The following is a 56,256-nucleotide window of genomic DNA, read 5'->3' on the forward strand; positions in this document are numbered from 1 at the left end:
GGGGCAGAAGCGCTTTGGTTACTTTCGCGCTTTTCGAAAGTGACTCGCTGTAAAAGCGAAACCGCCAGCGGCCGTGACCGCAGAAACGGATATGTACACAACCATAGAGCCGGGAAGGCCCCAAGGCCCACAAACAAAAACGGCCCCTATCTAAATAGAGGCCGTTTCCGGTACAGCTCAAGACGTTATCGCAAGACAGGTCTTATTCGCGGTCTTCCAGCTTGGTGATATCACGCGACTCGTAGCCGGTGTACAACTGGCGCGGGCGGCCGATCTTGTACGGGCTGGAGAGCATTTCTTTCCAGTGGGAGATCCAGCCGACGGTCCGCGCCAGGGCGAAGATCACGGTGAACATGCTGGTCGGAATGCCGATCGCCTTGAGGATGATCCCCGAGTAGAAGTCGACGTTCGGGTACAGCGAGCGCTCGATGAAGTACGGATCGGTCAGGGCGATCTCTTCCAGGCGCATGGCCAGTTCGAGTTGCGGATCGTTGGTGATGCCCAGCTCTTTCAGCACTTCGTCGCAGGTTTGCTTCATGACGGTGGCGCGTGGGTCGCGGTTTTTGTAAACCCGGTGACCGAAGCCCATCAATTTGAACGGATCGTTCTTGTCCTTGGCCTTGGCGATGTACTTGTCGATGTTCGAAACATCGCCAATCTCGTCAAGCATGGTCAGAACGGCTTCGTTCGCACCGCCGTGGGCAGGGCCCCACAGTGCAGCGATACCGGCGGCGATACAGGCGAACGGGTTGGCACCCGACGAACCGGCCAGACGTACGGTAGAAGTCGATGCGTTTTGCTCGTGGTCGGCATGGAGGATGAAGATCCGGTCCATGGCCTTGGCGAGTACCGGGCTGATCGGTTTGATCTCGCACGGGGTGTTGAACATCATGTGCAGGAAGTTTTCCGCGTACGACAGGTCGTTGCGCGGGTACATCATGGGTTGGCCCATGGAGTACTTGTAAACCATTGCGGCCAGGGTCGGCATCTTGGCAACCAGGCGGATCGCGGAGATTTCGCGATGCTGCGGGTTATTGATGTCGAGGGAGTCGTGGTAGAAGGCCGAGAGGGCACCCACTACGCCGCACATGACGGCCATCGGGTGGGCGTCGCGACGGAAGCCGTTGAAGAAGGTCTTCAACTGCTCGTGAACCATGGTGTGGTTCTTCACGGTGCCTACGAACTGGGCCTTCTGCTCTGCGGTCGGCAATTCGCCGTTGAGCAGCAGGTAGCAGGTTTCCAGGTAGTCCGACTTTTCAGCCAGCTGTTCGATCGGGTAGCCGCGGTGCAGCAGAATGCCGTTGTCGCCGTCGATATAGGTGATCTTCGACTCGCAGGAGGCAGTCGACATGAAACCAGGGTCAAAGGTGAAACGGCCCGTGGCCGTCAGGCCCCGAACGTCGATAACATCGGGACCAACGGTGCCGGTTAAAATGGGCAGCTCGACGGGGGCTGCGCCCTCGATGATCAACTGCGCTTTTTTGTCAGCCATGTGGCCTCCTATTTATGCTTGAAATCATCAGACAGACCCCCCACGCAGGGCCCGCACCACTATAGTGAGATAAATTCGAATGTCAATTTGCCTAAAGTCTTGCTCCAGAAGGCTTTAACCGGACTTTTTCCTCGAAATTGACTGCCATTTACGCCTTTTATCTGACTTGTGCAATCAGCTATTAGGGGAAGGTGAACGCGTTGTCATTAGTAGCCTAACTGTCTATACTCGGCCACCGACCGCCAGGGGCTTTTGGGCCTGCTTTATTGGGGGTCGCATCCCTGGGTGGTGGTTACCTGACCAGTGCACTCCCCAACAACTTTGCCCTGATTGTTAGGGGCTCTTCAGTGTGAAAAAAAAGCCGTGAAAAGCCAACGACCTGTAAACCTAGACCTAAGGACCATCAAACTCCCCATCACCGGCGTTACGTCGTTTCTTCACCGTGTTTCCGGCATCATCCTCTTCCTGGGCCTTGGCTTCATGCTGTATGCATTGGGCAAGTCTCTGGGTTCCGAGGAAGGTTTTGCCGAGGTGAAGGCATGCTTGACCAGTCCGCTGGCCAAGTTCGTAGCATGGGGCCTCCTGTCCGCTCTTCTGTATCACCTGGTAGCCGGTGTGCGCCACTTGATCATGGACATGGGCATCGGCGAGACGCTTGAAGGCGGCCGCCTGGGCTCGAAAATTATCATCGCCGTTTCCGTGGTGTTGATCGTTCTGGCAGGAGTTTGGATATGGTAACCAGCGTTACGAACCTTTCGCGTTCGGGCCTCTATGACTGGATGGCGCAACGTGTGTCTGCGGTTGTTCTCGCGGCTTATTTCATCTTCCTGATCGGATACCTCGCGGCGAATCCAGGCATTGGCTATGACCAATGGCATGCCCTGTTCGCCCACAACGGGATGCGTATCTTCAGTCTGCTGGCCCTTGTGGCCCTGGGCGCTCACGCCTGGGTCGGCATGTGGACCATCGCGACTGACTACCTGACGCCGATGGCGCTGGGCAAGTCCGCGACTGCAGTACGTTTCCTTTTCCAGGCAGTATGCGGCGTTGCGATGTTCGCTTACTTCGTCTGGGGTGTGCAGATTCTCTGGGGTATCTGATTCATGGCTAACATTCCAACGATTTCTTTCGACGCCATCATCATTGGTGGTGGCGGTGCCGGCATGCGCGCTGCGCTGCAACTGGCACAGGGCGGTCACAAGACTGCCGTGATCACCAAGGTTTTCCCGACCCGTTCGCACACCGTGTCGGCCCAGGGCGGCATCACTTGCGCCATTGCGTCTGCCGATCCGAACGATGACTGGCGCTGGCACATGTACGATACCGTCAAGGGTTCCGACTATATCGGTGACCAGGACGCTATCGAATACATGTGTCAGGAAGGTCCTGCCGCCGTATACGAGCTGGACCACATGGGTATGCCGTTCTCGCGTACCGAACAAGGTCGTATCTATCAGCGTCCGTTCGGTGGACAGTCCAAGGACTACGGTAAAGGTGGCCAGGCCGCCCGTACCTGCGCCGCTTCCGACCGTACCGGTCACGCGCTGCTGCACACCCTTTATCAGGGCAACCTGAAAGCTGGCACCACGTTCCTGAACGAGTACTACGCTGTTGATCTGGTGAAAAACCAGGAAGGCGCATTCGTCGGCGTGATTGCCATCTGCATCGAAACCGGTGAAACCACCTACATCCGTGCCAAGGCCACCGTATTGGCCACCGGCGGTGCAGGTCGTATCTACGCTTCGACCACCAACGCCCTGATCAACACCGGTGACGGCGTTGGCATGGCGCTGCGTGCCGGCGTACCGGTACAAGACATCGAAATGTGGCAGTTCCACCCGACCGGCATCGCCGGCGCCGGTGTACTGGTCACCGAAGGTTGCCGTGGTGAGGGTGGTTACCTGATCAACAAGCACGGCGAGCGTTTCATGGAGCGTTATGCTCCGAACGCCAAAGACCTTGCCGGTCGTGACGTTGTTGCCCGTTCGATGGTTAAAGAAATCATCGCCGGCAACGGTTGCGGTCCGAATGGCGACCACGTAATGCTCAAACTCGACCACCTGGGCGAGGAAGTGCTGCACAGCCGTCTGCCAGGCATCTGCGAACTGTCCAAGACTTTCGCACACGTTGACCCTGTTGTTGCTCCGGTTCCGGTTGTTCCTACCTGCCACTATATGATGGGCGGTGTTCCGACCAACATCCACGGTCAGGCAATCACCCAGAACGACGAAGGCGTCGACGAAATCATCCCTGGCCTGTTCGCAGTGGGTGAAGTGGCGTGCGTATCGGTTCACGGCGCCAACCGTCTGGGCGGCAACTCGCTGCTCGATCTGGTGGTATTCGGCCGCGCTGCCGGCCTGCACCTGGAAAAAGCGCTGACCGACGGTATCGAATACGATGACGCCACCGACGCCGACATCAACGCGGCCCTGGCACGTCTGTCCGCTCTGAACGAGCGTACCGAAGGTGAAGACGTGGCAACCCTGCGTCGCGAACTGCAAAACTGCATGCAGAACTACTTCGGTGTATTCCGTACCGGCGAATACATGCAGAAGGGTATTGCTCAGCTGGCTGATCTGCGTGGCCGTATCGCCAACGTCAAGATCAACGACAAGAGCCAGGCGTTCAACACTGCGCGTATCGAAGCGCTGGAACTGCAGAACCTGCTGGAAGTGGCCGAAGCTACTGCCATCGCTGCAGAAGTGCGTAAAGAGTCCCGCGGTGCTCACGCTCGTGAAGACTTCGAAGACCGTGACGACGAAAACTGGCTGTGCCACACCCTGTACTTCCCGGGTGACAAGCGCGTTGCCAAGCGTGCTGTGAACTTCTCGCCGAAGACTGTTCCGACTTTTGAACCTAAGATTCGGACTTATTAAGGGTGGCCGCCATGTTGCAAGTCAGTGTTTATCGTTACAACCCTGATCAGGACGCTGCGCCGTTCATGCAGGAATTCCAGGTTGATACCGGTGGTAAAGACCTGATGGTGCTGGACGTGCTGGCCCTGATCAAAGAGCAGGACGAAGGTTTCTCCTATCGTCGCTCTTGCCGTGAGGGTGTTTGCGGTTCCGACGGCATGAACATCAACGGCAAGAACGGTCTGGCGTGCATCACGCCGCTGTCTGCCGTCGTAAAACGTAACAAGTTGATCGTTCGTCCGCTGCCAGGTTTGCCGGTTATCCGTGACCTGGTCGTCGATATGAGCATCTTCTACAAGCAATACGAAAAGGTTAAGCCATACCTGCAGAACGACACGCCGGCTCCGGCCATCGAGCGTCTGCAGTCCCCTGAAGAGCGTGAAAAGCTTGACGGTCTGTACGAGTGCATCCTGTGCGCTTGCTGCTCGACTTCGTGCCCGTCCTTCTGGTGGAACCCGGACAAGTTCCTGGGTCCGGCTGCTCTGCTGCAAGCCTATCGCTTCCTGGCAGACAGCCGCGACAACAAGACATCCGAGCGTCTGGCTTCGCTGGATGACCCGTTCAGCGTATTCCGCTGCCGGGGCATCATGAACTGCGTCAACGTTTGTCCGAAAGGCCTGAACCCGACTAAGGCCATCGGTCACATTCGTAACATGCTGCTGCAAAGCGGCGTGTGATTCAGCTGCTGTACCCGTAGGACCGCTGTACCCGTAGATGCTACGGCGCAGGCTTCAACCGGCGCCGTAGTTTTAACCTGGGCAGCAGCTTATAAGGCTGCAGCTCTTATTTTGAAGAAATGAGACAAGCAGGGGCATCCGGGCTGGTACCCGGACTATCAGCGTGATCCTAAGTGGCTTGTTTTAGTCGCTGCATTCGGACTTCTGCAAGTTTTCTCGGTGTCGACGCCGGTGGTGTTCCCCTAACCGAGGGTGACCAAGCATGCAAGAAAGCGTGATGCAGCGCATGTGGAACAGCGCCTACCTATCCGGTAGTAACGCTGCCTATGTGGAAGAGCTCTACGAGCTCTACCTGCACGACCCTAACGCTGTGCCAGAAGAGTGGCGCACCTACTTCCAGAAGTTGCCTGCTGATGGCAACACTGCCACCGATGTTTCGCACTCCACAATTCGCGATCATTTCGTCTTGCTGGCAAAGAACCAGCGCCGCGCCCAACCGGTTTCCGCCGGTAGCGTGAGCAGTGAGCACGAGAAGAAGCAAGTTGAAGTGCTGCGATTGATCCAGGCCTACCGTATGCGTGGCCACCAGGCAGCCCAGCTTGACCCGCTGGGGCTGTGGCAGCGTCCTGCACCTGCAGACCTGTCAATCAATCATTACGGCTTGACCAATGCCGATCTTGATACGACCTTCCGTGCCGGCGACCTGTTCATCGGCAAAGAGGAGGCGAGCCTACGCGAAATTCACGAAGCGTTGCAGCAGACATATTGCCGCACCATCGGCGCTGAATTTACGCATATCACCGATTCCGAGCAGCGCCAGTGGTTCCAGCAGCGTCTGGAAAGCGTGCGCGGCCGTCCGACGTACTCCGTCGACATCAAGAGCCACCTGCTTGAGCGCGTCACCGCCGGCGAAGGCCTGGAAAAATACCTCGGGACCAAATACCCGGGTACCAAGCGTTTCGGCCTGGAAGGCGGCGAGAGCCTGATTCCGATGCTCGACGAGCTGATCCAGCGTTCCGGCTCCTACGGCACCAAGGAAATCGTGATCGGCATGGCCCACCGTGGTCGTCTGAACGTACTGGTCAACACCTTCGGCAAGAACCCGCGCGAGCTGTTCGACGAGTTCGAAGGCAAGAAGAAGGTCGAGTTGGGTTCCGGTGACGTCAAGTATCACCAGGGCTTCTCGTCCAACGTGATGACCACCGGCGGTGAAGTTCACCTGGCCATGGCGTTCAACCCTTCCCACCTGGAAATCGTTTCCCCGGTGGTCGAGGGTTCGGTTCGCGCCCGTCAGGATCGTCGTAACGACCCTACCGGCGAGAAGGTTCTGCCGATCTCCATCCACGGTGACGCGGCATTCGCCGGTCAAGGTGTGGTCATGGAAACCTTCCAGATGTCGCAGACCCGCGGTTTCAAGACCGGCGGTACCGTGCACATCGTGATCAACAACCAGGTCGGTTTCACCATCAGCAACCCGCTGGACTCGCGCTCCACCGAGTACGCGACCGACGTTGCGAAGATGATCCAGGCGCCGATCCTCCATGTGAATGGTGATGATCCGGAAGCCGTGTTGTTCGTGACCCAGCTGGCCATCGATTACCGCATGCAGTTCAAGCGTGACGTGGTGATCGACCTGGTCTGCTACCGTCGTCGCGGCCACAACGAGGCCGACGAGCCTAGCGGTACCCAGCCTCTGATGTATCAGCAGATCACCAAACAGCGCACCACCCGTGAGCTGTATGCCGATCGTCTGACCCAGAGCGGTGTGCTGGACGCAGAGCGTGTTCAGGCGAAAGTCGACGAATACCGCAATGCGCTGGACAACGGTCTGCATGTTGTAAAAAGCCTGGTCAAAGAGCCGAACAAAGAGTTGTTCGTGGACTGGCGTCCGTATCTGGGCCACGCCTGGACCGCGCGTCACGACACTCGCTTCGATCTGAAAACCTTGCAGGAACTGTCCGCCAAGCTGCTGGAAATTCCGGAAGGCTTCGTGGTTCAGCGCCAGGTCTCGAAAATCTACGAAGACCGTCAGAAAATGCAAGCCGGCGGCCTGCCGATCAACTGGGGTTACGCCGAAACCATGGCGTACGCGACCCTGGCGTTCGAAGGTCACCCGATTCGCATGACGGGTCAGGACATCGGTCGCGGTACGTTCTCGCACCGTCACGCTGTCTTGCACAACCAGAAAGACGCGGGTACCTACATCCCGCTGCAAAACCTGTATAAGGGCCAGCCACGTTTCGACCTGTACGATTCGTTCCTGTCCGAAGAAGCCGTGCTGGCGTTCGAATACGGTTACTCGACCACCACGCCTGAGGCGCTGGTGATCTGGGAAGCCCAGTTCGGCGACTTCGCCAACGGTGCCCAAGTGGTTATCGACCAGTTCATCACCAGTGGCGAGCACAAGTGGGGCCGTCTCTGCGGTCTGACCATGCTGCTGCCGCACGGTTATGAAGGTCAGGGTCCGGAGCACTCTTCGGCTCGTCTGGAGCGTTACCTGCAGCTGTGCGCCGAGCACAATATTCAGGTAGCCGTGCCGACTACGCCGGCTCAGATCTACCACTTGCTGCGTCGTCAGGTGATTCGTCCGCTGCGCAAACCGTTGATCGTTCTGACTCCGAAGTCGCTGCTGCGTCACAAACTGGCCATCTCGACCCTGGAAGATCTGGCCGAAGGTTCGTTCCAGACCGTTATCCCGGAAATCGATGCCCTGGACCCGAAAAAGGTCGAGCGCGTTGTTCTGTGTAGCGGCAAGGTCTACTACGACCTGCTGGAAAAACGCCGTGCCGAAGGTCGTGATGACATCGCCATCGTGCGTATCGAGCAGCTGTACCCATTCCCTGAGGACGACTTGAACGAAGTCCTGGCTCCGTACACCAACCTCAAACATATCGTTTGGTGTCAGGAAGAGCCGATGAACCAGGGTGCCTGGTACTGCAGCCAACACCACATGCGCCGCATCGTTGGCAATCACGACAAGTCTCTCGTACTCGAGTACGCGGGCCGTGATGCTTCTGCTGCACCTGCTTGTGGTTATGCATCGATGCACGCTGAGCAGCAGGAACAACTGCTGCAAGACGCCTTTACTGTTTAACGCCTTCGCGCACCTGAAACCGAATTTAAGGACCCACAGATAATGGCTATCGAAATCAAAGCCCCCACTTTCCCGGAATCGGTTGCCGATGGCACCGTTGCCACCTGGCACAAAAAACCGGGCGACGCCGTCAAGCGCGACGAACTGATCGTCGACATCGAAACTGACAAAGTCGTACTGGAAGTGTTGGCCACCGCTGATGGCGTGCTGGGCGCTATCGTCAAGAACGAAGGCGACACCGTTCTGTCCGACGAAGTTCTGGGCTCCATCGGTGAGGGCAGTGCTGCTGCCGCTCCAGCCGCCGCTGCACCTGCTGCCGCTGCCGCTGCTCCTGCCGAAGCGGGCGAAGATGATCCTGTTGCTGCACCGGCTGCTCGCAAGCTGGCTGAAGAAAACGGCATCAACATCGCTTCCGTTGCCGGCACTGGCAAAGGCGGTCGTGTGACCAAGGAAGACGTGGTTGCTGCTGTAGCTGCCAAGAAAGCCGCTCCGGCTGCCGCGCCTGCCAAGGCTGCTGCTCCTGCCGCTGCTGCTCCAGTGTTCGCTGCCGGCGATCGCATCGAGAAGCGCGTACCGATGACCCGCGTGCGGGCCACCGTTGCCAAGCGTCTGGTTGAAGCTCAATCGAACATGGCAATGCTGACTACTTTCAACGAAGTCGACATGACCGAAGTCATGGCCCTGCGTTCGAAGTACAAGGATCTGTTCGAGAAGAGCCATAACGGCGTGCGCCTGGGCTTCATGTCGTTCTTCGTGAAAGCGGCCACCGAAGCGCTGAAACGCTTCCCGGCTGTCAACGCGTCGATCGACGGTGCCGACATCGTTTACCACGGCTACGCTGACGTCGGTGTTGCTGTTTCCAGCGACCGCGGCCTGGTTGTACCGGTTCTGCGTAACGCCGAACTGATGAGCCTGGCTGAAATCGAAGGCGGCATCGCCACCTTCGGCAAGAAGGCTCGTGACGGCAAGCTGTCGATGGACGAAATGACCGGTGGTACGTTCACCATCACCAACGGTGGTACTTTCGGTTCGATGATGTCGACCCCGATCGTCAACCCGCCACAAGCGGCCATCCTGGGCATGCACAACATTCTGCAGCGTCCTATGGCGATCAACGGTCAAGTTGTTATCCGTCCGATGATGTACCTGGCTCTGTCCTACGATCACCGTTTGATCGACGGCAAAGAAGCTGTGACCTTCCTGGTTACCATCAAGAACCTGCTGGAAGACCCGGCTCGTTTGCTGCTGGATATCTGATTTCGTTGCATGGGCCGCTCAGCGATGGGCGGCCCTTCTGTAATGACCAGCTTCGTCCCACGACGGTCCCCAAAAAGGGCCGTCCGGTTTGATTCGAGAAGGAATGACACATGACTCAGAAATTCGACGTGGTAGTGATTGGCGCGGGCCCTGGCGGCTACGTGGCTGCCATTAAAGCAGCGCAACTGGGCCTCTCCACTGCCTGCATCGAGAAATACACCGACAAGGAAGGCAAACTGGCCCTCGGCGGTACTTGCCTGAACGTCGGCTGCATTCCATCCAAGGCGCTGCTGGACAGCTCCTGGAAGTTCCACGAAGCCCAAGACGGCTTCGCGATCCACGGTATCAACCACGCTGGCGTGACCATGGACGTGCCAGCAATGGTCGGCCGTAAAGCCAACATCGTCAAAGGCCTGACCTCGGGTGTTGCCACCCTGTTCAAGGCCAACGGTGTGACCTCGATCCAGGGCCACGGCAAACTGCTGGCCGGCAAGAAAGTCGAAGTCACCAAGCCTGACGGCTCGGTAGAAATCATTGAAGCCGAGAACGTGATTCTGGCTCCAGGTTCGCGTCCGATCGACATTCCACCGGCTCCGGTCGACCAGAATGTGATCGTCGATTCGACTGGCGCGCTGGAATTCCAGTCGGTTCCAAAACGTCTGGGCGTGATTGGCGCTGGCGTGATCGGTCTGGAACTGGGTTCGGTCTGGTCCCGCCTGGGCGCAGAAGTTACCGTTCTCGAAGCGCTGGACACCTTCCTGATGGCCGCTGACGCTGCCGTTTCCAAGGAAGCGCTGAAAACCCTGACCAAACAAGGTCTGGACATCAAGCTGGGCGCTCGCGTTACCGGTTCCAAAGTGAACGGCAACGAAGTCGTTGTGAACTACACCGATGCCAACGGCGAACAGAACATCACTTTCGACAAGCTGATCGTAGCCGTTGGTCGCCGTCCGGTGACCACTGATCTGCTGGCTGCCGATTGCGGCGTGACCCTGGACGAGCGCGGTTTCGTGCACGTTGACGATCACTGCGCCACCACCGTACCGGGCGTTTACGCTATCGGTGACGTGGTTCGCGGCATGATGCTGGCACACAAGGCCTCGGAAGAGGGCATCATGGTCGTCGAGCGCATCAAGGGCCACAAAGCCCAGATGAACTATGACTTGATCCCGTCAGTTATTTATACTCACCCGGAAATCGCATGGGTCGGCAAAACCGAGCAGACCTTGAAGGCTGAAGGCGTTGAAGTTAACGTTGGCACCTTCCCGTTCGCAGCCAGTGGCCGTGCCATGGCAGCCAACGACACCGGCGGTTTCGTGAAAGTCATTGCCGATGCCAAGACTGACCGCGTATTGGGCGTCCACGTGATTGGCCCGAGCGCTGCAGAACTGGTTCAGCAGGGCGCGATCGGTATGGAATTCGGCACCAGCGCTGAAGACCTGGGCATGATGGTTTTCTCCCATCCGACCCTGTCTGAAGCCTTGCACGAAGCAGCTTTGGCTGTGAATGGCGGCGCCATCCACATCGCCAACCGCAAGAAGCGTTAAGACAATAAGAAACCACGGCGGTACGGCCCGTCGTGAGCCTTGCATGCAAGACTCACCGCGGAATGTCCGCTGGACGCAGTCTTGCGTAGCTCAGCTACGCAAGCAGCAGTCACAGGTGGTGCGGCACTTGAACAAGTGCAGCACCGAATGCGCAGTACCTAACGAAGACGGTAATAAGCATGAATCTTCACGAGTATCAGGGTAAGCAGCTGTTCGCTGAGTACGGCCTGCCAGTTTCCACCGGCTACGCAGTAGACACCCCGGAAGCAGCAGCAGAAGCTTGCGACAAAATCGGCGGCACCGAGTGGGTTGTCAAAGCCCAGGTCCACGCTGGTGGTCGCGGTAAAGCGGGCGGCGTAAAGCTGGTTCGCAGCAAAGAAGACGCCAAGGCATTCGCTCAACAGTGGTTGGGCAAGCGTCTGGTGACTTACCAGACTGATGCCAATGGTCAGCCAGTCACCAAGATCCTGGTTGAATCGTGCACTGATATCGCTAAAGAGCTGTACCTGGGCGCTGTCGTTGACCGTTCGAGCCGTCGCATCGTGTTCATGGCTTCCACCGAAGGTGGTGTGGACATCGAGAAAATCGCTCACGACACCCCTGAGAAAATCCTCAAGGCCACTATCGATCCACTGGTTGGCGCTCAGCCATTCCAGGGTCGCGAGCTGGCATTCCAGCTGGGTCTGGAAGGCAAGCAAGTTGCTCAGTTCGCCAAGATCTTCGTAGGTCTGGCCAAGCTGTTCAAGGATCACGACCTGGCTCTGCTGGAAGTGAACCCGCTGGTGATCAAGGCTGACGGCGATCTGCATTGCCTCGACGCCAAGATCAACATCGACGCCAACGCCATGTACCGTCAGCCTAAGCTGAAGACTTTCCACGATCCGTCGCAAGACGATCCGCGCGAAGCGCACGCTGCCAAGTTCGAACTGAACTACGTAGCACTGGAAGGCAACATCGGTTGCATGGTCAACGGTGCTGGCCTGGCCATGGGTACCATGGACATCGTCAACCTGCATGGCGGCAAACCAGCCAACTTCCTCGACGTGGGCGGCGGTGCTACCAAAGAACGCGTTACCGAAGCGTTCAAGATCATCCTGTCCGACACTAACGTCGCTGCAGTATTGGTCAACATCTTCGGCGGCATCGTTCGTTGCGACATGATTGCCGAAGGCATCATCGGCGCTGTGAAAGAAGTCGGCGTGAAAATCCCGGTTGTTGTTCGCCTTGAAGGCAACAACGCTGAGCTGGGCGCTAAAGTACTGGCAGAAAGCGGTTTGAACATCATCGCTGCTACCAGCCTGACCGACGCTGCTCAACAAGTCGTTAAAGCTGCGGAGGGCAAATAATGAGCGTCCTGATCAATAAAGACACCAAAGTTATCTGCCAGGGTATTACCGGTTCGCAAGGTAGTTTCCACACTCAGCAAGCCATCGAATACGGCACCAAGATGGTGGGTGGCGTAACTCCTGGCAAAGGCGGCACCGAGCACCTGGGTCTGCCAGTGTTCAACACCGTGAAAGACGCTGTAGCTGCCACTGGCGCCACCGCCAGCGTGATCTACGTTCCAGCTCCTTTCTGCAAGGACTCCATCCTGGAAGCAGCCTTCGGCGGCATCAAGCTGATCGTTTGCATCACTGAAGGCATTCCTACCCTGGACATGCTGGACGCTAAAGTTAAGTGCGACGAACTGGGCGTAGTCCTGATCGGTCCTAACTGCCCAGGCGTGATCACTCCAGGCGAATGCAAGATCGGCATCATGCCAGGTCACATTCACTTGCCAGGCAAGGTCGGTATCGTTTCCCGTTCCGGCACCCTGACCTACGAAGCTGTGAAGCAGACTACTGACGCCGGTTTCGGTCAGTCGACTTGCGTCGGCATCGGTGGTGACCCGATCCCGGGTTCGAACTTCATCGACATCCTGAAGCTGTTCCAGGAAGACCCGAAGACCGAAGCGATCGTGATGATCGGTGAGATCGGCGGTTCGGCTGAAGAAGAAGCGGCTGCCTACATCAAGGCAAACGTGACCAAGCCGGTTGTTTCCTACATCGCTGGTGTGACTGCCCCTGCAGGCAAGCGCATGGGCCATGCTGGCGCAATCATCTCTGGCGGCAAAGGCACTGCAGACGAGAAGTTTGCTGCCCTGGAAGACGCAGGCGTTAAAACCGTGCGTTCGCTGGCAGACATCGGCAAGGCTTTGTCCGAGCTGACCGGTTGGGCGATCAAGTAAGCCTCGCGCTTAACTGACGCTTCACCAAACAAAGGCCACCTTCGGGTGGCCTTTGTCGTTTCCGGGAGGTGGTGTTTGGCGGGCGGACGCCTTCGCGGGCAAGCCTCGCTCCTACAGGTTTACGGCGTTCACTCGAACGACCTATTACCTGTAGGAGCGAGGCTTGCCCGCGAAGGCTTTCTTACAGGCACCCACCATTTACATGTAAAAACGCGACATATAAATGTCGCGTATCGGATAGTTCGCCCCGTAACAGTGCGTTTGTCGTGCAAATTCGTTAGGCTAGCAGCCATTTTTGCGTCCGCGGCCCACAAGGCAGCGACGCGCTAAACGGGTTAGTCCTATACGGGCCGACAGCATTTCCCTCACCCATAAGGGAAATCCCTCTCTAAATTCCGATTCAGTAGTGTGGTATTTCCTTAATGAAAGTGTTGAAAGGCCAGGACATCCTGGCACTGGGTTTTATGACGTTTGCCCTGTTCGTCGGGGCTGGCAACATCATCTTCCCGCCTATCGTCGGTTTGCAGTCCGGGCCTAATGTCTGGATGGCGGCGCTGGGTTTTCTGATCACTGCGGTCGGTCTGCCGGTGATCACCGTTGTCGCCCTGGCCAAGGTTGGTGGCGCAATGGATGCCTTGAGCAGTCCGATCGGTAAAGTCGCCGGTGGCTTGCTGGCAGCCGCGTGCTACCTCGCGGTCGGCCCGTTGTTCGCGACGCCGCGCACCGCGACCGTGTCGTTCGAAGTGGGCCTGGCGCCGCTGACTGGCGAGAGCCCGCTGGCGTTGTTTCTTTATAGCTCGGTGTACTTCCTGCTGGTGTTCTTCATCTCGCTCTATCCGGGTCGTCTGCTGGATACCGTAGGGCGTTTCCTTGCACCGCTGAAGATTATCGCCCTGGCCGCTCTCGGCATCGCGGCGTTCGCGTTGCCGGCCGGTGATATCGGCATGGCCACGCCTGAATATGTGGCGGCACCGTTCTCCCAGGGCTTCATCAATGGTTACCTGACCATGGATACCCTGGGTGCGCTGGTATTTGGCATTGTCATTGTCAACGCCATCCGCTCTCGTGGCGTGGAATCACCAGCGCTGATCACCCGTTACGCGATCATCGCCGGGCTGATTGCCGGCGTGGGTCTGGCGCTGGTTTACGTCAGCCTGTTCCGTCTCGGTTCGGGCAGCCATGAAGTGGCCGCTGGTGCTACCAACGGCGCGGCGGTGTTGCACGCGTACGTTCAGCACACGTTTGGTTCGTTGGGCAGCGGTTTCCTCGCGGTGCTGATCTCCTTGGCCTGCCTGGTGACAGCGGTCGGTCTGACGTGTGCCTGTGCCGAATACTTCAGCCGTGTACTGCCACTGTCCTACAAGACGCTGGTGATCATCCTGGCTGCGTTCTCCCTGTTGGTGTCCAATCTGGGCCTCACCAAGCTGATTGCGTTCTCGATCCCGGTGCTGACCGCCATCTACCCGCCGTGCATCGCCCTGGTAGCGCTGAGCTTCTGCAAGGACTTCTGGCATGAGCAGGGTCGCATCGTCGGTCCGGTGATGCTGGTGTCATTCATCTTCGGCCTGATCGACGCCCTCAAGGGTGCCGGTCTGGCAGACTGGATGCCGACTCAGCTGGCTCACCTGCCGCTGAGCGAGCAGGGGCTGGCGTGGCTGGTGCCGTCGGTCATGACCCTGGTGGTTGCGGTGGTCTGCGATCGCTTGTTGGGCAAGCGCGAAGAAGCGCTGGCTTAAGCTGCTTCACGGCCTGCCACAAGCGGGCCTCGAGCTGCTTCTGGCAAAAATGGAAATGCCCCGTATCAATCGATACGGGGCATTTTTTATGCGTGTGATGCAGTGTCTTTTTCCTTGAGCTAACGTCGAAGCAGTGCCAAGACCTAATGTGGGAGCGAGCCTGCTCGCGATAGCGGTAGATCAGTCAACATATGTGTTGAATGTAAATCCGTCATCGCGAGCAGGCTCGCTCCCACAGGAATTATGTACTCCGCATCTACATCACAAGGACCTGCATGTCGTTCATCCACACCAACATCATCCACATCCTCGCCGCGCTCTGGTTTGTCGTCTGCTGGGGTGGCTATACCCGTTACGCGACATGGAAGGGCCGCGACACCGCGTGCCTGGCCAGTGTGTTGCACCTGTATCGCGAAGACTGGATGCGCCGCATGCTGTTGCGCGACAACCGCATTGCCGATGCCAGCGTGATCGGTAACCTGGAGCGCAATGCCTCGTTCTTCGCCTCCAGTACGCTGATTATCCTGGCCGGTATTCTCACGGTATTGGGTGCGTCCGACAGAGCTGTGTCGTTGCTGGCGGATATCCCGATGGTGCAACAGGCTTCCCAGGGGATGTCGGAGATCAAGTTGTTGTGCCTGGCGCTGGTGTTTGTCTATGCGTTCTTTACCTTTAGCTGGTGCATGCGTCAGTACAACTTTGCGGCGATTCTCGTGGGCTCGGCGCCGATGATCGGCGAGCGCCATGTGTCCGAGCAAGAGCGTAAAGCCTTCGCTTCTCGAGCCGCCCGTGTCATCTCCATGGCGGCCAACCAGTTCAACTTCGGGCTGCGTTCCTATTACTTTGGCATGACCATGCTGGCGTGGTTCGTCAGCCCCTGGTTGTTCATGTTGATGAGTGCCGGCGTCGTGCTGGTGTTGTATCGCCGCGAGTTTCACTCCGACGTTCTTGATGTGATGGTCTATACCCCTACGGAGGCGCCATTGCCTGAAGCAATCAAGGAGGCTGCTTGATGAGTATTCCGTTCTGGTGTGTGTTTATCAGCGCATTGTTGATTTTCGTGGCAAAGATCCCGGTGGCCAAAGCCATGAACGAGCAGGGTGGTTATAACAATCACCTGCCGCGCCAACAGCAGGCGCAACTTGCAGGCTTCGGTGCCCGTGCATTGGCGGCCCATCAGAACAGTTTCGAGGCGTTCTTGTTGTTTGCGGTAGGGGTGTTGATGGCGCACACCACGCAGACGGCGGGATGGCTGATCGATACGCTGGCGATCATCTTTGTGATCACGCGCATCCTATATCTGTTGTGCTATTGGGCGGACTTGGCCTGGCAGCGCAGCCTGGTGTGGTTCGTCGGCTTAGTGTGTTCATTGTTGTTGATGATTAGTCCGACTTTTAGGACGATTTTGATCTAATACTGCATTGCAAACAAAAGCCGCAGACAAAAGAAAACCCGCACTTGGCGGGTTTTCTTTTATCACTAAAAACGCTGTTAGTTTTTAGGCGCTTCTGGAGCGGCTTCTTTTACCGCTGCTGCGTTCGATTCGGCCTGAGCTTTGGCAGCTTCGGCGTTTTCTTTTGCTGCCTCGTTCACTTTATCCTGAGCTTCGCTCATTTTTTCCTGAGCTTGCTCGGCATGTTTGGTGGCATCTTGAGCTTTGTCCTCGGATTTTTTATCGCAGGCAGCGAGACCGAGGGAAGCGGTCAACATCAAGGCAATAGCTAAAGTCTTACGCATGGGGTGTTTCTCCTGATGGAAAGTATCTACTGGCCTTTCGAGCACAGCCGACAGCTTTAAGTTCCTCAATTCGTTCAGATATATAAGTTTGTTTTGCTGCGGAACTTTTACCCACTAGCCTGCTACTTTGCCCGGACTCTAAGAAGAGTTTTATCAAATGGCCGAAAACCCCGTTTTTGAGCGTGCGACGCGATTTCTGTCGGCATTGCGCCATTGTCAGGTACTCGGCATGCGAGTTCACAGCGCCAGCAGCGAAGGGCTGACGGTGATTCTGCCGTACAGCCCGCAGATCGTCGGCAATCCGCAAACCGGGGTGATTCATGGCGGAGCGTTGACCTCGCTGATGGACACCGCCTGCGGCATGGCGACCCTTTGCGTGCTGCCCGAGTTTGAAGTCTGCCCGACGCTCGACTTGCGCATCGACTACATGCACGCCGCCGAACCGCACAAGGACGTTTACGGCTTCGCCCAATGCTACCGAGTGACCACCGACGTGATCTTTGCGCGCGGTTTTGCCTATCAGGACGACCCCGAACAGCCCATCGCCCATGTGGTGGGCACCTTCATGCGTATGGGCAAGGGCATCAAAGGCACCAAAGGTTTTGCCGGTGCCATAGCTGGAGGTGCGAAATGACCGACTCGTTCAAGGAGCAACTTCAACAGGCCCATGCGCAGGGGGACTACGCGTCTCTGCTGCACCTGATTCCCTACGCCAGGCTGATCGGCGTCGAATGTTCGCGTGTCGGGGATGAGCTGCTGTTTCGTCTGCCGGCCAACAAGGACAATATTGGTAATCCTTTATTGCCGGCGATTCATGGCGGGGTGATTGCCGGGTTCATGGAGCTGTCGGCGGCACTGCACCTGCTGATCTTCACCGGCTCGCCCGGCGTGCCGAAGATTATCGACTTTTCCCTCGACTACCTGCGCGCGGGGCAGTTTCGCGATACCTGGGCCAGATGCCAGGTGTGCCGTCAGGGGCGTCGGGTGGCAAACGTGGCGATTACCGCCTGGCAAAGCACTGAAGCCGAGCCCATTGCCACGGCCCGCGCTCATTTCAAAATTGAAGAGCCCTTGAAATCCTGATCTCAGCCCCCAACTCAGATGACAACCCGCCGCCGACCCTCAAGGTCGCGGCTTATGCCATCTGATTGGAGTTTGATGACCATGAGTGTGGAAACTCAAAAGGAAACCCTGGGCTTCCAGACCGAGGTGAAGCAACTGCTGCACCTCATGATCCATTCGCTGTATTCCAACAAGGAAATTTTCCTTCGCGAATTGATCTCGAACGCCTCTGACGCTGTCGACAAATTACGCTTTGAAGCGCTGGCCAAGCCTGAATTGCTGGAAGGTGGCGCTGAACTGAAAATCCGTGTGAGCTTCGACAAAGACGCTAAAACCGTCACCCTCGAAGACAACGGCATCGGCATGAGCCGTGAAGACGCGGTCACCCATCTGGGTACCATCGCCAAGTCCGGCACTGCCGATTTCATGAAACACCTGTCTGGCGATCAGAAAAAAGACTCGCACCTGATTGGTCAATTCGGTGTCGGTTTCTACTCGGCCTTCATCGTCGCCGATAAAGTCGACGTATTCAGCCGCCGTGCCGGCCTCGCTGCCAGCGAAGGCGTGCACTGGTCGTCCAAGGGCGAAGGCGAATTCGAAATCGCCACCGTCGAGAAAGCCGACCGTGGTACCCGCATCGTCCTGCACCTGAAGTCCGCTGAAGACGAATTCGCCGATGGCTGGCGTCTGCGCAACATCATCAAGAAGTACTCCGACCATATCGCTTTGCCGATCGAGCTGCCGAAAGAAGTGGCCGCTGCCGAAGGCGAAGAGCAGCCGGCCGCCGAGTGGGAAACCGTCAACCGCGCCAGCGCCCTGTGGACTCGTCCTCGCACTGAAGTGAAAGACGAGGAATACCAGGAGTTCTACAAACACGTCGCTCACGATTTCGAAAACCCGCTGAGCTGGAGCCACAACAAGGTCGAAGGCAAGCTCGAGTACACCTTGCTGCTTTATGTACCGACCCGTGCGCCATTCGACCTGTACCAGCGTGAAGCGCCGAAAGGCCTGAAGCTGTACGTGCAGCGTGTGTTCGTCATGGATCAGGCCGAGTCGTTCCTGCCGCTGTACCTGCGCTTCATCAAAGGCGTGGTCGACTCCAACGACCTGTCGCTGAACGTGTCGCGGGAAATCCTGCAGAAAGACCCGATCATCGATTCCATGAAGTCGGCGCTGACCAAGCGCGTTCTGGACATGCTGGAAAAACTGGCGAAGAACGAGCCTGAGCAATACAAAGGCTTCTGGAAGAACTTCGGCCAGGTCATGAAAGAAGGCCCGGCAGAAGACTTCGCCAATAAGGAAAAAATTGCTGGCCTGCTGCGTTTCGCGTCCACTCAGGGCGACGACGGCGAGCAAGTTGTGGGTCTGGCCGACTACCTGGCTCGCGCCAAGGAAGGTCAGGACAAGATCTACTACCTGACCGGCGAGACCTACGCGCAAGTCAAAAACAGCCCGCACCTGGAAGTCTTCCGCAAGAAGGGCATCGAAGTGCTGCTGCTGACCGACCGCATCGATGAGTGGCTGATGAGCTACCTCAACGACTTCGACGGCAAGAGCTTTGTCGACGTGGCACGCGGTGACCTGGACCTCGGCAACCTGGACTCGGAAGAGGACAAGAAAGCTGCGGAAGAAGTCGCCAAGTCCAAAGAAGGCCTGGTTGAGCGTCTGAAGACTGCACTGGGCGACTCCGTTGCTGAAGTGCGGGTCTCCCATCGTCTGACCGATTCCCCGGCGATTCTGGCCATCGGCGAGCAGGACCTGGGCCTGCAAATGCGTCAGATCCTGGAAGCTAGCGGTCAGAAGGTTCCGGATTCGAAGCCGATCTTCGAATTCAACCCGGCTCACCCGCTGATCGAAAAACTCGACAACGAGCAGAGCGATGAACGCTTTGGCGACCTGTCGCACATTCTGTTCGATCAGGCGGCCCTGGCGGCCGGCGACAGCTTGAAAGACCCGGCCGCTTATGTGCGCCGTCTGAACAAGCTGTTGGTTGAACTGTCGGTTTAACCGCGTTGTATAAAAACCCGCTTCGGCGGGTTTTTTCATTCTGGTGCTTTTTTACTGGGAGTAAGTCATGAGCCAAATCACTGTTCGTTCCGTCGTCTATCAGATCGATGGCCAGTCGTATGAAAGCCGTCTGGCCTTCGATGCCGATCATAAAGGCCCGCGCCCGGGTCTGTTGATGGCGCCGAACTGGATGGGCGTCAGCGTCGGCGCCGAAGAGATCGCCAGGTCGGTGGCCTCCAAGGGCTACGTGGTGTTGATCGCGGACCTCTACGGTCAAGCGGTTCGTCCGCAGAACGGCGATGAGGCGGGCGCGGCAATGATGCCGTTGAAGAATGATCGCGCCTTGCTGCGTAAACGCATGCAGGCGGCCTTCGAACAGCTGCAAGGGCAGGGCGAGGCGGCTGTCGATACTTCGAAGCTGGCGACCTTCGGTTTCTGCTTTGGCGGTTGCTGTGCGCTGGAACTGGCGCGTACCGGGGCACCGGTGAAAGCGGCGGTGTCGTTCCACGGCACATTGGATACGCCGAACGTGAACGATGCGAAAAACATCAAGGGCTCGGTGCTGGTACTGCATGGCGCTGCCGATCCGTTGGTGCCGAAAGCGCAACTGCCGGCGTTCGAAGCTGAAATGAATGCCGCCGGGGTGGATTGGCAATTGCTGAGCTACGGCGGCGCGGTGCATTCGTTCACCGATCCCCGTGCCAATGTGCCGGGCAAGATGATGTATGACGCAAAAACGGCTGCTCGGGCGTTCATGTCGATGCACAATCTGCTGGATGAAGTGTTTAAGGGCTGATCGCTGTTTTTTGCCCCGGCACTCTCGGTGTTAGTGTGGGCCACATCGCGAGCAGGCTCGCTCCCACATTAGATCTGCAGCGCACACCGAATTTGTGCACGAGTGCGATCCATTGTGGGAGCGAGCCTGCTCGCGATGGCGGTGATACTAACGCCGAAGATCCGAAGGCAGTTCGATCCGCTCGCTTTCCCCCGGCACTGTCGGCCAATCCCCGGCCGCCCAGCGCCGACGTGCTTCATCGATCATCGCCGGATCACTGGCTACAAAGTTCCAGTTGATCCGTCGCGGCCCATCAAGCGGCGCGCCACCAAACAGCACGGCATGACAGTCGCTCTCGGCGAACAGTGTCATCTCTTCCCCGGCCGGCAACACCACCAGCGAGTGCGGCTCCAGCAGCTCGCCATCCAGTTGCGCTTCACCGCTCAGCACATACAGTGCCCGTTCTTCATGCTCGGTGGGAATCAGCAATGTGGTCGCCGTTTGCAGGTTCAATTCGGCATACAGCGTAGGAGAAAGCACCGGGACCGGCGATTCGAGGCAAAAGCCTGACCCGGCGATCATCCGTATCTTCACGCCAAGGTTATCTCTGACGGGCAACGTGGCAGCCGGATGGTGGCTGTAGTGTCCTGGGCCGTGTTCACGATCCTTGGGCGAAGCCAGCCAGATCTGTAAGCCGTGCATCGTAAATTCGCTGTCTTTCAATGGTTCGGGTGTGCGTTCGACGTGGGCGATTGCGCTACCCGCCGTCATCCAGCTGACATCGCCGGCATTCACCACCTGATCGGAACCGAGGCTGTCCTTGTGCTGGATTTGCCCTTCGAACAGGTAGGTGAGGGTGGACAGGCCGATGTGTGGATGCTGGCGGATGTTCATGCCTTTGCCCGCCGGATAACGGGTTTCGAGCATGTGGTCGAAAAACACGAAAGGCCCGACGTTGCGGCATTTGGCTGACGGCAACGGGCGAAGAATCGGCTGCCCTTCGACATCTTCGGCGCGAGGGCGGATCACGAGCGGAGTGTTCATGGTGCATTCCAGGCTGAGCGGGTGACGCAGGGAGCATAACCCGCTTGCGCAGCCCTTGCCGCTATTGGCTGAAGGCACCTTCGGACAGATGGGTTTCGATGCTGACTTCAGAGGTGGTCATCAGCTTGTGTACCGGGCAGCGGTCGGCCACGCGGTGCAGTTCGTCACGCTGGGCGTCGGTTAGCACACCCTTGAGCGTGAGTTCGACGTGCAGGGCGTATTTGCCTTTCTGCTCTTCACTGTTGTCGCGCTTGACCTCAACCTCGACGCCCGTCAGCGGGATGCCCTTTTTCCTGGCATACATTTTCAGCGTCAGGGCCTTACAGGCACCCAGGGCTGCGTCGAAGTAGTCGTGTGGTTCAGGCGCCGTGCCTTCGCCGCCAGAGGTTTTCGGCACATCGGCAAAAAGTTCGTGGTCATCGATCTGGACGCTGTGACGAAAACCTTCGGCGGAGACGGTGTTGACGGTAACGGTCATAAGAAACCTCGCAGGCATTGGGAAATGTCATTCGATCAAAAAAGACCCTGAAGTTATAGAGCATCCCTTCAAATTCGCGTTCCACTTTCTTGTCGGGCGATCCTGCCTGGTGTTGTCGCGAAGTGACCACAATCCTGTGGCGAGGGGGCTTGCCCCCGTTCGACTGCGAAGCAGTCGTAAACCCATTGCATGCGGTTTAACTTTGAAATCCCGGGGTCGCTTCGCAACCCAACGGGGGCGAGCCCCCTCGCCACAGGATTGTGCTGAACCCAAGGTTGTCATCGTCCTGTCACCCCGGCGTCATACCCTCGCGCTCATCTCAATCAAGGAGCGCACCATGCACCTCACCCGTTTAGCCGCCCTGGCCACAATGATGTTCGCCAGTGGTCTGGCCTGTGCCGAAGTCCGCGTCGAAGGCCCGGTGGAATACGGCGTGTTCGCTGGTCCGAAAGCCGAACTGCAATCGGGCGAGCGAGTTTTGCGCCGCAGCAATGAACAGATCCAGCAAACCGAAATCGTCCCCGCCAAACTTGGCACCAAGTTCGGTATGCGTTACCAGTTGGCCGGCAAGGTCGCCGAAGACCAACCGCTGACTTTGCTCTATTTCACGCCGGGCATCCGTACTCCGGATGGCGTGCGTCACGACAAACTGGAAGTGACTCAGAAACTGGTGCCCGGTGCTCCGCAGGACCTGATGGCCTTCGAGTTCACCGAAAGCCATGAAGTCGTTCCCGGAGAATGGCGTTTCATGGTGTTCCAGGGGGACCGTCTGCTGGCCCAACAACGCTTTACCGTGCGCTGATCGCTCTCGCCCAGCCAAATGCCAGACGAAAAAAAGCCCCGCGTTTGCGGGGCTTTCATGTTGGTGCGGATCAGCTGCCTTTGACCGTCTTGCCGTTGACCGTACCGTCGAGGAGCATGATGTTGTACTCCTTGCCGTCGGTTTCGACCTGTTGCAAACGAACCAGCAGGTAATCCCAGTCCTTGGCGAACCACAGGACGGTGATGCGCTTGCTTTGTGTCGGGTCGCGCACGCGCTCGACCTTGATTGCATCGATCTGGCCAGCCTTGGTGTCGACTTTTTCCGAACCCAGCACGCGGAAGTCATAGGTATCGACTTCGCCGCCATCGACGACCGGGTAGCTCATGGTCTTTTTGCCGGCCGCCACATCATGCTGCAAGGCCAGTTGATAGGTGGATTTGTCGACCATGCCGCGATTGAGCGGGATCTTGACCGGATCGCCGCGATCGGTGCCGGTGACCATCTTTGTGGTCCAGTCGAAGTCCAGGTCAGCCTTCTTGGCTTTGCCCAGGCCGCCACGTTCGAAGTGGTAGGACTGCGGCAGCAGGGTGTCCTTGTCCAGGGTCAGGGTGCTTTCTTCAGTCAGGCTGGCGATCATCATCGACGCCTTGAAGCTGAGTTTCCAGACGCCGTTGGCTTGCTTGGTCAGGCTGCGTTCAGCCGTGCCGCTCATGGGCAGCTGCTTCCAGTCGGCGGTGTAGCTGGCGGAGAAGGGTTGAAGGTCTGCAGCCTGCGCAAACGGCAGGGCGAGCAGAGCGCAAGCGAAGAGCAGGGCGCGACGCATAAAATCTCCTAGGTTCGAATCAAGTGGCCGCTGGCCGCGAGTAACTGTCCGTCCAGTAAAGCACCTTGTTCGCCGAGTGATAAACGACCTTCGGCAAACCAGCGTACGGCCATCGGGTAAATCAGGTGTTCCTGGGTATGGACTCGCTGCGCCAGACTCTGCGGCGAATCGTGCAACTCTACCGGTATTACTGCCTGTACGACCAGTGGTCCGCCATCGAGTTCCTCGGTGACGAAGTGCACGGAACAGCCGTGTTCAGTATCGCCGGCCTCCAGCGCGCGCTGATGAGTGTGTAACCCTTTGTATTTGGGTAGCAGCGAGGGATGGATATTGAGCAGGCGACCCTGATAGTGGCGCACGAAGCCAGCGCTGAGAATGCGCATGAAGCCGGCCAGTACCACGAGTTTGGGGTTGAAGGCGTCGATCAGTTCGATCAGCGCGGCATCGAAGGCCTCGCGACCTTCGAAAGCCTTGTGATCCAGGGTGCGGGTGTCGATACCCGCGTCCCTGGCGCGTTGCAGGCCGTAGGCGTCGGCGCGGTTGGAAATCACCGCAGCGATGCGGGCCGGGCTGTCGCCGGTCCGCGTGCTGTCGATCAAGGCCTGCAAGTTACTGCCAGTGCCGGACAACAGCACCACCACATCACAGGTCTGGGACATCAATGAGCCTTGAGGTTCTTCAGTTCAACCTGGGCCGCGCCTTCGGCAGCGGTGGCGATCTGACCAATGACCCAAGGCTGCTCGCCGGCTTCACGCAACACGTTCAGCGCGGTTTCAACGTGCTCTTGAGCAACGCAGATAACCATGCCGACGCCGCAGTTCAGCACGCGGTGCATTTCGTTTTCGTCGACGTTGCCTTTCTCTTGCAGCCAGTCGAACACGGCAGGACGGGTCCAGCTCGCGACGTCAACCACCGCTTGTGCGCCTTTTGGCAGAACGCGCGGGATGTTGTCCAGCAGGCCACCACCGGTGATGTGGGCCATGGCTTTGACGGCGCCGGTTTCCTTGATCAGCTTGAGCAGCGGCTTCACGTAGATACGGGTCGGGGCCATCAGCAGGTCGGTCAGCGGTTTGCCGTCGAGCTGGATGTTTTCGATGTCTGCACCGGACACTTCGATGATCTTGCGGATCAGCGAGTAGCCGTTGGAGTGCGGGCCGGAAGACGGCAGGGCGAGCAGGGCATCGCCGGCAGCGACTTTGGAACCGTCGATGATTTCGGACTTTTCCACGACGCCGACGCAGAAGCCGGCCAGGTCGTAGTCTTCGCCTTCGTACATGCCCGGCATTTCAGCGGTTTCACCGCCGACCAGGGAACAGCCGGACAGTTCACAGCCAGCGCCGATGCCGGTCACGACCTGGGTCGCGGTTTCGACGTTCAGTTTGCCGGTGGCGTAGTAGTCGAGGAAGAACAGCGGCTCGGCGCCGCAGACCACCAGGTCGTTCACGCACATGGCAACCAGGTCGATGCCGATGCTGTCGTGCTTGTTCAGGTTCAGCGCCAGGCGCAGTTTGGTGCCGACGCCGTCAGTGCCCGAGACCAGTACCGGTTGCTTGTAACCGGCCGGGATTTCGCAGAGGGCGCCGAAACCGCCCAGGCCGCCCATGACTTCCGGGCGCGCAGTGCGCTTGGCGACGCTCTTGATGCGTTCGACCAATGCTTCACCGGCGTCGATGTCTACACCGGCGTCCTTGTAGCTCAGGGAGGGTTGCTTGCTCATGATCCAGGCCTTTAGGGGGGATTCAGGGGTAACGACCGAGTCCAGTGGGACCGCCGAAACAGACGAAGGCGTGTGCCATCCGCGAATTTCAGGGTGCCCGGCTGTTGCCGGTCTGCGAAGGCGCGCGATTTTATCAGGCTTGAGGGGCAGCGGCCATCCTCGTGCCGACGGGCAGGGGCATATCGCGTTAAAAAAACCGATATTGCCCGTGTTGGTGACGTCCCGGATGGCTGTATAAGGTATCGACGTTAACCGTCTATCGTTATGACAGTGCGAAAACTTACCGGGATCGGGTGAATGTTTTGCTTGAACGTGTGGTCAACAGACCCTTGGTTCAATCATCTTCACGCGGTCTGTTCCAGCCGCTCTTGTCGTCAGGAATCTTTTTATGCGTTTTCTTAAATTCTTGTTCGTGGGCTGTTTATCCATGGTTAGCCTGACCAGTCATGCCGAAACCGTCAAAGGCCTCTATCAAGTGCGCGAGCCTGTCAGCAGCCAGACGCCGGAGGAACGCGATCAGGCGACTCAGCGGGCTCTGGATACGTTGGTGTTGCGCCTGACCGGCGACCCCAAGGCGGCGCAGAGCCCGGGGCTGGCGACCGTGCGCAAAGACCCTCAGCAGATTATCAGTCAGTTCGGTTATGACGCCGGGCCGCCGGAGGTGTTGAAGGTCGATTTCGATCCGGCCGCCACCGAACAGGCCTTGCGGCGTGCCGGGTTGGCCGTGTGGGGTGCCAACCGGCCATCGATTCTCGGTTGGTGGTTGAACGAATCCACCGAAGGTTCGAGCCTGGTCGGCGATGGTCAGGCCAGCGCTACGCCACTGCGTCGAGCGGCTCAGCATCGTGGGCTGCCGCTGCGTTTGCCACTGGCGGACCTGAATGAGCAGATTGTCGCCACTGCGCCGAATCTGGAAAGTGCAGACCCTGCGCCGCTGCAAGGAGCATCCGACCGTTACAATGCCGATGCCTTGCTGGCGGTGCATGCCCGTGAAGAGGGTGGCCAATGGCAAGCCAAGTGGCGTTTGTGGTTGGGCGATCAGAAAGAAGCCGGTAGCGTGCAGGGTGCCGATACCGCCGCGCTGGCCGATGCGGTGATGTTGGCGGTCAGCCAACGCCTGGCGCCGCGTTTTGTCGCCAAGCCGGGGGCCTCGAGCGAGCAATTGCTGGAAGTGCAGGGGATGAGTCTGGAGCGTTATGCGACGCTCGGGCGTTTGCTGGAACCTTTTGGCGCACGTCTGCAAAGTGTCGACGGCGACCGCGTGCTTTATCGGGTCAACGGCAGCCCCGAGCAACTGCGGGCGCAGTTGTCTTTGGCCAAGTTGCAGGAAATTCCGGCCGGTGAAGCGCCGGCGCCCGCGACGCCTGTTCAACCCGTGGCGGCTGGCTCGACACCGGTCGCGGCGCCCGCCCCGGCACTGACGCCGCAGTTACGTTTTCGCTGGTAGTTTTTCTTTATATAGAAGCAGGAGTGGTACATGGCCGATACACGGCGTTGGTTCTGGCTCGGTGGGGTGGTCCTGCTTTGCGCGTTTGTTTACCTGTTGCACCCGATCCTGACGCCGTTCCTGGTGGCGCTGTTGCTGGCCTATCTGTTCGACCCGTTGGTGGATCGGCTGGAGAAGTACGGCCTGTCGCGGACCTGGGGTGTGGTGGCGGTGTTCGCGTTGTTCACATTGATTGTCACCGCGCTGCTGTTGGTGTTGGTGCCGATGCTCGCCAAGCAGCTGTTTCGCTTGTACGAACTGGCGCCGCAGATGCTCGATTGGTTGCAGCACACCGCATTGCCGTGGGCGCAATCGAAATTTGGGCTGTCGGATAATTTTTGGAAATTCGACAAGCTCAAGGCGGCGATCAGCGAGCATATGGGCCAGACCACCGACATTGTCGGCGTGGTGCTGAGTCAGGCGACGGCTTCAGGTCTTGCACTGATTGGCTGGTTGGCCAATCTGGTGCTGATTCCGGTGGTGAGTTTTTATCTGCTGCGCGACTGGGACCTGATGATGGCCAAGATCCGCAGCCTGCTGCCCCGTGATCGTGAAGAGCGCGTGATGTCCCTGGCGGGAGAGTGTCATGAAGTGCTCGGGGCGTTCGTGCGCGGGCAGTTGCTGGTGATGCTGGCGCTGGGCGTGATCTATGCCGCAGGCTTGATGATCGTCGGGCTGGAGTTGGGGCTGTTGATCGGTCTGATTGCCGGGTTGGCGGCGATCGTGCCGTACATGGGGTTCGTCATCGGAATTGGTGCGGCATTGATTGCCGGTCTGTTCCAGTTCGGTGGCGATTTGTATCCCATGATCGGTATTGTCGCGGTGTTCATGGTCGGCCAGGCGCTGGAAGGCATGGTCCTGACGCCGTTGCTGGTGGGTGACCGGATCGGCCTGCACCCGGTGGCGGTGATCTTCGCGATCCTGGCCGGCGGCGAACTGTTTGGTTTTACCGGTGTGTTGCTGGCGTTGCCAGTGGCGGCGGTGATCATGGTCCTGGTGCGTCACGTACACGATTTGTATAAGGACTCGGATATCTACGGCGGTGCCGACGAACTTGAGCCATAAGGTTTTTGATCGTTCGTAGCGGGCATTCCGGTTTCATGCCAGGTTTGCCCGTATCCCTCGTGTGGCTGTCACATGCGCCGCCAAAGAGCCTGGTTAACGCAAACCTTTGATTTTGCTTGTGGTCTGTCGCATTGTGCGGTCAGCCTCACGGGTATAAACTTCGCAAACTTTACACAGAGGCCACTAACGGTTCCTTTGGAACTGTTCAGTCAGCATGAAACCGATTCAGCTGCCCCTAGGTGTGCGTCTGCGTGATGACGCTACCTTTATCAATTACTACCCAGGCGCCAATGCCGCTGCACTCGGCTATGTCGAGCGGCTCTGCGAAGCCGACGCCGGCTGGACGGAAAGCCTGATTTACCTCTGGGGCAAGGACGGGGTAGGGCGCACGCATTTGTTGCAGGCGGCGTGTCTTCGCTTCGAACAACTGGGGGAGCCGGCGGTGTACCTGCCGTTGGCCGAGTTGTTGGACCGTGGCATCGAAATCCTCGACAACCTCGAACAATACGAACTGGTCTGCCTGGACGATCTGCAGGCGGTCGCCGGCAAGGCGGATTGGGAAGAGGCGCTGTTCCATCTGTTCAATCGTCTGCGTGACAGCGGCCGGCGTCTGCTGATCGCCGCCTCGACATCCCCGCGCGAACTGCCGGTGAAGCTGGCAGACCTCAAGTCGCGGCTGACACTGGCACTCATCTTCCAGATGCGGCCACTTTCTGACGAAGATAAATTGCGTGCCTTGCAGTTGCGCGCATCCCGTCGCGGCCTGCACCTGACGGACGAAGTCGGGCATTTTATCTTGACCCGCGGTACCCGCAGCATGAGTGCGCTTTTCGAGCTGCTTGAACGCCTCGATCAGGCCTCCCTTCAAGCCCAGCGCAAGCTGACAATCCCGTTCCTGAAAGAAACCCTTGGTTGGTAAAGACCTGATCAAACCCAGGTTTTACGCGGGTTCCGGCATATTCCAGGCGTCAACAAATCCGCTTTCCTGCAAGAGTGCAGGCTGCGCAAAGGTTCAAAATGGGCTTAAGCGCTTAGATGTAAACGAGAAACCGATAAGTCACATAAAGATCGATTGAATTTGCAAATGAGGTTGATAGCGGGCATAGTCGCGGCTTCTTTAGAAACTATCAGCCACGGTCGTGCCCATGCTAAATCGCTTCGCACCCCTCGTGCCTCTCGCACTCGTCACCCTGTTGTTCGGTTGCGCTGCTCACTCTCCAGTGTCCCAGCAAGCGCCACAACAGCAGGTTTCAAATTCAAATTCAGTTACCGCGCAGTCTTCTTCCGTTCTTTTCCAGGAAGAGCTGGCCACCGATAAAGAACTGGCAGACTTTGCCGGCGGCAAGTCGTACCAGCTTCCGGTTCTGGCCGACAGCATCCTCGAACGTGGCATGTCCCTGATCGGTACCCGTTACCGTTTCGGCGGCACCTCCGAGGCTGGTTTCGACTGCAGCGGCTTCATCGGTTATCTGTTTCGTGAAGAAGCGGGCATGAACCTGCCGCGCTCCACCCGCGAAATGATCAACGTTGACGCTCCTCTGGTTGCCCGCAGCGCCCTCAAACCGGGTGACCTGCTGTTCTTCGCCACCAATGGCCGTCGCGGTCGTGTCAGTCACGCCGGGATCTACCTGGGTGATAACCAGTTCATCCATTCCAGCAGCCGCAAAAGCGGTGGTGTCCGGATCGATAGCCTGGGCGACAGCTACTGGAGCAAGACCTTCATCGAAGCCAAGCGCGCACTCGCGATGGCGCCGACTACGGCCCCGGCTATCGTCACTGCACGCAAGTAAGCGGACAGTTTGTAAGGCGAACTTAAAGTCTTACTTGAAGTTTGCCGCGTAGCCGCTAGAATCCTGATCTATTATTGATGGCAAACCGCCTGCGTTCTGCGCAGGCGGTTTTCTTTTCTACCCTCTCGGTGGAAAAAGCCGCAGCCAGATCAGGATGTTCTGTTTATGACGATGTCGGCCCGCCTCGCACTCATGTTCTTCGCAGCGCTGCTCAGCGCCTGCGCCAGCCGCACACCGCCACCTGCGCCGGTGGTCCGCGCTCCGATTGTTTTCGGTCCTTCCCAAGCCTTTTCCCCTGCGGCAGAAGACGTGTTGTTTCGCGCTCTGGGTCTGGTGGGAACGCCTTATCGCTGGGGCGGCAACACGCCGGATTCCGGGTTCGATTGCAGCGGTCTGATCGGTTACGTCTATCGCGATGTCGCAGGCATTTCCTTGCCGCGCTCCACCCGCGAGATGATCGGCATGCAGGCCCCTAGTGTCGGCAAGGAAGGCCTGCAAACCGGTGACCTGATTTTCTTCGCCACCAATGGTGGCTCCCAGGTCAGCCACGCCGGGATCTACGTCGGCGAAGGCCGCTTCGTCCACGCGCCAGCCACGGGCGGCACGGTCAAGCTGGACAGCTTGTCCAAGGCTTACTGGCAGAAAGCCTACCTGAGCGCCAAGCGCGTCTTGCAACCCGAGCACTTGGCACATAATCCGTAGCGGAAGTTGTCATGACCGCTCGCTTGAAGGATGACTCGCGCTGGGCGATAGGTTGGCGCTGTGCAAAAACTGTAGGAGCGAGGCTTGCCCGCGAAGGCGGTAGCACAGTCAACATTGATATCGACTGACACACCGCTTTCGCGGGCAAGCCTCGCTCCTACGGTCAGAGCTGATTACTTGGCTGCTGAAACGCGCCACACCTTGTTCCCGACATCATCCGCCACCAGCAAGCCTCCTTGCTGATCGATCACAACACCCACCGGCCGGCCCATGGCTTTTTCCTCATCGTTGAGGAAACCAGTGAGCACATCCACCGGTTGCCCGGTCGGTTTGCCGGCGCTGAACGGCACGAAAATCACTTTGTAGCCACTGTGTGGCTTGCGGTTCCACGAGCCGTGCTGGCCGATGAATGCACCTTGAGTGAACGGCGCGGGCAGTTTGCTGCCTTCGGCAAACGTCAGGCCCAGTGACGCGGTATGTGGCCCCACCGCATAGTCCGGGGCGATGGCCTTGGCCACCAGATCGGGTTTTTGCGGTTCGACGCGAATGTCGACGTGTTGGCCGTAATAGCTGTAAGGCCAACCGTAGAACCCGCCGTCCTTCACTGAGGTGATGTAGTCCGGCACGAGGTCACTGCCGATTTCGTCACGCTCGTTGACGGCGGTCCACAGTGCGCCGCTCTGAGGCTCCCAGGCCAGACCGTTTGGATTACGAATCCCCGAGGCGAAGATCCGATGATTGCCGGTGGCGCGATCCACTTCCCAGATCGCCGCGCGGCCTTCCTCCTGATCCATGCCGTTTTCACCGACGTTGCTATTCGAGCCCACGGTGACGTACAGCTTGCTGCCATCCTTGCTGGCGATGACGTTTTTGGTCCAGTGATGATTCAGCGTGCCGCCCGGCAGGTCGACTACCTTGATCGGCTGCGACTTGATCGCCGTCTCACCGTTTTCATAGTGGAAACGCAGCAGGCGATCAGTGTCGGCGACGTACAGGTCATTGCCGACCAGGGTCATGCCGAAGGGCGAATTGAGGTTTTCCAGGAATACCGTGCGGGTTTCGGCGACGCCATCGTGGTCCTTGTCCCGCAGCAGGGTGATGCGGTTCGGGCTGGGGACGCCGGCACCGGCGCGGCCCATGACTTTGCCCATGACCCAGCCGCGAATGCCTTGGCCATCATCGGGTTTGGGCGGTGCGTTGGTTTCGGCCACCAGCACATCGCCGTTGGGTAATACGTAGAGCCAGCGCGGATGGTCGAGGCCTTCGGCAAACGCCGCCACTTGAGTCCCTGCCGCGGCGACGGGTTTCTTGTCTTCAGGCCAGCCGATCGCCGGGGCGATGTTCACCGTCGGGATCAGGGTTTTATTCGGTTCTGGCAGCTTGGGCGACGGTCCGGTGCCGTCCGAGACTTGCAGGCTGGAGGTTTCACCACAGGCGGCGAGCCCTCCGGCGAGCGCGATGATGAAAACGAGCTGGGGTTTGCGCATTACTGATCTTCCCTATGAATGCATTGACGTAATCATAGAGAAGCGTAGACGTTCGATGGTTCAACCCGTCAGCCGCGGGCTTCCTTGAATAATACGGCGATCCCTGGATGGTAGTTGCCGGCTTCATTGCGCAACTTGCGGTAGGCGTAAGGGAAATACCAGGCCACGGCGCAGGTATGTTCCTTTTGCAGGTCGTCGACCATGTCCTGGAGTTCTTCCGGGGTGGCGCTGTGTTGGGCTTTTTGTGGCGCGACAAACAGACAGCCGAGTTTCAGATCGCTGGCGTAGCTGATTCGCTTCGCGTCACTGGTGATGTCCGCCAGTGCCTGGGTCAGGTTCAGGCTATTGACCCGCGGCCAGCGCTGGGTGGCCTGGAGATACGCGCGTTCTTCGCTGCTGGCGATAAACAGATCGGCGCGGGCGTTGCGTTCGCCTTCTTCGGTCTGTTTGCGTGTCGACGTTTGTTGCAGCGTGACCATTTCTGCCATCCAGACCGCGGCGGAGAGCAGCCCGAGGTTGGCTTTTTCGTCGTACCAATAAGGTGTGTCGTTATCGCCGCGTACAGCGTTGTAGCGGTCGATACAGTCAAACCAGCGTTCCAGCACCGGCCGCAGGAATTCCAGCTTCGGATTGCTGATGATCATGCCTTGCATGTGGCTCACCCTTGTTATTGTGTTGTGAGGTTGTGGCTCTTTGATATCACTGCTGGCAGTGTGGCACAAGATTGGCGTCAGTTAATTGATCGACGGCAGTTATTCGCTCAGCGGTGTCCCGGCTTTAATTGACGCTCCACCCCCAACCCTCTAACCTTCGCGGCTTGTTTCAGGTGCTCTGTGACCTTGGTCGACAGAGTGAAACAGGGAAGCCGGTGAGTGAATTTCTTCCAGCGAAGAATGATCACGATCCCGGCGCTGCCCCCGCAACGGTAAATGAGTAAAAGCTGCGCGAGGGCCTGTCATCAGTTTTTTCCTATACCGCGTTGAGGTCTGAAAGCGGACCAGGCAAGGCGCAGTCCGCTGGTAATGGTTGTTCCCTTACCAGGGACTGCAACGCAGTCTGGTCCGCTTTCAGACACAACCCGAAGGGCCGGGCCTGCTGTGGCGCAGGGCTGCGTTGCTCGGAGCTTGTTTGGAATGACCAAACCACGCTCCTCGCGCCTTGCCCTGCACCACAGCAGGCCCGGCGCGGTATAGGAAAAAGCTGATGACAGGCCCTAGCCACTGTGTTGATGTCAACATGGGAAGGCGCGCAGTCAGGCGCAAGCCGCTCATGAGCCCGGAGACCGGCCTGATTCATCCAACGGCATCACGGTGGGCGATGCCAGGCTTCTTGCCGTCTATTCTTGTGCCTGCCCGCCGTTATCCAGCCTCAACGGAGAGCTCCCCCATGACTGATACCCCCGATCGTGACGAACGCCATCTGGCGCGCATGCTGCGCAAAAAAGCGGTGATCGACGAACGCATCGCCAACTCCCCGAATGAATGCGGCCTGCTGCTGGTGCTGACTGGCAATGGCAAAGGCAAAAGCAGCTCGGCGTTCGGCATGCTTGCACGGGCCATGGGCCACGGCATGCAGTGCGGCGTGGTGCAGTTCATCAAGGGGCGCACCAGCACCGGCGAGGAGCTGTTCTTCCGGCGCTTCCCGGAGCAGGTGCGTTTTCATGTGATGGGCGAGGGCTTCACTTGGGAAACCCAGGATCGCCAGCGCGACATCGCCGCCGCCGAAGCCGCCTGGGCGGTGTCCCGCGAATTGCTGCGTGATCCGGCCATTGGCCTCGTGGTGCTTGATGAGTTGAACATCGCCCTCAAGCACGGCTACCTCGATCTCGATCAGGTGCTCAGCGACTTGCAGGCCCGTCCGCCGATGCAACATGTGGTGGTCACCGGTCGTGGCGCCAAACCGGAGATGATCGAGCTGGCCGACACCGTCACTGAAATGGGCATGGTCAAGCACGCCTTCCAGGCCGGAATCAAAGCGCAAAAAGGCGTCGAGTTGTGAGTCAACCACGTCATTGCCCGGCGGTACTGATCGCCGCGCCGGCCTCCGGTCAGGGCAAGACCACCGTCACCGCCGCGCTGGCCCGTTTGCATCGCAATCAGGGGCGCAAGGTTCGCGTGTTCAAATGCGGCCCGGACTTTCTCGATCCGATGATTCTCGAGCGCGCCAGCGGTGCACCGGTCTATCAACTCGACATGTGGATGGTCGGTGAGCAAGAAAGTCGGCGTCTGTTGTGGGAGGCCGCTGGCGAAGCCGATCTGATCCTCATCGAAGGCGTCATGGGGCTGTTCGACGGTACGCCGTCCAGCGCCGACCTGGCGCGGCACTTCGGTGTGCCGGTGCTCGGCGTGATCGACGGCACCGCGATGGCGCAGACGTTTGGCGCGCTGGCCCTGGGCCTTGCGCGTTATCAGCCGGATTTACCGTTTGCCGGTGTGCTGGCCAACCGGGTCGGCACTGTGCGCCATGCGCAATTGCTCGAAGGCAGCCTGACTGAAGGTTTGCGCTGGTACGGAGCGTTGTCCCGGGAGACCGGGATCGAATTGCCGAGTCGGCATCTTGGCCTGGTTCAGGCCAGCGAGCTGAATGATCTGGATCTGCGTCTCGATGCGGCGGCCGAGTCACTGGCCAGCAGTTGCGATGTGGCGCTGCCGCCGGCGGTGGAATTCGCCGCGCCTGAAATGATCGCGGCCGAACCATTGCTGGCCGGTGTGCGGATTGCTGTAGCCCGCGACGAAGCCTTCGCGTTTACCTACGGCGCGAGCCTGGATCTGCTGCGGGCCATGGGCGCCGAATTGTCTTTTTTCTCGCCGATCCGCGACAGCGGGTTGCCGGAGGCGGACAGCCTCTATCTGCCGGGCGGTTACCCCGAATTGCACCATGTGGCGTTGTCACAAAACACGCCGATGCTGACCGCGATCCGCGCTCACCACGCGGCGGGCAAACCGTTGCTGGCCGAGTGTGGCGGCATGCTGTATCTGCTGGATTCCTTGACCGATGTCGAGGGCACTCGCGCTGAACTGGTTGGCTTGCTGGCCGGTGATGCGGTGATGCAGAAGCGTCTTGCCGCGTTGGCCTTGCAGGCGGTCGAATTGCCGGAAGGTTTGCTGCGTGGGCACACGTATCACCACTCGCTGACCAGCACCGGGCTTGAGCCGATTGCTCGAGGTTTGAGCCCCAATGGCGGGCGAGGGGCGGAGGCGGTTTATCGTGAGGGGCGGATGACGGCTTCTTATGTGCACTTTTATTTCCCGTCCAATCCATCGGCGATTGCCGCGCTGTTTGTGCCTGACCTTGAGGACGCCTTCGCGAGCAAGCCCGCTCCCACATTGGATCACCTAAACCCTGTTGGAGCGGGCTTGCTCGCGAAGAGGCCATGACCGACAACGCATTCAGTGAGGTCGAACGCGCAGCCGTCTACCGAGCCATCAGCGAACGCCGCGACATGCGTCACTTCAGCGGCGGCACAGTCGAGCCCGAGTTACTTCGTCGTCTGCTCGAAGCCGCGCACCAAGCCCCGAGTGTCGGCCTGATGCAGCCCTGGCGTTTCATCCGCATCAGCGACCGGGCACTGCGCGGCAAGATTCAGCAGCTGGTGGAAGAAGAACGCATCCGCACCGCCGAAGCCCTCGGCGAGCGCTCCGACGAATTCATGAAGCTCAAGGTCGAAGGCATCAACGACTGCGCCGAGGTGCTGGTCGCCGCGCTGATGGATGATCGTGAGCGGCATATCTTCGGCCGTCGTACGCTGCCGGAAATGGACATGGCCTCGCTGTCTTGCGCCATCCAGAACCTTTGGCTGGCGTCCCGCGCCGAAGGCCTGGGCATGGGTTGGGTGTCGCTGTTCGAGCCGCAAGCGCTGGCGGACTTGTTGGGTTTACCGAGCGGGGCCAAGCCTTTGGCTGTTCTTTGCCTGGGGCCGGTCAAGGAATTCTATCCGGCGCCGATGTTGGTACTCGAAGGTTGGACGCAGGCGCGTCCACTCAGCGAGTTGCTGTATGAAAATTATTGGGGAGTGAGTCAATGAGTGTGGCGTTGTTGAGTGTCGCCGCGGTCGCGCTGGATGCGCTGCTGGGTGAACCCAAACGCTGGCATCCGCTGGTGGCGTTCGGTCGTGTTGCCGATCGCATCGAGCAACGTTTCAACTCCGGTGGTCGTGGCTGGCGCAGTCACGGGGTTACGGCCTGGGTGATGGCGGTCGTACCGCTGACCTTGCTGGCCACCGCACTTTCCTGGGCGCCTTATGTCGGTTGGATTGTCGAGATTCTCGTGCTCTATTGCGCCCTCGGCATGCGCAGCCTTGGTGAACACGTTGAGCCGGTGGCCAAGGCCCTTCGCAGTGATGATCTGATCGAGGCGCGTAAACGCGTTGGTTATCTGGTCAGCCGTCAGACCAGCGAACTGGATGAAACCGAAGTCGCCCGCGCCGCCACCGAGTCGGTGCTGGAGAACGGCAGTGATGCGGTATTCGCCGCGCTGTTCTGGTTTGCCGTGGCGGGTGCGCCCGGCGTGGTGCTCTATCGCCTGAGCAACACCCTCGATGCGATGTGGGGTTATCGCAACGATCGCTTCGAACGTTTCGGTTGGGCCGCGGCGAAGATCGATGATGTTCTCAATTACATTCCCGCACGCCTGGTGGCGTTGACCTACGCTCTGCTGGGCAAAACCCGACTGGCGCTGAAGTGCTGGCGTACCCAGGGTCCGACCTGGGACAGCCCGAATGCCGGGCCGGTGATGGCCGCCGGTGCCGGCGCGCTGGGTGTCGAGTTGGGCGGGGCGGCGATCTATCACGGTGAACTGCATCAGCGTCCGCAGTTGGGCGAAGGCGTGCCGGCGGATGCCGATTCCATCGACCGTGGCTGGCAATTGGTCCAGCGCGGGGTATGGTTATGGCTGCTGATTCTCTGCGTGGGGGCTGAATTCTATGCTTGAACACGGTGGCCGCTTGCGCAAGGCGGCGCTTGAATACGGCATTGCCGAAGCCGATTGGCTCGACCTGTCCAGTGGCCTCGCGCCCTGGCCATTCCCGGTCCCGGACATCCCGCTACGGGCCTGGGCGCGGTTGCCGGAAACCGATGACGGACTGGAGCAGGCTGCCTGCGACTATTACGGTGCGGCTCAAGTGCTGCCGGTGGCCGGGTCGCAAATGGCGATCCAGTTGTTGCCGCGTTTGCGTCGGGCCGGCAAGGTTGGCGTGCTGTCGCCGTGTTACGCCGAACACGCCGAAGCCTGGCGTCGCAATGGTTACATCGTGCGTGAAGTGCTGGAGTCGGAAGTCGATTTCTTTCTCGACAGCCTCGATGTGCTGGTGGTGGTCAATCCGAACAATCCCACGGGGTTGAGCCTGACTCCGGCTCGTCTGCTGGACTGGCATTCGCGGCTGGCCCAGCGCGGTGGCTGGCTGGTGGTGGACGAGGCGTTCATGGACAACACCCCGCATTTGAGTCTGGCGCCGTTCGCCAATCAGATCGGCTTGATCGTATTGCGCTCCTTCGGCAAATTCTTCGGCCTGGCCGGTGTGCGACTGGGGTTTGTGCTGGCCGAGCGCAAGTTGCTAAAGCTGCTGGCCGAACAGGTCGGGCCTTGGGCGGTCAGCGGTCCGACCCGAGTGCTGGGTCAGGCGTGTCTGACGGATACGGACGGGCATACTCGACAGCGCATTCGTACTGACGAGGCCGGCGAGCGTCTGGCGTTGCTGCTTGAGCAGTACGGTTTCAAACCTCAGGGCGGCTGCGCATTGTTCCAATGGCTGATCACCGAGTGCGCCGAAGCGCTGCATGAATTCATGGCCCGGCGGGGCATTCTGCTGCGGTTGTTCACCCACAACAGCAGCGTGCGGTTTGGCTTGCCGGCGGATGAGGCGGATTGGCTGCGTCTCGAGCAAGCGCTTGAAGCTTACGTTAAGGAAGCGCAATGACTACATTGAAGGTGCAGGGCGCGACTTTGATGGTGCAGGGCACGACATCGGACGCCGGCAAAAGCACGCTGGTGACGGCGCTGTGTCGCTGGGTGATGCGCCAGGGTGTGAGTGTCGTGCCGTTCAAGCCGCAGAACATGGCTCTCAATAGCGCGGTGACTGCTGACGGTGGCGAGATTGGCCGTGCTCAAGCGGTGCAGGCCCAGGCCGCCAACCTCGAACCGCACACCGACATGAACCCGGTCCTGCTCAAACCCAATAGCGATACCGGCGCCCAAGTGATCATTCATGGTCGCGCGGTTACCACCATGAATGCCGTCGCCTATCACGACTACAAAGCCATCGCCATGCAAGCGGTGCTGGCCTCTCATAAACGGCTGAGCGCAGCGTATCCGGTGGTGATGGTCGAAGGGGCGGGTTCGCCGGCAGAGATCAACCTGCGCGCCGGCGACATCGCCAATATGGGGTTTGCCGAGGCGGTGGACTGCCCGGTCGTACTGATTGCCGACATCAATCGCGGTGGAGTTTTCGCGCATTTGGTCGGTACGCTGGAGCTGCTGTCGCCCAGCGAGCAGGCAAGGGTCAAAGGCTTCATCATCAACCGTTTTCGCGGCGACATCGCCTTGCTGCAACCAGGCCTCGATTGGCTGGAGGAGCGCACCGGCAAACCGGTGATCGGCGTTTTGCCGTATGTGATGGACCTGCATCTTGAGGCCGAGGACGGTCTCGATCAGCGTCAGACCGACAAGGCCGATCAAGTATTGAAAGTGGTGGTGCCAGTACTGCCGCGTATCAGCAATCACACCGATTTCGATCCGCTGCGCCTGCATCCGCAAGTGGACCTGCAATTCATCGGCCCCGGCCAGGCGATTCCGCCAGCCGACCTGATCATTCTTCCGGGCTCGAAAAGCGTGCGCAGTGACCTCGCGTACTTGCGGGCCAATGGTTGGGGCACGGCTATCTCGCGGCACTTGCGCTATGGCGGAAAAGTGCTGGGGATCTGCGGCGGTCTGCAAATGCTCGGCGAGCAGGTGCACGACCCGCTGGGCCTTGAAGGCGCGCCGGGTTCCAGTGCCGGTTTGGGCTTGCTGGCGTTCGAAACGCAGCTCGAAGAAGAGAAGCAGTTGCGCAATGTGCGTGGGCGCTTGGCACTGGAAAATGCGCAGGTCAGTGGCTATGAAATTCATGCCGGCGTGACCACCGGGCCGGCCTTGGAAAACGCCGCCGTGCAGCTCGACGATGGTCGCTGCGATGGCGCGCAAAGTGCCGATGGGCAGATTTTCGGCACGTACCTGCATGGCCTGTTCGAGTCACCGGCGGCGTGCAGTGCGCTGTTGCGCTGGGCCGGTTTGCAGGATGTGCAGGAAGTGGATTACCACGCCTTGCGCGAGCGCGATATCGAGCGATTGGCGGATTTGGTGGAGAAGCATTTGGATACTTCGTTGCTGCGTGAGCTCTGTGGTTTTTGAGGTGGTTTTGAGGGCGCCTTCGCGGGCAAGCCTCGCTCCTACAGGTTTTGTATCGTTCACATTATTACGATTCGACGCTCATCCGTAGGAGCGAGGCTTGCCCGCGAAGAGGCCCGCCCCGGCACCGCACATTTTAAGGAATAAACCATGCTGCAACTGATCCTCGGCGGCGCTCGATCCGGCAAAAGCCGCCTGGCTGAAAAACTGGCGACAGACAGTCAGCTCCAGGTCACTTATATAGCCACCTACATCGCCACCAGCCAATCTCAAGACGGCGAAATGAACGAACGGGTGGCCCATCACCGCGCCCGCCGTCCGGCCGAGTGGGCGTTGATCGAAGAACCGCTGGAACTGGCCCGCGTGCTGCGCGAAAGCGCCAGTGCCGATCGTTGCTTGCTGGTGGATTGCCTGACGCTGTGGCTGACCAATCTGCTGATGCTCGACGATGCCGAGCGCTTGTCGGCCGAGCGCGAAGCCCTGCTGGACTGCCTGGCGTCATTGCCGGGTGAAATCATTTTTGTCAGCAACGAGACCGGGATGGGTGTCGTACCGCTGGGCGAATTGACTCGCCGCTATGTCGATGAAGCCGGTTGGCTGCATCAAGCCTTGGCCGAGCGCTGTCAGCGAGTCGTCCTGACCGTTGCCGGCCTGCCCCTGACTTTGAAAGGAACTGCGTTATGACTCACTCCTGGTGGCTGAACCCGTGCAAGCCCATCGACGCGCAAGCGGTGGAACAGGCGCAGGCGCGTCAACAGCAACTGACCAAGCCTGCCGGCTCGCTCGGCCAGCTCGAATCGGTGGCGGTGCAACTGGCCGGGTTGCAGGGGCAGGTCAAGCCGACGCTGGATCAGCTGTGGATTGCGATTTTTGCCGGTGACCATGGTGTGGTTGCTGAAGGAGTGTCGGCGTTTCCTCAGGAAGTCACCGGGCAGATGCTGCTCAACTTTGTCAGCGGCGGCGCGGCGATCAGCGTGTTGGCGCGGCAGTTGGGGGCTTCCCTGGAAGTGGTCGATCTCGGCACCGTCACGCCGTCGTTGAATCTGCCGGGTGTGCGTCACCTGAACATCGGCCCGGGCACGGCGAATTTCGTCCAGGGGCCGGCGATGACTCAGGCCCAGGGTGAACTCGCCTTGCAGGCCGGCCGCGACAGTGTGCAGCGCGCCATCGGAGCCGGCGCGCAGTTGTTCATCGGTGGTGAAATGGGCATCGGCAACACCACTGCGGCCAGCGCGTTGGCTTGTGTGTTGCTCGACTGTCCGGTGGTGCATCTGGCCGGACCGGGAACCGGATTGAACGCGGCGGGTGTCAGCCATAAAGCCCAAGTCATTGAACGTGCCTTGGCGTTGCATGGCGCTCAACGTAGCGATGCGCTGCAGACCTTGTTCAACCTCGGCGGTTTTGAAATTGCTGCGCTGGTCGGCGCGTACCTGGCCTGTGCTCAGGAAGGCGTCGCGGTGTTGGTCGACGGGTTTATTTGCAGTGTCGCTGCGTTGGTGGCGGTGCGTTTGAATCCGGCCTGCCGTGAGTGGTTGCTGTTCGGTCATCGCGGCGCCGAGCCGGGTCATCGCCATGTGCTCGAAACCCTGAACGCCGAACCGTTGCTGGACCTCGGTCTGCGGTTGGGCGAGGGCAGTGGCGCGGCATTGGCCGTGCCATTGTTGCGTCTGGCCTGCGACCTGCACGGGCAAATGGCGACGTTCGCCGAAGCCGCGGTGGCGGATCGCCCGGCATGACCTTGCGCCTGGACCTGTTGCGCCATGGCGAAACCGAACTCGGCGGCGGTTTGCGCGGCAGCCTCGACGATGCGCTGACCGGCAAGGGCTGGGAGCAAATGCGCGCTGCGGTGATCGAGCAGGGGCCCTGGGATCGACTGGTCAGTTCGCCGTTGCAGCGTTGTGCGCGCTTTGCGCAAGAGCTGGGGGCGCAGTTGGGGTTGCCGGTGCAGCTGGATAAGGATCTGCAAGAGCTGCACTTCGGCGCCTGGGAAGGGCAGAGCGCGGCGGCGCTGATGGAAACCAGTGCCGAGGCGTTGGGCCTGTTCTGGGCCGATCCTTATTCGTTCACGCCGCCCGAGGGTGAGCCGGTTACGGACTTTTCAGCGCGGGTGTTGGCGGCCATCGAACGGCTGCACACGGCCTATGCAGGTGAGCGAATCTTGCTGATCAGCCATGGCGGCGTCATGCGTTTGTTGCTGGCTCAAGCGCGCGGATTGCCGCGTGAGCAGTTACTCAACGTTGAAGTTGGCCATGGCGCGTTGTTCTCGTTGTCGGTCGAACCCGGCGTCTTGTTAAGGGAAGCGACCTGACCATGTTGCCGTTCTGGATCGCCCTGCAATTTTTGAGCAGCCTGCCGATTCGCCTGCCAGGCATGCCGACGCCCGAGGAACTGGGCCGGTCGCTGCTGTTTTATCCGCTGGTCGGTTTGCTGTTTGGCGTGATTCTGTGGGGGCTGAACTGGCTATTGCTGGGCGCGCCATTATTGCTTCACGCCGTACTGCTGCTGAGTGTTTGGGTCGTGCTCAGCGGCGCGTTGCACCTGGATGGCCTGGCCGATAGCGCCGATGCGTGGCTCGGGGGGTACGGCGACCGTGAGCGCACCCTGACCATCATGAAAGACCCGCGTAGCGGGCCGATCGCCGTGGTGACGCTGGTGCTGGTGTTGCTGCTCAAGTTCGCCGCGTTGCTGGCGTTGATCGAGCAGCAGCACAGCGTGATCCTGATCATCGTTCCATTGATTAGCCGTAGCGCGTTGCTGGGGTTATTTCTCACCACGTCTTACGTGCGTCCCGGTGGATTGGGGCAGGCGCTGGCCGATCATCTGCCGCGTTTGGCCGGTCAGCAGGTGTTGGCGATCAGTGCGGTGGCCTGTGTGCTGATCGCAGGCCTCAGCGGTGTATGGGCGCTTGCACTGGCGGCAGCGGTGTTTGTCTGGTTGCGCCAAGTGATGGTGCGACGATTGGGCGGGACAACGGGCGATACGGCAGGGGCGTTGCTGGAATTGCTGGAGGTGGCGGTGCTGGTGGGGCTCGCACTGCTCTGAGCCCCTGTAGGAGCGAGGCTTGCCCGCGAAGGCGGCGGCACAGTCAACATTGATATCGACTGACACACCGCCTTCGCGGGCAAGCCTCGCTCCTACAGGTAATATGTGTCGAATAATTTGCTTTCATTTAACCGCGGGTATATACACGCACTATGCTTCCTTCTCAATGTTTGTGCACCAACCTGCGTCGCGCCGCTCGTGGCGTCAGCAGGCACTACGACGGCGCTCTCGACGGCTTCGGGATCAACGTTGCCCAGTATTCTCTGCTGTGCAATCTGCAGCGTCTGGATCAGCCAAGCATCTCGACGCTGGCCGAGGCCATGGGCCTGGATCGCAGCACCTTGGGGCGCAATCTGCGGGTGCTGGAGGGTGAAGGTCTGGTGACGCTGATCGAAGGCGAGGACATGCGCAATCGCATCGTCCAGCTCACTGAGACAGGGCGCGAACGTCTCGCAGCGGCCTTGCCGGCCTGGGAAGCGGCGCAGCAGCGGTTGATCGACCGTCTGGGCGCCGAGAAGCGTGAAACTTTGCTGAAACTGCTGGACGAACTGGCTTGAGGCCAGTTTGTTCGATCTTAAGCGGGTATATACCCGCTACCGGAGAACAACAATGACATCAATGTGGCGTACATGTGGTTGGGTTCTGTTGGGGAGTGCGCTGATTCTGGCGTTGTCCCTGGGGGTGCGACACGGCTTCGGGCTGTTTCTGGCGCCCATGAGTGCCGAGTTCGGCTGGGGCCGCGAAGTGTTTGCCTTCGCCATTGCTTTGCAGAACCTGATCTGGGGCCTGGCGCAGCCATTCACCGGCGCACTGGCCGACCGCTTTGGCGCTGCGAAGGTGGTGTTGATCGGTGGTGTTCTGTACGCCCTGGGCCTGGTGTTCATGGGGTTGTCCGATTCGGCGGTGACCTTGTCCTTGAGTGCCGGCCTGTTGATCGGCATCGGCCTGTCGGGCACCTCGTTCTCGGTGATCCTCGGTGTGGTCGGCCGTGCCGTGCCACCGGAAAAACGCAGCATGGGCATGGGTATCGCCAGCGCCGCCGGTTCTTTCGGTCAATTCGCCATGTTGCCCGGCACGCTGGGGCTGATCGGCTGGCTTGGCTGGTCTGCGGCATTGCTGGTGTTGGGCCTGGTGGTGGCGTTGATCGTGCCGCTGGTGAGCATGCTTAAGGACAAGCCGCTGCCGGTGCTCGGACACGAGCAAACCCTCTCTGAAGCGCTACGCGAAGCTTGTTCCCATTCAGGATTCTGGCTGTTGGCGTTCGGCTTTTTTGTCTGCGGTTTTCAGGTGGTGTTCATCGGCGTGCACTTGCCGGCCTATCTGGTGGACCAACACTTGCCAGCCTCCGTCGGCACCACGGTGCTGGCGCTGATCGGGCTGTTCAATATCTTCGGCACCTACACCGCTGGCTGGCTCGGCGGGCGGATGTCCAAACCGCGCCTGCTCACCGGTCTGTATCTGTTACGGGCGGTGGTGATTGTGCTGTTCCTCTGGGCGCCGGTCACTCAGGTCACGGCTTATTTGTTCGGCATGGCCATGGGGTTTCTCTGGTTGTCGACGGTGCCCTTGACCAACGGCACGGTGGCGACCTTGTTCGGTGTACGAAATTTGTCCATGCTCGGTGGGATCGTTTTCCTCTTTCACCAGCTCGGCTCGTTCCTCGGCGGTTGGTTGGGTGGGGTGGTGTATGACCGAACCGGGAGTTACGACTTGATCTGGCAGGTGGCGATTCTCTTGAGTCTGGTGGCCGCAGCCCTGAACTGGCCGGTGCGCGAGCAGCCGGTGGCGCGTCTGCAAACCCGGATGAGTGCAGCATGAACAGTCTCTGGCCGCGGATGGCTGTAATCGCCATCGGCGTACTGCTGCTGGCCCTGGCGTGGTGGGGCTGGCATCAGGGTGGCCTGGCGTTGATGCAGTTGGGCATGGGTGCTTGCTAGCGAGCGACGAAGGCGAGTAATTTCGTTTTCTGACGATTGTTCAAGGATGCACCGACATGCTGATGCGCTGGCTTGCAGTTCCCGCGTTGCTGACGGTTTTTACCGGGTTGGTCCAGGCGGCAGAATGCCCGGAGTTGTTACAAGGCTCATTGCCCAAGCTGCGTGCCAAGGAATCCATCGATCTGTGCCAGCGCTTTGCCGGCAAGCCGCTGGTGGTGGTCAATACCGCGAGCTTCTGTGGCTTCGCCCCGCAGTTCAAAGGCCTTGAGGCGCTGTATCAGCGTTACAAGGATCAAGGGCTTGAGGTGGTGGGTGTTCCATCCAATGATTTCAAACAAGAGTCTAAAGATGGCGCAGAGACTGCCAAGGTTTGTTACGTGAACTACGGCGTCACCTTCACCATGACCGAGCCACAGAAAGTCCGCGGCGATGATGCAACGCATTTGTTCAAGGTTCTCGCTGAACAAAGCAGTTCGCCGAAGTGGAATTTCTACAAGTACGTGGTCGATCGCCAAGGCAAGGTGATCGCCAATTTCTCCAGTCTGACCAAGCCTGACAATCCCGAGTTCATCGAGGCGGTGGAGCAAGCTCTCGCTTCGAAACTCTGATCGACGCGCACTAAAAAGCCCCGCCTCTGTACAAGAGTGCGGGGCTTTTTCAATTCACGCGAGCAGGGAGTCAAGCTCGCCGAGAATCATCAGAAGCGGTAGGTCGCGCCTACACCGAAACCGTTCGCCCAGTTTTCATACTTGGCGTTATAGGTTTGGCGGCCGTTGCTGTTGTTGATCTTGACCGACTCTTCGCGCAGGTACGAGTACGCTACATCGATGGTCAGGTCGTCGGTCGGGCTCCAGCCAGCGCCAAGGCTGAAAATCTTGCGATCGCCAGTCGGAATGCGTGGGGAACGGTTTTCGTTATTGGTCGGTGCCTGGTCAACGGACAGGCCGGTACGCAGGACCCATTGCTTGTTCAACTGGTACGAAGCGCCGATGGCGTGAGCCCAGGTGTCATGCCAGTTCTGTTCTTCAGTGATGGTGCCAAACCGGCCGTTCAGGGCCGCAGGAACGCCGCTGTTCTCAACGGAGATTTCTTTCAGGCGGCTCCAGCGAGTCCAGGTGCTGCCTGCGTAGAGAGTCCATTTGTCGTCCAGTTGGTGAGTAACCGAGAAGTCGACCGACTCAGGCGTGGTGATGTCCAGCGACGCGTCGTACTTCTGGTTCGGGTTCTGACCAAGGGCACCCAGGAGGCTGTAATTGACCTTGGTGTCACCCTCGAGCTTGTACTTCACTTTCGAGTGGTAGGTCAGGCCGACGCGAGTGCTGTCGGTGGCTTGAACCAGGATACCGATGTTGTAACCCAGCGCGGTGTCGTCACCCTTGATCTTGACGTTACCGTCCGCTGCGCGCGGGTTCAGCGACAGGTTCGATTCCAGGGTGCCGTCAATGCGGTTGATGGTCGGACCGAAACCGATCGACACCTTGTCGTTGAAGGCGTAGCTGACGGTTGGCTGCAGGGTGACGATTTTTACTTCGCTCTTGCTGCCGAAGTATTTGCCGGCGAAGCCGTTCTCGTAGTCGGTCACCAGGCCGAATGGAGCGTAGACGCCGAAACCGAATGCCCAGTGGTCATCGATTGGCTTTACGTAGTAGCCCATGGGCACGCCCATGAAAGGGACCATGTCACCTTTGTTGGTGCCGCTATTCGGACTGGAGCTTGCATCACTGATATCAGCGTGCGCGTCGATAAATGCAACACCACCGGTCACTTGTTCGCGCTTGAGGCGAGACATGCCGGCAGGGTTACCAAAAACTGTAGATGCGTCGTCGGCAGATGAAGATCGCCCGGCAAAACCTGTCCCCATCCCGCTGATGCTTTGTTCGTTAAGGGCAAAGCCACTTGCGAAGATGTGGGTGGATGCCATGGCAACGGCGAGGCTAAGGGTGGTTTTGAGCATTACTTTTTTCATTATTAGAACTCCTGGTGATCACCGGGGCGAAAATTACCAACATTTTCGTCCGGGCGCTATAGCCTGTATCGCTTGATTTAGAGCGGTTTTGTAGGACAATCCGACCAAAATCGCGACAAGTTGTGCGATCTTCGGAAACGGGTGGGTTAGCAGGCGACCTGATTCAACGATGAAACACAGGTTTGCCAGGCGTAGGTGAAATCGCGCAGACGGCCTTGGGGCTGGAAAGTCTGGCGCCAGATTCGGGCCATTCCCAACAGGTCATCGGAGGCGGGGAGGGGAGTGTTCTGTTCTTCTATCAGCAGCCAGGCGATGGCAGTGGCGTAACGCAGGTTGACGGTCAATTCCAGGTGCGGCCCGCTTAGAAAAGCATGTTGGCTGGCCAGGCCGCGGACCAGGCTCGCCCGATCCGGGTCCAGGGCCAAATAGTGATCCCACAGGGCTTGGTGGCGAGGCTCGGCGATTCGGTACAGGCCGTGTCCACGGCGGTCATGCAAGGCTGACCCAAGGGCTGACTGACTGGCGGCAATGCCCAGCAGCAGGGATTCGGCAGTTGCGCTATGGCGTCCGAGGTAGATCAATGTCGGACGGATCACATAACGACACAGTTCGCTGGCAGCGATACCCATAAAACCCTCGAAACATGAAGTGGGTCGGCGACACCTGAAGGGGGGCTTGGCAGCAGTGGATCGATTCAGGCTCGCCGGAAGCGGACCAAGCCGCTTGAGTTGAAGTGTAGTGTCATTATTTCGCTGTAAAGGACTGTTTTTAAAATATTTCCGGCTTCGAGTTATAACCGTTATATCGGTTGGTGCTTAGCCGTAGGTCACGAAATGAGAAATATCGGGCAATAAAAAGCCCCGCTTTTCAGCAGGGCCTTTTGAGGTTTTCAGCCTTTCTGGCGTCTCAGGCAACCAGTGCCTGGCGAGTACGCTCGATCACAGCCTGCAGCGGTTCTGCGCTGGAGTATTGATCCGGGTACAGGCGTTCGCTGTGACGAGCGATGCCGTGTTCGTTGACCAGAGTGAAGCTGAAGCAGCCTTTGCGAGCAGCCATGATCAGGCAGTTCATTGGAGCAAAAGCGTTGGTTAGGGTGCGGATGGCATCCTGAGTGTGGATTTGAGTAGACATATTTGGTGTTCCTACAAGCGACACGGATAAGAACCGTGCAAAGTTAAAACGTTCCAGTGACGACGACCACCATTGGTCGAACGAAGAACCCGACTGGAACAAAGCAGCCAGTTTGAAGCGCTGATAAATTGGCGCGCTTGGGCTGGCAGGTAGGTACTTAGGAGGGCAGGCAACACATCAAGGGCAAAGGTTCTGGGCCCGGGGTGAAGATCCTGATCAATTTGCAGGCTGGTTCGGTCAGAGTAAGTGAGCTTCGCAACACCCTTTGCTTTCGATTCAAAGGCTGTGTTGGCGTAGATTTACCTGGAAACCATCGAGGTGGCCGATCCCGCTTTGTCGGTGGAGGCTTCTCTTGGAGAAGGCTGACCGGGGGGATTTGTTCGACCAGAATTGACTTTCAGCTTGGTACTAACGCCGCGGATACTAACGGATTGAATTACCGAAGGGAAGTCTGTTTGCAAAAAAAGATCGTTGGAGTGCCTGCCGACCAGTCCCGGCTGAGCGATTGGAAGAGCCACCGGCAGACCCTGCGCCCCGTAATAGCCCAGAACCCGACCGTTGATCCGAGAGGACGATCAAGCCAGGATCAATCTGTAGCGCGGGTTGCCTTGGGTTTATCCCCAGACCTTACCTAAAAACGCGCCGAAAAAGCGCATCGATATAACCGCCTCGCAGGTACTTGTGCACATAAGTTGCGCGAACTGTCATCCCACTGTCATCCTCGCCTCAATGGGAGTGGGTGCCTGTAATGAAAATTTAAGTCAATGAAAAACATCGCTTTTTTTTACTGGTGAAAAAATCGTCAGTTTGACTGCGAGCCCCATCCCACACGGCTTTGCGCGAGTTCAAAGGCGGTTGTCCACTGAGTTATCCACAGCTTCTGTGGATTGTCCCAAGCGCTTGCTCTAGGACGGGCGTGCAGGCTTTTTTCGACTTTACCTGTGCGAAAAAAAGAGTAGAGTGGCGCGCCTTCCGATCTGCCCCACAGTGCTTTATGAAGTTTCGCTCAGTATCAGTCTCTGCTACCCCAACCCCTCCCAGTGTTACCCCACCCAAGCGTTTTTCGATGCGCGTGGCCGAGTGGCTGCTGGACAGCCCGCGCCTGGGTGAAAACTCCAACGTCAAACACTTCGCCGGACGCTTGCTCAAGCAGCCTGCCCGTGAAGGCGTGGTGGCCGCGCAAAGCCGTCTCGGCCAGTTGATGTGCCGCGAATGCGGTAATGCCCTGGATCGCCGCATTGGCCAGGAGCTGTTGCGTCAGGCCGCGCGTGCGGGCGACCGACGCGCGCAACAGGAACTGGGCCTGACCGAAGACTGAGCTGTCCAAGACCTGACGCCTTGGTTAACCTTCACGCTTTATCTAATCGGCAGGAGTGGCTATGGCGATGGACTTGACCAGCGCATTGCTGGGGCTGGCGGGCGCTGGGCTGCCGTTACTGGTGCTGGCCTGGCAACTTCAGCGTCGAGCGAGTGCGGGGCAGGCCGAACTGGCGCTGCTGGAAGAGCGCCTCGCCATCGCCCAACTGACGCAGGACGGCTTGAATGCTCAGCTTGACACCTGCCGTGATGAAATCGCTGATCTGAGCCAAGCCAACGCCGCCAAACAGGCCGATCTGGCCGCCGTGCGCCGTGAAGTCGAACTGCTGCAGATCGAACGCGACGACGCCCGCGACGCGGCCCACGCCTGGAACATCGAACGCGCCGGCAAAGAGGCTGAGTTGCGTCGCCTCGACGCTCAGGCCGCTTCCCTTAACGCCGAGCTGCGCGAGCAGCAGGAAAGCCATCAGCAGCGCCTCAACGACCTGCAAGGCTCGCGGGACGAGCTGCGCGCGCAATTCGCCGAGCTGGCGGGCAAGATCTTCGACGAACGTGAGCAGCGTTTTGCCGAAACCAGTCAACAGCGTTTGGGCCAGTTGCTTGATCCGTTGAAGGAACGTATCCAGTCGTTCGAAAAACGCGTCGAGGAAAGCTATCAGGCTGAAGCCCGCGAGCGCTTTTCCCTGGCCAAGGAGCTGGAACGGCTGCAACAACTGAACCTGCGCCTGAGCGACGAAGCCACCAACCTGACGCGGGCCTTGAAAGGGCAGAAAACCCAAGGCAACTGGGGCGAACTGATTCTCGAGCGGGTGCTTGAGCATGCGGGGCTGGAGAAGGGGCGTGAGTACCAGACCCAGGTCAATCTCAAGGGACCGGACGGTGAGCGTTTCCAGCCGGATGTGATTATTTACCTGCCCGGCGACAAGCAGGTCGTGGTCGATTCCAAGGTCAGCCTCACGGCCTATCAGCAATATGTGGCGGCCGAGGACGATGCCATTGGCCAGATCGCCATCAAGCAGCACGTGCTGTCCCTGCGCAATCACGTCAAAGGCCTGGCCGGCAAGGACTACAAGCGGCTCGACGGCTTGCACAGCCTGGATTTCGTGCTGCTTTTCGTCCCGATCGAAGCGGCATTTTCCGCGGCGTTGCAGGCTGAGCCGACGCTGTTTCAGGAGGCATTCGACCGCAATATCGTGATTGTCAGCCCGACCACGCTACTGGCCACCTTGCGGGTCATCGACAGTCTGTGGAAGCAGGAGCGCCAGAGCCAGAATGCCCGGGAAATCGCCGAGCGCGCCGGTTGGCTGTACGACAAATTCGTGTTGTTCATTCAGGATTTGGACGAGGTCGGCAATCGCTTGCAGCAACTGGACAAGGCTTACAGCAACGCACGCAACAAGCTGACAGAAGGCCGTGGCAACCTGGTCAGTCGCAGCGAACAGCTCAAGTTGCTCGGGGCGCGGGCCAGCAAGAGCTTGCCGGCGGACCTGCTGGAGCGGGCGATGACCGATGTCGATGGCTTGGCCGAGTTGCCGGAGTAGCCGAAAAGCTTCGCGAGCAAGCCCGCTCCCACAGGGTTTGTGGTGTTCACTCTATTTGTGCAACAACACCAATCCACTGTGGGAGCGGGCTTGCTCGCGAAGGCGTCAATCGCCCCACTACAGGGTTCAGATCTGCCGCACTACAACGGCAAATGCCGACTCAACAACGCCCGCAACGCCGCCGGTTTCACCGGTTTGGCCAGGTAATCCAGGCCCGCCGCATGCACCTGGGCCACCGTCTCCGGCCGTCCATCTGCACTGATCACCACCCCCGGCACCGGCTCGCCCAGTTGCGTGCGCAACCACGCCATCAACTCGGTTCCGGTCTCGCCATCGTCCAGGTGATAATCCACCAGCGCCAATTGCGGACGCACCCCGTCGCCGAGCAGCGTCGCGCACTCCTCACGGTTGCGCGCGGTCCAGACCTGGCAACCCCAGCGTGTGAGCAAACTATTCATGCCGATCAAAATGCTGTCTTCGTTATCGATACACAGCACCTGCGCGCCGCTGAGCAAATGGCCATTGAGTTCGGCCACTTTGGCCGGCGTTGTGGTTTGTACCCGAGCCAGCGGTACGCTGACACTGAACACGCTGCCGCGACCCGGCCAGGAACGCACGCGCAAGGTATGGCCCAGCACACGACACAACCCATCGGCAATCGCCAGGCCCAAGCCCAGGCCTTTCTCGGCCCGGGTCTGGTGGCTGTCGAGGCGTTTGAACTCTTCGAAAATCACCTGCAGTTTATCTTCCGGAATACCCGGTCCACGGTCCCAAACCTCCAGGCACAGCTCGCCGTTGCGCCGCCGAACGCCCAGCAGCACCGGCCCTTTGGCATAGCGGAAAGCATTGGTCAGGAAGTTCTGCAAGATCCGTCGCAGCAGTTTGATGTCGCTGTCGACCCGCAGCTCGCTGCCCCTGACGCGGAATTTCAGCCCCTGTTCCTGAGCCAGTGCCTTGAACTCGGCGCCTAGCGTATGGAACAACTCATTGAGCGCGAAGGGCTTGCGATCAGGGTTTATCTTGCCGTTTTCCAGGCGAGAAATGTCCAGCAGGTCGCTGATCAGGTCCTCGGCCGAGCGCAGTGAACTGTCCAGGTGATGAACCAGTTTCCGGGCTTCACTGGATAGGTTTTCCTCCTGATGGGAGAGCGCGGCAGAGAACAGTCGCGCAGCATTCAGCGGTTGCATCAAGTCATGGCTGACGGCAGCCAGGAAACGGGTTTTCGACTGGTTGGCCGATTCGGCGGTGCCCTTGGCTTCGGTCAGGGCAACGTTGAGTTGCGACAGCTCGTGGGTCCGTTCGGTGACCCGTTGCTCGAGGCCTTCGTTCGCTTCGGTCAGCGCCTGCTCGGCCTCGCGGAACGCGGTGATGTCGGTGAAGCTCATGACGAAACCGCCGCCGGGCATCGGGTTACCGATCAGCTCGATCACTCGACCATTGGGGAACAGCCGCTCGGAGGTATGGGCGCGGCCCTGACGCATCCAGTGCAAGCGACGGGCGACGTGTACTTGCGCCTCGCCGGGCCCGCACAGACCGCGCTCAGCGTTGTAGCGAATGATGTCGGCAATCGGCCGGCCAACGCTGATCAATCCGTCGGGGTAGTTGAACAACTCAAGGTAGCGCCGGTTCCAGGCCACCAGTTTCAGCGACTGGTCGACCACGCTGATGCCCTGGGTGATGTTCTCGATGGCGCCTTGCAGCAGGGCGCGGTTGAACTGCAGCACTTCCGAGGTTTCGTCGGCGATCCGCACGACATCCTCGAGTTGCATTTCCCGACCTTCAATGGCTGCTTTTACCACCGCCCGGGTCGAAGATGCGCCGAGTACACCGGCCAGCAAGCGTTCGGTATGGGCGATCCATTCACCGTCCGCGTTCTGGTTCGGGTTGAAGCCTTTGCCCTGACGGTAGGCGAAACGGAGGAAACTCTGACGAGCCCGCTCTTCGCCGACAAAACGGGCGGCCAGTTGCTGCAAGTCGTTGATCTGTACCGCCAGCATCGAACGGGCGCTCGGGCGGGCGCTGATTTCCTGGCCGATGAAGCGGCCGGCCTGCCAGTGCTCCGAAACCCGCGTGCGCGACAGCACCGAAACCCAGGCGAACAGGGTGAAGTTGCCCGCCAGGGACAGCACCACGCCTTGCGTCAGCGGTGTGATCGGCAGGTTCAACGGGTTGCCTTGCAGCCATGCCAGCCCCGGAAAACTGCTCAGGGGCAAGCCGAGACTTTTGGCGGCGATCGGCAACACCAGGGTGTAGAACCAGAGGAACGTCCCAGCGGCTAGCCCCGCGAACACCCCTCGACGGTTGGCCTGTTTCCAATACAGCGCGCCGAGCATGGCCGGGGCCAGTTGGGTCACGGCGGCGAAGGCGATCTGGCCGATGGTCGCCAGGCTCGCGGTGGAGCCCAGCAGTCGATAACTGACGTAGGCCAGCAGCAGAATGACCACGATGCTCACCCGTCGCACCGAAAGCATCCACTGACGGAACACTTCGAACGGCCGCTCGGCGTTATTACGCCGCAGCAACCAGGGCAGCAACATGTCGTTGGAAAGCATGGTCGACAGCGCGACGCTGGCCACGATCACCATACCGGTCGCCGCCGAAGCACCGCCGATAAACGCCAGCATTGCCAAGGCAGGGTGAGATTGGGCCAGGGGCAGGCTGATGACGAATGAGTCCGGCAGCACCGAACTGGGCAACAACATCTGACCGGCCAGCGCGATCGGCACGACAAACAGCGCCGCCAGCGCCAGATAGACCGGGAACACCCACTTGGCCAAACGCAGATCCTGAGGATCGATGTTTTCCACTACGGTCACATGGAACTGCCGGGGCAGGCAGATGATTGCCATCATCGCCACGCCGGTTTGCACCACCATGGACGGCCAGTTGATGGTTTCTTTCCAGTACGCTTCGAGGCGCGGGGCGAGCATGGCCTGGTCGAACAGGTCGTCGAAACCGTCATACAGGCCGTAGGTCACAAACGCGCCGACCGCGAGAAATGCGAACAGCTTGACCAGTGATTCAAAGGCAATCGCCAGCACCATGCCGCGGTGGTGTTCCGTGGCGTCGAGGTTGCGGGTACCGAAAACGATGGTGAACAGCGCCAGCACCAACGACACGATCAGCGCCGTGTCCTGCGCGCGCGTGCCCATGGCGTCAGCGCCGGCACCGATCAACAGGTTCACGCCCAGCACGATGCCCTTGAGCTGCAAGGCGATGTAGGGCAATACGCCGACCAGGCAGATCAGCGCCACCACGACCGCCAGCGACTGGGATTTGCCGTAGCGGGCGGCGATGAAGTCGGCGATGGAGGTGATGTTTTCCTGCTTGCTGATCATCACCATTTTTTGCAGGACCCACGGCGCGCACACCAGCAGCAGGATCGGCCCGAGGTAGATCGGCAGGAATGACCAGAGTTGTTCGGCCGCCTGGCCCACGGCACCAAAGAATGTCCAGCTGGTGCAATAAACGGCCAGCGACAGGCTGTACACCCAGGCACGCACCCGTGGCGGCAACGGCGCGCTGCGCCGGTCACCGTAGAAGGCGATAGCGAACAGGATGGCCATATAGGCAAGGGCGACGGCGGCAATCAGCCCGATGGACAGCGACATGGGAACTCCAGACAAAAGACCTCCGGGACTGCGCCCGGTCAGGACAGTCTCGCATGACCGCTTGAGTTAGTCAGTGTCGACCAAGGTCGTGGCGTGGCGGGGTGTCGCAGGTTGGGAGGCCGTCAGATCTTTGGTGTCTGTGCGGCCTTCATCGCGAGCAGGCTCGCTCCCACATTGGATCTAAGTCGGTCACAATTTATGTGTCCACTGAGATCAACTGTGGGAGCGAGCCTGCTCGCGATGGCGGTTACTGATTCAACGCAATATCAATCAACCGATGCAACTCTTCAACCTCCAGCGACTGCGTCGCAAACAGGATGCGAAACACCGTCGGCGCCACCACCATATTGATCAGTCGATCGGCACTCGGCTTCGGCTGCTCGGGATAGCGATCCAGAATTGTCTGCAACTGCCCGCCAATGATCGTCACGCAATAGCCCGGCGTGGCGCTGGATTGCACATCGCGCATCATGTTGCGCCCGGGCTCGGAACTCATCTCGTCCAGATACTGCTCCGCCCAGGCCAGCACGTCACCGCGCAGGCTGCCGGTGTTGGCCGGTTCGCTGTCGGGGCGCATGCGGGCGAGGGCGACATCGGCCAGCAGCGCTGACAGATCGCCCCAGCGTCGGTAAATGGTCGACGGCGTCACTCCGGCCCGTGCAGCAATTTGCGGCACCGTCACGCTCGCGCGATCCTGTTCTTCGAGGAGCGTGCGGACTGCCGAATGAATCGACTCTTGCACCCTGGCGCTGCGGCCACCAGGACGTAAACCTTCTTTAATAGCCATACGGCGGACCTTAACACAAAGAATTTGCTTTAAGCGTTAGCCGGTAGCACACTCCGCAAAAGCAAAAAGTTAGCTTTTGCGGAGTGTGCCCATGTCCCGTCTCACGTCAAACCGTTCCAGCCTGTGGTTTCTGGCGATCACCTTACTCAGTTTTCTCGCCGCTTCCACCGCGCCGACACCGTTGTATCACTTGTATCAAGAACACCTGCAGTTCTCGGCAGCGACCCTGACCCTGATTTTCGGCGTCTACGCCCTCAGCTTGCTGGCAGCGTTGCTCACGGTCGGTTCGCTTTCGGATTATCTGGGGCGCAAACCGGTGATTTTTACCGCCGTATTGCTGAACATGCTGGCGATGTTGCTGTTTATCAGCGCCGACAGTGTCGCTTGGCTGATCAGTGCGCGGGTCCTGCAGGGTTTTGCCACGGGCATGGCCACCGCCGTTTTGAGTGCGGCGCTGCTGGATACCGACCGTCAGCAAGGGCCGATGGTCAACAGCGTCGCGCCGTTGCTGGGCATGGCGATGGGGGCCATGGGTTGCGGTTTATTGGCCGAGTTTGCGCCGCTGCCGCTGCAATTGACCTATTGGGTGTTGTTCGCGCTGTTTGTGATGCAAGCGCTGTACGTCTGGCGCCTGCCGGAAAGCGTCACACGGCAATCGGGTGCCTGGGCCTCACTGCGCCCGACCCTGCATGTGCCGATTCAGGCGCGGCGGATGCTGTGGCGAGTGCTGCCGATAGATTTGGCGGTGTGGGCGCTCGGTGGTTTTTTCGCTTCTTTGGCGCCGTCTCTGGTGCGGACCGCCACCGGGTCCACCTCGAATCTGATTGGCGGGGCAACGGTGGCCGTGTTGACGGTGACCGGCGCCTTGATGATCTACACCTTGCGCAATCGGCCGGCCGACAAAGTCTTGCTGTTGGGCGCGAGCCTGCTGCCTGCGGGCGTTGCGCTGATTCTGCTGGCGGTACACAGCGCCAGCCTGCCGTTGTTTTTCTTCGGCACCCTGGTGGCGGGCGGCGGTTTTGGAGCGGGTTTCCTGGGTGCCTTGCGAAGCATTGTGCCGCTGGCCTTGCCTCATGAGCGGGCGGGGCTGATGTCGGCGTTTTATGTACTCAGTTACCTGGCTTTCTGTTTGCCGTCGTTACTGGCCGGCAGTCTGACGCGGACCTTTGGCTTGGTGGCAACCACCGATGGTTATGGCGCAGTGCTGATCATTCTGTCGCTTGGTGCGCTGGTCGGGTTGATGCGTGTGCAGACTGTCGAAGTCTGTGGCGTCGATGTTCGATGACTGTTGGCCTTGGCGCCGAGACCGAAGACAGCGTCTGATGCTATATCTGTAAAACAGATAACAGTTAGAGATATTACCCGTTATATCGATATTCGATTCGGATCTATCATGAGCTCCACCTCACCAGAGGACAGGAGTTCACCATGACCTGCACCCATAGCGTTAAACCCGGTATCAAACCGCTCAGTCATTTGCAGCACCCTCGAGAGGCCATTCGCCAATTCACCCCCAACTGGTTCGCCGCGACCATGGGCACCGGGGTATTGGCGCTGGCGCTCGCGCAATTGCCGGTGTCGAATCCCGGCCTGCATGCGTTTGCCGAAGGCCTGTGGCTGTTCAATATTGTTCTGTTTGTTCTGTTCACGGCCATGTATGCCG

General features: G+C 59.3%; 54 protein-coding genes and 1 riboswitch (1 of these 55 only partly in view). Of the genes, 40 read left to right on the forward strand and 14 right to left on the reverse strand.

Annotated features, from left to right (window positions below):
- Positions 1–202 precede the first annotated feature (202 nt).
- Positions 203–1,492: a citrate synthase gene (gene gltA, locus PMI30_RS04245; protein ID WP_007898998.1), complete on the reverse strand. Its 1,290-nt coding sequence runs from the start codon at positions 1,490–1,492 to the stop codon at positions 203–205.
- 363 nt (positions 1,493–1,855) lie between these two features.
- Here gltA and sdhC point away from each other — a divergent pair, with 363 nt between their 5' ends.
- From sdhC to PMI30_RS04190, 12 genes are all read left to right on the forward strand, one after another.
- The gene (gene sdhC / locus PMI30_RS0129985) at positions 1,856–2,230 is read left to right on the forward strand and encodes a succinate dehydrogenase, cytochrome b556 subunit (RefSeq protein WP_015096190.1); all 375 of its coding nucleotides are present in this window, start codon (positions 1,856–1,858) and stop codon (positions 2,228–2,230) included.
- A complete protein-coding gene (sdhD, locus tag PMI30_RS04240; protein ID WP_007898993.1) occupies positions 2,224–2,592 on the forward strand; it encodes a succinate dehydrogenase, hydrophobic membrane anchor protein in 369 nt (122 codons plus the stop codon). Before sdhC ends, sdhD begins: the two co-directional genes overlap by 7 nt.
- A 3-nt stretch (positions 2,593–2,595) precedes the next feature.
- Positions 2,596–4,368, forward strand: a complete 1,773-nt coding sequence (gene sdhA, locus PMI30_RS04235) for a succinate dehydrogenase flavoprotein subunit (protein WP_008013848.1) — start codon at positions 2,596–2,598, stop codon at positions 4,366–4,368.
- Between the two features lie 11 nt (positions 4,369–4,379).
- Positions 4,380–5,084, forward strand: a complete 705-nt coding sequence (locus PMI30_RS04230) for a succinate dehydrogenase iron-sulfur subunit (RefSeq protein WP_007898989.1) — start codon at positions 4,380–4,382, stop codon at positions 5,082–5,084.
- Between the two features lie 262 nt (positions 5,085–5,346).
- Positions 5,347–8,178 carry a 2-oxoglutarate dehydrogenase E1 component gene (locus PMI30_RS04225; RefSeq protein ID WP_008013851.1) on the forward strand — a complete coding sequence of 944 codons (2,832 nt, stop codon included), beginning with the start codon at positions 5,347–5,349 and terminating at the stop codon, positions 8,176–8,178.
- 42 nt (positions 8,179–8,220) lie between these two features.
- Positions 8,221–9,435, forward strand: coding sequence for a 2-oxoglutarate dehydrogenase complex dihydrolipoyllysine-residue succinyltransferase (gene odhB / locus PMI30_RS04220; RefSeq protein WP_008013853.1), 1,215 nt, complete (start codon positions 8,221–8,223; stop codon positions 9,433–9,435).
- A gap of 110 nt (positions 9,436–9,545) precedes the next feature.
- Entirely contained in the window at positions 9,546–10,982 is a 1,437-nt protein-coding gene (gene lpdA, locus PMI30_RS04215) for a dihydrolipoyl dehydrogenase (RefSeq protein ID WP_008013855.1), read from the forward strand.
- 179 nt (positions 10,983–11,161) lie between these two features.
- Entirely contained in the window at positions 11,162–12,328 is a 1,167-nt protein-coding gene (gene sucC / locus PMI30_RS04210) for an ADP-forming succinate--CoA ligase subunit beta (RefSeq protein ID WP_007898980.1), read from the forward strand.
- Positions 12,328–13,209 (forward strand): succinate--CoA ligase subunit alpha, encoded by an 882-nt coding sequence (sucD, locus tag PMI30_RS04205; protein WP_007898976.1) that lies wholly within the window; start codon positions 12,328–12,330, stop codon positions 13,207–13,209. The genes sucC and sucD overlap by 1 nt, the downstream gene beginning before the upstream one ends.
- 422 nt (positions 13,210–13,631) lie before the next feature.
- Positions 13,632–14,945 carry a branched-chain amino acid transport system II carrier protein gene (gene brnQ, locus PMI30_RS04200; protein WP_008013857.1) on the forward strand — a complete coding sequence of 438 codons (1,314 nt, stop codon included), beginning with the start codon at positions 13,632–13,634 and terminating at the stop codon, positions 14,943–14,945.
- 275 nt (positions 14,946–15,220) lie between these two features.
- Positions 15,221–15,958, forward strand: a complete 738-nt coding sequence (locus PMI30_RS04195; protein WP_008013859.1) for a DUF599 domain-containing protein — start codon at positions 15,221–15,223, stop codon at positions 15,956–15,958.
- Positions 15,958–16,359, forward strand: coding sequence for an MAPEG family protein (locus tag PMI30_RS04190; RefSeq protein ID WP_008013861.1), 402 nt, complete (start codon positions 15,958–15,960; stop codon positions 16,357–16,359). The genes PMI30_RS04195 and PMI30_RS04190 overlap by 1 nt, the downstream gene beginning before the upstream one ends.
- A 77-nt stretch (positions 16,360–16,436) precedes the next feature.
- Here PMI30_RS04190 and PMI30_RS04185 read toward each other — a convergent pair whose 3' ends face one another.
- A complete protein-coding gene (locus PMI30_RS04185; protein ID WP_007898971.1) occupies positions 16,437–16,682 on the reverse strand; it encodes a hypothetical protein in 246 nt (81 codons plus the stop codon).
- Between the two features lie 157 nt (positions 16,683–16,839).
- Between PMI30_RS04185 and PMI30_RS04180 the strand changes: the two genes are divergently transcribed.
- The 4 genes from PMI30_RS04180 to PMI30_RS04165 all read left to right on the forward strand — a co-directional run bounded on the left by PMI30_RS04180 (position 16,840) and on the right by PMI30_RS04165 (position 20,547).
- Positions 16,840–17,316 (forward strand): PaaI family thioesterase, encoded by a 477-nt coding sequence (locus PMI30_RS04180; protein ID WP_008013863.1) that lies wholly within the window; start codon positions 16,840–16,842, stop codon positions 17,314–17,316.
- Complete coding sequence (locus tag PMI30_RS04175; RefSeq protein ID WP_007898966.1) at positions 17,313–17,765, forward strand: PaaI family thioesterase; 453 nt, start codon at positions 17,313–17,315, stop codon at positions 17,763–17,765. Before PMI30_RS04180 ends, PMI30_RS04175 begins: the two co-directional genes overlap by 4 nt.
- Before the next feature lie 81 nt (positions 17,766–17,846).
- Positions 17,847–19,751 (forward strand): molecular chaperone HtpG, encoded by a 1,905-nt coding sequence (gene htpG / locus PMI30_RS04170; protein ID WP_008013865.1) that lies wholly within the window; start codon positions 17,847–17,849, stop codon positions 19,749–19,751.
- Positions 19,752–19,818: 67 nt separating this feature from the next.
- A complete protein-coding gene (locus PMI30_RS04165; protein WP_008013868.1) occupies positions 19,819–20,547 on the forward strand; it encodes a dienelactone hydrolase family protein in 729 nt (242 codons plus the stop codon).
- Positions 20,548–20,694: 147 nt separating this feature from the next.
- Here PMI30_RS04165 and PMI30_RS04160 read toward each other — a convergent pair whose 3' ends face one another.
- Both PMI30_RS04160 and PMI30_RS04155 read right to left on the reverse strand, forming a co-directional pair.
- Positions 20,695–21,570: a pirin family protein gene (locus PMI30_RS04160; protein WP_008013870.1), complete on the reverse strand. Its 876-nt coding sequence runs from the start codon at positions 21,568–21,570 to the stop codon at positions 20,695–20,697.
- A gap of 61 nt (positions 21,571–21,631) precedes the next feature.
- The gene (locus tag PMI30_RS04155; protein ID WP_007898961.1) at positions 21,632–22,048 is read right to left on the reverse strand and encodes an OsmC family protein; all 417 of its coding nucleotides are present in this window, start codon (positions 22,046–22,048) and stop codon (positions 21,632–21,634) included.
- Positions 22,049–22,385: 337 nt separating this feature from the next.
- Between PMI30_RS04155 and PMI30_RS04150 the strand changes: the two genes are divergently transcribed.
- Entirely contained in the window at positions 22,386–22,850 is a 465-nt protein-coding gene (locus PMI30_RS04150) for a DUF3859 domain-containing protein (protein ID WP_008013872.1), read from the forward strand.
- 70 nt (positions 22,851–22,920) lie between these two features.
- Here the strand turns inward: PMI30_RS04150 and PMI30_RS04145 are convergent, their stop codons facing one another.
- From PMI30_RS04145 to purM, 3 genes are read right to left on the reverse strand one after another with little or no spacing between them, the layout of a single operon-like run.
- A complete protein-coding gene (locus PMI30_RS04145) occupies positions 22,921–23,634 on the reverse strand; it encodes a DUF3108 domain-containing protein (protein ID WP_008013875.1) in 714 nt (237 codons plus the stop codon).
- Positions 23,635–23,642: 8 nt separating this feature from the next.
- Positions 23,643–24,293 (reverse strand): phosphoribosylglycinamide formyltransferase, encoded by a 651-nt coding sequence (purN, locus tag PMI30_RS04140; RefSeq protein ID WP_008013876.1) that lies wholly within the window; start codon positions 24,291–24,293, stop codon positions 23,643–23,645.
- Positions 24,293–25,351 carry a phosphoribosylformylglycinamidine cyclo-ligase gene (purM, locus tag PMI30_RS04135; RefSeq protein WP_008013877.1) on the reverse strand — a complete coding sequence of 353 codons (1,059 nt, stop codon included), beginning with the start codon at positions 25,349–25,351 and terminating at the stop codon, positions 24,293–24,295. Before purM ends, purN begins: the two co-directional genes overlap by 1 nt.
- Positions 25,352–25,739: 388 nt before the next feature.
- On the opposite strand from purM, the gene PMI30_RS04130 reads away from it, so the two are divergent.
- From PMI30_RS04130 to PMI30_RS04110, 5 genes are all read left to right on the forward strand, one after another.
- Positions 25,740–26,798: a DUF2066 domain-containing protein gene (locus PMI30_RS04130; protein ID WP_008013878.1), complete on the forward strand. Its 1,059-nt coding sequence runs from the start codon at positions 25,740–25,742 to the stop codon at positions 26,796–26,798.
- Positions 26,799–26,828: 30 nt separating this feature from the next.
- The gene (locus tag PMI30_RS04125) at positions 26,829–27,902 is read left to right on the forward strand and encodes an AI-2E family transporter (RefSeq protein ID WP_008013879.1); all 1,074 of its coding nucleotides are present in this window, start codon (positions 26,829–26,831) and stop codon (positions 27,900–27,902) included.
- 214 nt (positions 27,903–28,116) lie between these two features.
- The gene (hda, locus tag PMI30_RS04120) at positions 28,117–28,821 is read left to right on the forward strand and encodes a DnaA regulatory inactivator Hda (RefSeq protein WP_007898944.1); all 705 of its coding nucleotides are present in this window, start codon (positions 28,117–28,119) and stop codon (positions 28,819–28,821) included.
- A gap of 226 nt (positions 28,822–29,047) precedes the next feature.
- Positions 29,048–29,692 carry a C40 family peptidase gene (locus PMI30_RS04115; RefSeq protein WP_008013880.1) on the forward strand — a complete coding sequence of 215 codons (645 nt, stop codon included), beginning with the start codon at positions 29,048–29,050 and terminating at the stop codon, positions 29,690–29,692.
- 165 nt (positions 29,693–29,857) lie between these two features.
- The gene (locus PMI30_RS04110; RefSeq protein WP_007898942.1) at positions 29,858–30,394 is read left to right on the forward strand and encodes a C40 family peptidase; all 537 of its coding nucleotides are present in this window, start codon (positions 29,858–29,860) and stop codon (positions 30,392–30,394) included.
- A 173-nt stretch (positions 30,395–30,567) separates the two neighbouring features.
- Here the strand turns inward: PMI30_RS04110 and PMI30_RS04105 are convergent, their stop codons facing one another.
- Both PMI30_RS04105 and PMI30_RS04100 read right to left on the reverse strand, forming a co-directional pair.
- A complete protein-coding gene (locus tag PMI30_RS04105) occupies positions 30,568–31,881 on the reverse strand; it encodes a PQQ-dependent sugar dehydrogenase (RefSeq protein WP_008013881.1) in 1,314 nt (437 codons plus the stop codon).
- A gap of 68 nt (positions 31,882–31,949) precedes the next feature.
- On the reverse strand, positions 31,950–32,534 hold the full coding sequence (locus PMI30_RS04100) for a hypothetical protein (protein WP_008013882.1): 585 nt from the start codon (positions 32,532–32,534) through the stop codon (positions 31,950–31,952).
- A gap of 154 nt (positions 32,535–32,688) precedes the next feature.
- Positions 32,689–32,851, forward strand: a riboswitch (cobalamin riboswitch).
- 416 nt (positions 32,852–33,267) lie between these two features.
- On the opposite strand from PMI30_RS04100, the gene cobO reads away from it, so the two are divergent.
- The 14 genes from cobO to PMI30_RS04035 all read left to right on the forward strand — a co-directional run bounded on the left by cobO (position 33,268) and on the right by PMI30_RS04035 (position 44,848).
- Positions 33,268–33,879: a cob(I)yrinic acid a,c-diamide adenosyltransferase gene (gene cobO / locus PMI30_RS04095; RefSeq protein WP_008013883.1), complete on the forward strand. Its 612-nt coding sequence runs from the start codon at positions 33,268–33,270 to the stop codon at positions 33,877–33,879.
- Positions 33,876–35,258, forward strand: coding sequence for a cobyrinate a,c-diamide synthase (locus tag PMI30_RS04090; protein WP_008013885.1), 1,383 nt, complete (start codon positions 33,876–33,878; stop codon positions 35,256–35,258). Before cobO ends, PMI30_RS04090 begins: the two co-directional genes overlap by 4 nt.
- Positions 35,255–35,905: a 5,6-dimethylbenzimidazole synthase gene (bluB, locus tag PMI30_RS04085; RefSeq protein WP_008013886.1), complete on the forward strand. Its 651-nt coding sequence runs from the start codon at positions 35,255–35,257 to the stop codon at positions 35,903–35,905. The genes PMI30_RS04090 and bluB overlap by 4 nt, the downstream gene beginning before the upstream one ends.
- Positions 35,902–36,810 carry an adenosylcobinamide-phosphate synthase CbiB gene (gene cbiB / locus PMI30_RS04080; RefSeq protein ID WP_008013889.1) on the forward strand — a complete coding sequence of 303 codons (909 nt, stop codon included), beginning with the start codon at positions 35,902–35,904 and terminating at the stop codon, positions 36,808–36,810. Before bluB ends, cbiB begins: the two co-directional genes overlap by 4 nt.
- Entirely contained in the window at positions 36,803–37,795 is a 993-nt protein-coding gene (gene cobD, locus PMI30_RS04075) for a threonine-phosphate decarboxylase CobD (RefSeq protein WP_008013892.1), read from the forward strand. Before cbiB ends, cobD begins: the two co-directional genes overlap by 8 nt.
- Complete coding sequence (locus PMI30_RS04070; protein WP_008013894.1) at positions 37,792–39,264, forward strand: cobyric acid synthase; 1,473 nt, start codon at positions 37,792–37,794, stop codon at positions 39,262–39,264. The genes cobD and PMI30_RS04070 overlap by 4 nt, the downstream gene beginning before the upstream one ends.
- Positions 39,265–39,411: 147 nt before the next feature.
- Positions 39,412–39,945, forward strand: a complete 534-nt coding sequence (gene cobU, locus PMI30_RS04065) for a bifunctional adenosylcobinamide kinase/adenosylcobinamide-phosphate guanylyltransferase (protein WP_008013896.1) — start codon at positions 39,412–39,414, stop codon at positions 39,943–39,945.
- On the forward strand, positions 39,942–40,997 hold the full coding sequence (gene cobT, locus PMI30_RS04060; protein WP_008013898.1) for a nicotinate-nucleotide--dimethylbenzimidazole phosphoribosyltransferase: 1,056 nt from the start codon (positions 39,942–39,944) through the stop codon (positions 40,995–40,997). The genes cobU and cobT overlap by 4 nt, the downstream gene beginning before the upstream one ends.
- Entirely contained in the window at positions 40,994–41,569 is a 576-nt protein-coding gene (cobC, locus tag PMI30_RS04055; protein ID WP_008013900.1) for an alpha-ribazole phosphatase family protein, read from the forward strand. The genes cobT and cobC overlap by 4 nt, the downstream gene beginning before the upstream one ends.
- A gap of 2 nt (positions 41,570–41,571) precedes the next feature.
- On the forward strand, positions 41,572–42,303 hold the full coding sequence (locus PMI30_RS04050) for an adenosylcobinamide-GDP ribazoletransferase (RefSeq protein WP_008013902.1): 732 nt from the start codon (positions 41,572–41,574) through the stop codon (positions 42,301–42,303).
- A gap of 152 nt (positions 42,304–42,455) precedes the next feature.
- The gene (locus tag PMI30_RS04045; protein ID WP_008013903.1) at positions 42,456–42,860 is read left to right on the forward strand and encodes a MarR family winged helix-turn-helix transcriptional regulator; all 405 of its coding nucleotides are present in this window, start codon (positions 42,456–42,458) and stop codon (positions 42,858–42,860) included.
- 52 nt (positions 42,861–42,912) lie between these two features.
- Positions 42,913–44,121: an MFS transporter gene (locus tag PMI30_RS04040; RefSeq protein ID WP_008013905.1), complete on the forward strand. Its 1,209-nt coding sequence runs from the start codon at positions 42,913–42,915 to the stop codon at positions 44,119–44,121.
- On the forward strand, positions 44,118–44,240 hold the full coding sequence (locus PMI30_RS31945; protein ID WP_007898919.1) for a hypothetical protein: 123 nt from the start codon (positions 44,118–44,120) through the stop codon (positions 44,238–44,240). The genes PMI30_RS04040 and PMI30_RS31945 overlap by 4 nt, the downstream gene beginning before the upstream one ends.
- A 56-nt stretch (positions 44,241–44,296) precedes the next feature.
- A complete protein-coding gene (locus tag PMI30_RS04035; RefSeq protein WP_008013908.1) occupies positions 44,297–44,848 on the forward strand; it encodes a glutathione peroxidase in 552 nt (183 codons plus the stop codon).
- An 89-nt stretch (positions 44,849–44,937) separates the two neighbouring features.
- Here PMI30_RS04035 and PMI30_RS04030 read toward each other — a convergent pair whose 3' ends face one another.
- From PMI30_RS04030 to PMI30_RS04020, 3 genes are all read right to left on the reverse strand, one after another.
- Positions 44,938–46,206: an OmpP1/FadL family transporter gene (locus PMI30_RS04030; protein WP_008013910.1), complete on the reverse strand. Its 1,269-nt coding sequence runs from the start codon at positions 46,204–46,206 to the stop codon at positions 44,938–44,940.
- Between the two features lie 146 nt (positions 46,207–46,352).
- Positions 46,353–46,835, reverse strand: a complete 483-nt coding sequence (locus PMI30_RS04025; RefSeq protein ID WP_008013913.1) for a hypothetical protein — start codon at positions 46,833–46,835, stop codon at positions 46,353–46,355.
- 277 nt (positions 46,836–47,112) lie between these two features.
- Positions 47,113–47,337, reverse strand: coding sequence for a hypothetical protein (locus tag PMI30_RS04020; protein WP_007898912.1), 225 nt, complete (start codon positions 47,335–47,337; stop codon positions 47,113–47,115).
- A gap of 994 nt (positions 47,338–48,331) precedes the next feature.
- Here PMI30_RS04020 and PMI30_RS04015 point away from each other — a divergent pair.
- Both PMI30_RS04015 and rmuC read left to right on the forward strand, forming a co-directional pair.
- Positions 48,332–48,655: a hypothetical protein gene (locus tag PMI30_RS04015; RefSeq protein ID WP_081501309.1), complete on the forward strand. Its 324-nt coding sequence runs from the start codon at positions 48,332–48,334 to the stop codon at positions 48,653–48,655.
- Between the two features lie 175 nt (positions 48,656–48,830).
- Complete coding sequence (rmuC, locus tag PMI30_RS04010; RefSeq protein WP_162831691.1) at positions 48,831–50,195, forward strand: DNA recombination protein RmuC; 1,365 nt, start codon at positions 48,831–48,833, stop codon at positions 50,193–50,195.
- A gap of 140 nt (positions 50,196–50,335) precedes the next feature.
- Here rmuC and PMI30_RS04005 read toward each other — a convergent pair whose 3' ends face one another.
- Complete coding sequence (locus PMI30_RS04005) at positions 50,336–53,806, reverse strand: hybrid sensor histidine kinase/response regulator (RefSeq protein WP_008013919.1); 3,471 nt, start codon at positions 53,804–53,806, stop codon at positions 50,336–50,338.
- 247 nt (positions 53,807–54,053) lie between these two features.
- Positions 54,054–54,593 carry a TetR/AcrR family transcriptional regulator gene (locus PMI30_RS04000; protein WP_008013921.1) on the reverse strand — a complete coding sequence of 180 codons (540 nt, stop codon included), beginning with the start codon at positions 54,591–54,593 and terminating at the stop codon, positions 54,054–54,056.
- A 91-nt stretch (positions 54,594–54,684) separates the two neighbouring features.
- On the opposite strand from PMI30_RS04000, the gene PMI30_RS03995 reads away from it, so the two are divergent.
- Entirely contained in the window at positions 54,685–55,878 is a 1,194-nt protein-coding gene (locus tag PMI30_RS03995; RefSeq protein WP_008013923.1) for an MFS transporter, read from the forward strand.
- A 143-nt stretch (positions 55,879–56,021) separates the two neighbouring features.
- Positions 56,022–56,256, forward strand: partial view of a TDT family transporter gene (locus PMI30_RS03990; protein WP_008013925.1) — the 5' portion only. Its footprint extends 917 nt past the window's final position; 235 of the gene's 1,152 nt are visible here — the first part of the coding sequence; the start codon lies at positions 56,022–56,024; the stop codon falls past the right edge of the window.

Source organism: Pseudomonas sp. GM50 (assembly GCF_000282375.1).
In the GTDB taxonomy this organism is placed as follows: domain Bacteria; phylum Pseudomonadota; class Gammaproteobacteria; order Pseudomonadales; family Pseudomonadaceae; genus Aquipseudomonas.

Coding starts and splice junctions, on each gene's coding strand:
- gltA (WP_007898998.1), bottom strand. CDS start 1,492: ATGGCTGACAAAAAAGCGCAGTTGATCATCGAGGGCGCAGCCCCCGTC.
- sdhD (WP_007898993.1), top strand. CDS start 2,224: ATGGTAACCAGCGTTACGAACCTTTCGCGTTCGGGCCTCTATGACTGG.
- sdhA (WP_008013848.1), top strand. CDS start 2,596: ATGGCTAACATTCCAACGATTTCTTTCGACGCCATCATCATTGGTGGT.
- PMI30_RS04230 (WP_007898989.1), top strand. CDS start 4,380: ATGTTGCAAGTCAGTGTTTATCGTTACAACCCTGATCAGGACGCTGCG.
- PMI30_RS04225 (WP_008013851.1), top strand. CDS start 5,347: ATGCAAGAAAGCGTGATGCAGCGCATGTGGAACAGCGCCTACCTATCC.
- odhB (WP_008013853.1), top strand. CDS start 8,221: ATGGCTATCGAAATCAAAGCCCCCACTTTCCCGGAATCGGTTGCCGAT.
- lpdA (WP_008013855.1), top strand. CDS start 9,546: ATGACTCAGAAATTCGACGTGGTAGTGATTGGCGCGGGCCCTGGCGGC.
- sucC (WP_007898980.1), top strand. CDS start 11,162: ATGAATCTTCACGAGTATCAGGGTAAGCAGCTGTTCGCTGAGTACGGC.
- sucD (WP_007898976.1), top strand. CDS start 12,328: ATGAGCGTCCTGATCAATAAAGACACCAAAGTTATCTGCCAGGGTATT.
- brnQ (WP_008013857.1), top strand. CDS start 13,632: ATGAAAGTGTTGAAAGGCCAGGACATCCTGGCACTGGGTTTTATGACG.
- PMI30_RS04195 (WP_008013859.1), top strand. CDS start 15,221: ATGTCGTTCATCCACACCAACATCATCCACATCCTCGCCGCGCTCTGG.
- PMI30_RS04190 (WP_008013861.1), top strand. CDS start 15,958: ATGAGTATTCCGTTCTGGTGTGTGTTTATCAGCGCATTGTTGATTTTC.
- PMI30_RS04185 (WP_007898971.1), bottom strand. CDS start 16,682: ATGCGTAAGACTTTAGCTATTGCCTTGATGTTGACCGCTTCCCTCGGT.
- PMI30_RS04180 (WP_008013863.1), top strand. CDS start 16,840: ATGGCCGAAAACCCCGTTTTTGAGCGTGCGACGCGATTTCTGTCGGCA.
- PMI30_RS04175 (WP_007898966.1), top strand. CDS start 17,313: ATGACCGACTCGTTCAAGGAGCAACTTCAACAGGCCCATGCGCAGGGG.
- htpG (WP_008013865.1), top strand. CDS start 17,847: ATGAGTGTGGAAACTCAAAAGGAAACCCTGGGCTTCCAGACCGAGGTG.
- PMI30_RS04165 (WP_008013868.1), top strand. CDS start 19,819: ATGAGCCAAATCACTGTTCGTTCCGTCGTCTATCAGATCGATGGCCAG.
- PMI30_RS04160 (WP_008013870.1), bottom strand. CDS start 21,570: ATGAACACTCCGCTCGTGATCCGCCCTCGCGCCGAAGATGTCGAAGGG.
- PMI30_RS04155 (WP_007898961.1), bottom strand. CDS start 22,048: ATGACCGTTACCGTCAACACCGTCTCCGCCGAAGGTTTTCGTCACAGC.
- PMI30_RS04150 (WP_008013872.1), top strand. CDS start 22,386: ATGCACCTCACCCGTTTAGCCGCCCTGGCCACAATGATGTTCGCCAGT.
- PMI30_RS04145 (WP_008013875.1), bottom strand. CDS start 23,634: ATGCGTCGCGCCCTGCTCTTCGCTTGCGCTCTGCTCGCCCTGCCGTTT.
- purN (WP_008013876.1), bottom strand. CDS start 24,293: ATGTCCCAGACCTGTGATGTGGTGGTGCTGTTGTCCGGCACTGGCAGT.
- purM (WP_008013877.1), bottom strand. CDS start 25,351: ATGAGCAAGCAACCCTCCCTGAGCTACAAGGACGCCGGTGTAGACATC.
- PMI30_RS04130 (WP_008013878.1), top strand. CDS start 25,740: ATGCGTTTTCTTAAATTCTTGTTCGTGGGCTGTTTATCCATGGTTAGC.
- PMI30_RS04125 (WP_008013879.1), top strand. CDS start 26,829: ATGGCCGATACACGGCGTTGGTTCTGGCTCGGTGGGGTGGTCCTGCTT.
- hda (WP_007898944.1), top strand. CDS start 28,117: ATGAAACCGATTCAGCTGCCCCTAGGTGTGCGTCTGCGTGATGACGCT.
- PMI30_RS04115 (WP_008013880.1), top strand. CDS start 29,048: ATGCTAAATCGCTTCGCACCCCTCGTGCCTCTCGCACTCGTCACCCTG.
- PMI30_RS04110 (WP_007898942.1), top strand. CDS start 29,858: ATGACGATGTCGGCCCGCCTCGCACTCATGTTCTTCGCAGCGCTGCTC.
- PMI30_RS04105 (WP_008013881.1), bottom strand. CDS start 31,881: ATGCGCAAACCCCAGCTCGTTTTCATCATCGCGCTCGCCGGAGGGCTC.
- PMI30_RS04100 (WP_008013882.1), bottom strand. CDS start 32,534: ATGCAAGGCATGATCATCAGCAATCCGAAGCTGGAATTCCTGCGGCCG.
- cobO (WP_008013883.1), top strand. CDS start 33,268: ATGACTGATACCCCCGATCGTGACGAACGCCATCTGGCGCGCATGCTG.
- bluB (WP_008013886.1), top strand. CDS start 35,255: ATGACCGACAACGCATTCAGTGAGGTCGAACGCGCAGCCGTCTACCGA.
- cbiB (WP_008013889.1), top strand. CDS start 35,902: ATGAGTGTGGCGTTGTTGAGTGTCGCCGCGGTCGCGCTGGATGCGCTG.
- cobD (WP_008013892.1), top strand. CDS start 36,803: ATGCTTGAACACGGTGGCCGCTTGCGCAAGGCGGCGCTTGAATACGGC.
- PMI30_RS04070 (WP_008013894.1), top strand. CDS start 37,792: ATGACTACATTGAAGGTGCAGGGCGCGACTTTGATGGTGCAGGGCACG.
- cobU (WP_008013896.1), top strand. CDS start 39,412: ATGCTGCAACTGATCCTCGGCGGCGCTCGATCCGGCAAAAGCCGCCTG.
- cobT (WP_008013898.1), top strand. CDS start 39,942: ATGACTCACTCCTGGTGGCTGAACCCGTGCAAGCCCATCGACGCGCAA.
- cobC (WP_008013900.1), top strand. CDS start 40,994: ATGACCTTGCGCCTGGACCTGTTGCGCCATGGCGAAACCGAACTCGGC.
- PMI30_RS04050 (WP_008013902.1), top strand. CDS start 41,572: ATGTTGCCGTTCTGGATCGCCCTGCAATTTTTGAGCAGCCTGCCGATT.
- PMI30_RS04045 (WP_008013903.1), top strand. CDS start 42,456: ATGCTTCCTTCTCAATGTTTGTGCACCAACCTGCGTCGCGCCGCTCGT.
- PMI30_RS04040 (WP_008013905.1), top strand. CDS start 42,913: ATGACATCAATGTGGCGTACATGTGGTTGGGTTCTGTTGGGGAGTGCG.
- PMI30_RS31945 (WP_007898919.1), top strand. CDS start 44,118: ATGAACAGTCTCTGGCCGCGGATGGCTGTAATCGCCATCGGCGTACTG.
- PMI30_RS04035 (WP_008013908.1), top strand. CDS start 44,297: ATGCTGATGCGCTGGCTTGCAGTTCCCGCGTTGCTGACGGTTTTTACC.
- PMI30_RS04030 (WP_008013910.1), bottom strand. CDS start 46,206: ATGAAAAAAGTAATGCTCAAAACCACCCTTAGCCTCGCCGTTGCCATG.
- PMI30_RS04025 (WP_008013913.1), bottom strand. CDS start 46,835: ATGGGTATCGCTGCCAGCGAACTGTGTCGTTATGTGATCCGTCCGACA.
- PMI30_RS04020 (WP_007898912.1), bottom strand. CDS start 47,337: ATGTCTACTCAAATCCACACTCAGGATGCCATCCGCACCCTAACCAAC.
- PMI30_RS04015 (WP_081501309.1), top strand. CDS start 48,332: ATGAAGTTTCGCTCAGTATCAGTCTCTGCTACCCCAACCCCTCCCAGT.
- PMI30_RS04005 (WP_008013919.1), bottom strand. CDS start 53,806: ATGTCGCTGTCCATCGGGCTGATTGCCGCCGTCGCCCTTGCCTATATG.
- PMI30_RS04000 (WP_008013921.1), bottom strand. CDS start 54,593: ATGGCTATTAAAGAAGGTTTACGTCCTGGTGGCCGCAGCGCCAGGGTG.
- PMI30_RS03995 (WP_008013923.1), top strand. CDS start 54,685: ATGTCCCGTCTCACGTCAAACCGTTCCAGCCTGTGGTTTCTGGCGATC.